The following is a 53,276-nucleotide window of genomic DNA, read 5'->3' on the forward strand; positions in this document are numbered from 1 at the left end:
GATGGTCGAGCGGGCTGAGCAGAATGCCGCCGGCAATGGCCTGGATAACGTGCGGGTGGTGCGGGCCGACCTGGCCGAGCCCCTGGCCGACGCCGGCTGGGCCCAGGGCGGCTTCGCCGCCGTGCTGCTCGACCCGCCGCGCGACGGCGCGCTGCAGGTGGTCCGGCAGATCGGCGCGCTGGGCGCCCGGCGCCTGGTGTACGTCTCGTGCAACCCGGCGACCCTGGCCCGCGACAGTGCCGAGTTGCTGGCGCAGGGCTACAGGCTGAGCCAGGCGGGCATCCTCGACATGTTTCCGCAGACCGCCCATGTCGAGGCGATGGCGTTGTTCGAAAAGCCGTAGGTCGGGATCTGCCCCGCGCAAGGCGTCTTGTTTTTGCGTTGGGGTAACCTTATCTAGGTTCAACAGGGTGGGCAGGGAGCGCACCTCAAGCAGTTAAACCGACTGGCCCGGAGAAGGCCGGCGATCGTTCGGGGCGCCGCATGCGCACCGTAAGGGAAGGTAAGCAGTATGGTTCAGGTGAGAGCGCATCAGCCGATCAACGATGACGGCAGCATCAATCTCGAGGCCTGGCTGGAGCATGTGCTCAGTGTCGATCCGGCGCTGGACCGCGAGGCCTTGCACGACGCCTGCGAGTTCGCCCGCGAGGCCGAGCAGCAGGCCAATGCCGCGCAGAATCTGTGGGCCGAGGGCGCGTCGAGTTTCCGCGCCGGCCTGGAGATCGCCGAGATTCTCGCCGACCTCAAGCTCGATCAGGACTCCCTGGTGGCCGCGGTGATCTACCGTGGCGTGCGTGAGGGCAAGGTGACCCTGGCGGCCGTGCATCAGCGCTTCGGCCCGGTGGTGGCCAAGCTGATCGACGGCGTGCTGCGCATGGCGGCGATCAGCGCCAGCCTCAACCCGCGCGATTCCCTGGTGCTCGGTTCCCAGGCCCAGGTGGAGAACCTGCGCAAGATGCTGGTGGCCATGGTCGACGACGTGCGCGTGGCCCTGATCAAACTGGCCGAGCGCACCTGCGCGATCCGCGCGGTCAAGGAAGCCGACGACGAGAAGCGCCAGCGCGTGGCGCGCGAGGTCTTCGACATCTACGCGCCGCTGGCCCACCGCCTGGGCATCGGCCATATCAAATGGGAGCTGGAAGACCTGTCCTTCCGCTACCTGGAGCCCGACCAGTACAAGCAGATCGCCAAGCTGCTGCACGAGCGGCGCCTGGACCGCGAGCAGTACATCAACGATGCGATGGACCACCTGCGCGCCGAGCTGGAGGCCACCGGGATCAAGCCCGACATCAGCGGTCGGGCGAAACACATCTATTCGATCTGGCGCAAAATGCAGCGCAAGGGCCTGCAGTTCAGCCAGATCTACGACGTGCGCGCGGTGCGCGTGCTGGTGCCGGAGATGCGCGACTGCTACACCGCGCTGGGCATCGTCCACACCCTCTGGCGGCACATCCCCAAGGAGTTCGACGACTACATCGCCAACCCCAAGGAAAACGGCTATCGCTCGCTGCATACCGCGGTGCTCGGCCCCGAGGGCAAGGTGCTGGAGGTGCAGATCCGCACCCACGCCATGCACGAGGAGGCGGAGCTGGGGGTGTGCGCCCACTGGCGCTACAAGGGCACCGACGTCAAGTCCGGCTCCAATCACTACGAAGAGAAGATCTCCTGGCTGCGCCAGGTGCTCGAGTGGCACGAGGAGCTGGGCGACATCGGCGGCCTGGCCGAGCAGTTGCGGGTGGATATCGAGCCCGACCGGGTCTACGTGTTCACCCCGGATGGCCACGCCATCGACCTGCCCAAGGGCGCCACGCCGCTGGATTTCGCCTACCGGGTGCATACCGAGATCGGCCACAACTGCCGTGGCGCCAAGATCAACGGGCGCATCGTGCCGCTCAACTACAGCCTGCAGACCGGCGAGCAGGTGGAGATCATCACCAGCAAGCACGGTACGCCGAGCCGCGACTGGCTGAACAGCAACCTGGGCTATGTCACCACCTCGCGGGCACGGGCGAAGATCGTCCACTGGTTCAAGCTGCAGGACCGTGACCAGAACGTCGCCGCCGGCAAGGCCATGCTCGAGCGCGAGCTGGGCCGCCTGGCCCTGCCGCAGGTGGAGTTCGACGCGCTGGCCGAGAAGGCCAACCTGAAGAGCGCCGAGGACCTGTTCGCCGCCCTCGGCGCCGGCGACGTGCGCCTGGCCCACCTGGTCAACCTGGCCCAGCAGCTGGTGGAGCCGGAGCGCGGCAGCGAGCAGCTCGAGCTGATCCCGCGCAAGGCCCTGGGCTTCCGCCCGGGCAAGCGCGGCGATATCCAGATCCAGGGCGTCGGCAACCTGCTGACGCAGATGGCCGGCTGCTGCAAGCCGCTGCCGGGCGACCCGATCGTCGGCTACATCACCCTCGGTCGCGGGGTCAGCATCCACCGCCAGGACTGCGCCTCGGTGCTGCAGATGGCCGGGCGCGAGCCGGAGCGGATCATCCAGGTCAGCTGGGGGCCGGTGCCGGTGCAGACCTACCCGGTGGATATCGTCATCAAGGCCTACGATCGCTCCGGCCTGCTGCGCGACGTGACCCAGCTGCTGCTCAACGAGAAGCTCAATGTGCTGGCGGTCAATACCCAGTCGAACAAGGAAGACAACACCGCGTCGATGTCGATCACGGTGGAGATTCCCGGGCTGGATGCACTGGGACGCCTGCTCGGACGCATCTCGCAGCTGCCCAATATCATCGAGGCCCGGCGCCAGCGGCCGTCCTGAGCCGCACGCGCGCCAGCCCTGGGGGCGCCGCTTCATTCGTCCGCCGGCGTGCCGAAAGCCCGCCGATGGACGGGCAAGGCGTCATCCACCCTACGTCGATCGGAGCTTCGCATGTATCAACTCGACGACCTGTTGCACCTGATGGCCCGCCTGCGGGACCCGCAATATGGCTGCCCCTGGGACCTCAAGCAGTCCTACGCGAGCATCGTGCCGCACACCATCGAAGAAGCCTATGAGGTGGCCGACGCCATCGAGCGCGGCGACTTCGAGCATCTGCCCGGCGAGCTGGGCGACCTGCTGTTCCAGGTGGTGTATTACAGCCAGCTGGCCAGCGAGGAGGGGCGCTTCGCCTTCGCCGAGGTGGTCGACGGCATCACCCGCAAGCTGGTGCATCGTCATCCCCATGTGTTTGTCGATGGCGACCTGTATGGCGCGCCAGACGCGGCCAGGCTGGAAGAGGCGGCGGTCAAGCAGCGCTGGGAAGAGCTCAAGGCCGAGGAGCGGGCGCAGAAGGCCGTCGCGCCGGAGCAGCTGTCCCTGCTCGACGACGTGCCCCTGGCCCTGCCGGCCTTGAGTCGCGCCACCAAGTTGCAGAAGCGCGCCGCCCAGGTCGGCTTCGACTGGCCCGCGGCCCTGCCGGTGGTGGACAAGGTGCGCGAGGAGCTGGACGAGGTGCTCGAGGCCATGAGCGAGAACGACCCGGAGGCGATCGCCGAGGAGATCGGTGATCTACTGTTCGTGGTGACCAACCTGGCGCGGCACCTCAAGGTCGACCCGGAGTCGGCCCTGCGCGCCGCCAATGGCAAGTTCGAGCAGCGCTTCCGTTTTATCGAGCAGGCCTTGCGCGAAGCGGGTCGGGCCATCGAAGATTGCTCCCTGGAAGACCTGGACGCGCTCTGGGGTGAAGCCAAGAAACTGGAAAAGCGCGACAGGCCGTCGGCCTGCTAGGCAGGTTCGAGCGCGGCTCGTCGCATATTTAATGTTCGTCGGTTAAAGGTAGGTTATGGCTCTTTCACTACGCGACCAGTTGCTCAAAGCCGGGCTGGTCAACGAGAAGCAGGCCAAGCAGGTCAGCAAAGAGAAGCAGAAGCAGAAGCGCCTGGAGCACAAGGGCCAGGTCGAGAAGGACGAGTCGCAGAAGCTCGCCGCCCAGCAGGCCATGGCCGAGAAGGCCGCCCGCGACCAGGAGCTCAATCGCCAGCAGCAGGAGAAGGCCGAGCAGAAGGCCCGCGCCGCGCAGATCAAGCAGTTGATCGAGGTGTCGCGTCTGCCCAAGTTGACCACCGAGGATTACTACAACTTCGTCGACGACAAGAAGGTCAAGCGCCTGTCGGTGAACAAGCTGATGCGCGACAAGCTCAGCTGCGGCTCGTTGGCCATCGTCCGTCACGGCGGCGGCTACGAGGTGATCCCGCGTGAGGCGGCGCTGAAGATCCAGGCCCGTGACGCGCAGCGCATCGTCCTGCTCAATACGCCGACCGAGGCGCCGGACGCCGACGACCCCTACGCCGCCTATCAGGTGCCGGACGACCTGATGTGGTAATGCTCTCTTTATAAAAGTCGGGCCCGTCCCGGCTTTTGCATGGCGGCGAACTGCATGCCTGCATGGGTGAGGAATGGCAGATGGACCACGGCTACCAGCCACTGAACTGCGATCTCCATGACTACCTGGAGATCGCCTGCCTGCATCGCTATCGGCTGCGCATCGAACTGGTCGACGGCGGCCAGTTGGACGCTGAGGCGCTGACCACGCAAACCACGGCAAGCAAGGAAGAGTTCCTGATCGTGCGAGCTGCCGCTGGCGAGCAGCGCCTGCGTCTCGACCGCCTGCTCGCGATCACGCCGCTGACCCCGGGGGCCAGTTTCGCCCGTGTGCTATTGCGCGGGGATCTTTGCTGAGGCCATGAAAAAGCCGGGCGTTGCCCGGCTTTCCTGGTGCGATCGCGCTCAGTCGCGACGGCCTTCGACCGGCTTGCCGTCGACCGTGCCGTCCTCGAGCATGATCTGGTATTCCTTGCCGTCCTTCTCCACCTGATGCAGGCGCACCAGCAGGTAGCTCCAGTCCTTGGCGAACCAGAGGATGGTCTTGCGCTTGCTCTGGGTCGGGTCGCGCACGCGCTCGACCTTGATCGCATCGATCAAGCCTGCGCGGGTGCGCACGGTTTCTTCGCCAAGCACGCGGAAGTCGTAGGTCTCGATCTCGTCGCCATCGACCACCTGGTAGCTCATGCTCTTCTTGCCGGCGGCGACATCCTGCTGCAGCACCAGCTGGTAGGTCGACTTGTCCTGCAGGCCGCGGTTGAGGGCGAAGCGCACCGGTTCGCCGCGGTCACTGCCCAGGACCTGCTTGCTGCTCCAGTCGAAGTCCTGTTCGACCACCTTGCCCTTGCCCAGCCCACTGCGTTCGAAGCGGTAGGTCTGCGGCAGGAAGGCGCCGTTGTCGACGCGGAAGGTGCTGGTCTCGCTGAGGCTGGCGACCAGCATGGAGGCCTCGAAGTTGAGCTGCCAGCGGCCGTCGTCCAGCGCCTGCAGGCCGCGTTCGGCCGAGCCGCTGACCGGCACCTGCTTCCAGTCGGCGGTGTAGCTGGCGGAGAACGGCTTCAGCTCGACGGCGAAGGCCGGCAGGCAGAGTAGGGCAAGGGCGAACGTTAAGGCGCGACGCATAATGTCTCCTAGGTTCGGAAGAGGTGGCCGGTGCTCGGAAGCGGCTGGCCGTCGAGCATTGCCCCGTGCTCACCAAGGTGCAAGCGCCCCTCGGCGAACCAGCGCACGGCCAGCGGGTAGATCAGGTGTTCCTGCTCGTGGACCCGTTGCGCCAGGCTGGCTGCAGAATCGTCCGTCTGGACCGGGATCACAGCCTGTACGACCAGCGGTCCGCCATCGAGTTCCTCGGTGACGAAGTGCACGCTGCAGCCGTGCTCGCGGTCGCCGGCCTCCAGCGCCCGCTGGTGGGTGTGCAGGCCCTTGTACTTGGGCAGCAGCGAGGGGTGGATGTTCAGCAGGCGTCCGGCGTAGTGGCGGACGAAGCCCGGGGTAAGGATGCGCATGAAACCGGCCAGCACCACCAGTTGCGGGGCGAAGGCGTCGATGGCTTCGATCAGTGCCGCATCGAAGGCATCGCGACCCTCGAAGGCCTTGTGGTCGAGCACCCGGGTGGCGATGCCGGCGGCTTGCGCCCGCTCCAGGCCGTAGGCATCTGCGCGGTTGGAAATCACCGCGCAGATGCGCGCCGGCTGCTCGCTGGCGCGGGTGCTGTCGATCAGCGCCTGCAGGTTGCTGCCGGAGCCGGAGATCAGCACCACTACATTGCAGGCTGACGGCATCAGTGCTGCTTCAGGTTGTTCAGCACGACCCGCTCGGCACCCTCGGCGGCCGCGGCGATCTGGCCGATCACCCAGGGCTGTTCGCCGGCCTGGCGCAGGCAGGCGAGGGCGCCGTCGACCTGATCCTGGGCGACGCAGATGACCATGCCGACGCCACAGTTGAGCACGCGGTGCATTTCATGCTCGTCGACGTTGCCTTGTTCCTGCAGCCAGTCGAATACCGCCGGGCGCTGCCAGCTGGCCACGTCGAGCACCGCCTGGGCGCCTTCCGGCAGCACCCGCGGGATGTTGTCGAGCAGGCCGCCACCAGTGATGTGGGCCATGGCCTTGACCGCGCCGGTGTCCTTGATCAGCTGCAGCAGCGGCTTGACGTAGATGCGCGTCGGCGCCATCAGCAGTTCGGTCAGCGGCTGGCCATCGAGCTGGATGGCTTCGATATCGGCACCGGAGACTTCGATGATCTTGCGAATCAGCGAGTAGCCATTGGAGTGCGGGCCGGAGGAGGGCAGGGCGATCAGGGCGTCGCCGGTCTGCACGCGGGAGCCGTCGATGATCTCGGCCTTCTCCACCACGCCGACGCAGAAGCCGGCCAGGTCGTAGTCCTCGCCTTCGTACATGCCGGGCATTTCCGCGGTCTCGCCGCCAACCAGGGAGCAGCCGGCCAGTTCGCAGCCGGCGCCGATGCCGGTGACTACGGTGGCGGCTACGTCGACGTTGAGTTTGCCGGTGGCGTAGTAGTCGAGGAAGAACAGCGGCTCGGCGCCACACACCACCAGGTCGTTGACGCACATGGCCACCAGGTCCTGGCCGATGCTGTCGTGCTTGTTCAGGTTCAGCGCCAGGCGCAGCTTGGTGCCGACGCCGTCGGTACCGGACACCAGTACCGGCTGCTTGTAGCCGGCCGGGATCTCGCAGAGCGCGCCGAAGCCGCCCAGCCCACCCATGACTTCCGGACGTGCGGTGCGCTTGGCCACGCCTTTGATGCGCTCGACCAGGGCTTCGCCCGCGTCGATGTCTACACCTGCGTCCTTGTAGCTGATGGAGGGTTGCTTGCTCATAGATCCAGGCCTTTGAAGGGGGAAATCGGATGTGCACCGGCGCTGCAATGGCCGGCCTGCGAAGGCGCGCGATTTTATCAGGCTTGCCGGGCAGCGGCCAGCCGCCGCGGTTGCCGGGGCGCGGGTGGCTGTTTAATGTATGAGGCTCCGCGCGCCGCCCGCCAGGCCATAGCGCGCCGCCTTCCGCCTGTCGAGAGCCCATTCCATGCCCCTGATCGCTCGCCTGCTTGTCCTGTGTCTGTCGCTGTATAGCCTGCCGGGGCTTGCGGCGACCTTGAGCGATCTCTACCAGGTGCGCGAGCCGGTCGCCAGCCAGCAGCCGGAGGCGCGCGACGCGGCCCTGGGGCGCGCCCTGGAGACCCTGGTGCTGCGCCTGACCGGCAGCCGCGACGCCGCGCAGAGCGAGGTTTTGGCCGACCTGCGCAAGGATCCGCAACAGATCGTCGCGCAGTACGGTTACGAGGGTGACGACCTGCTGGTGGACTTCGACCCGCTCAGCACCGATCGTCAATTGCGCCAGGCTGGCTTGTCCCTGTGGGGCAGCAACCGGCCGGCGATCATGGCCTGGTGGCTGAATGAGGGTGTCGGCGGTTCCAGCCTCGTGGGCGATGGCCAGGATAGCGCCGCCCCCCTGCGCCGGGCGGCGCAACACCGTGGCCTGCCGCTGCGCCTGCCGCTGGCGGATCTCGATGAGCAACTGCTGGCCACGCCTGAAAGCCTGGCCGCCAACGACCCGCAGGCCTTGCGTTCGGCGTCCGAGCGCTACTCGGCCGATGCGCTGCTGGCGGTTTCGGCCCGTGAAGTCGACGGCCAGTGGCAGGCGCAGTGGCGCCTGTGGCTGGGCGAGGGGCGGGAGCAAGGCAAGGCCCAGGGCGATGACCCGCTTGCCCTGGCCGATGCGGTGTTCCTGGCCGTCAGCGAACGCTTGGCGCCACGTTTCGTGGTGGCGCCCGGCGCCGCCACCAGCCTGCTCCTGGAAGTCGAGGGCGTCGATGTGGCGCGGTTCGCCGAGTTGCAGCGCCTGCTCGAGCCACTCGGCGCGCAGCTCAGCCAGATACAGGGCGACCGGGTGACCTACCGGGTCAATGCCAGTCCCGCGCAGCTGCGCGCGCAGTTGGCCTTGCTGCGCCTGCAGGAAGTGCCGGCGCAGGCCGCGCCTATCGATGCCAGCCAGTCGCCGGCGGAGCAAGCGGCGCCGCAGCTGTTGCCGCGTACCGAAATCCTGCGCTTTCGCTGGTAGACTGGCGCCCCGTAACGCGCGACCCCGCACCAGTGCCGCCTGTTCGGCAATGACGGGGCGGCGGACGGCTGCAGAGTGGGGCCATGGGCACTCTTCGGCTGCGGTTATGTCCCAGGCAGTGCATTTCGCCAACTGAGGGCTGAGGATGATCGATTCACGTCGCTGGCTATGGATAGCCGGGCTGTTGCTGCTCGGCTGGTTGCTGTACCTGTTGCACCCCATTCTCACGCCCTTCCTGATGGGGGTGCTGCTCGCCTACCTGGGCGATCCCCTGGTGGATCGGCTGGAGCGCTGGAAGCTGTCGCGCACCTGGGGGGTGATCCTGGTGTTCGTGTTGTTCGGCCTGATCCTGGCGCTGATGCTGCTGGTGCTGGTGCCGATGCTGGGCAAGCAGCTGATGCGCCTGTATGAGCTGACCCCGCAGATGCTCGACTGGGCCCAGCACGATGCGCTGCCCTGGGTGCAGGGGCAATTGGGCCTGAGCGACGGCTTCTGGCGCTTCGATCAGCTCAAGGCCGCGTTGTCCGGGCACCTGGGCAAGACCACCGATATCCTCGGCCTGCTGCTGTCCCGGGCCACCGCCTCGGGCCTGGCGCTGGTGGCCTGGCTGGCCAATCTGCTGTTGATCCCGGTGGTGACCTTCTACCTGTTGCGCGACTGGGACCTGATGATCGCCAAGCTCCGTGGCCTGCTGCCGCGCAACCGCGAGGGCCTGGTGGTGACCCTGTTCGCCGAATGCCATGAGGTGCTCGGCGCCTTCCTGCGCGGGCAATTGCTGGTGATGCTGGCGCTAGGGCTGGTGTATGCCGCCGGTCTGATGGCGCTGGGCCTGGAGCTGGGCCTGCTGATCGGCCTGCTGGCGGGGCTGGCCAGCATCGTGCCCTACCTGGGCGTGGTGGTTGGCGTCGCCGCGGCACTGACCGCCGGGTTGTTCCAGTTCGGTGGCGAGCTCTATCCGCTGCTGGCCATCGCCGCGGTGTTCGCAGTCGGCCAGCTGCTCGAAGGCATGCTGCTGACCCCCTGGCTGGTCGGCGACCGCATCGGCCTGCATCCGGTGGCGGTGATCTTCGCGATCATGGCCGGCGGCCAGCTGTTCGGCTTCAGTGGCGTGCTGCTGGCCCTGCCGGTCGCCGCGGTGATCATGGTTTTGCTGCGCCATGCCCATGATTTCTATAAACTTTCCGCTCTTTACGGAGAGTCCCCCCGCGGCTCCGACGAACCGCAGAGTCCTGCATGACGCCCATTCAATTGCCGTTAGGCGTTCGCTTACGCGATGACGCCACCTTTGCCAACTACTATCCGGGGGCCAACGCCGCCGCGCTCGGCTATGTCGAGCGCCTGTGCGAGGCCGAGGCCGGCTGGACGGAAAGCCTGATCTACCTGTGGGGCGCCGAAGGCGTAGGCTGCAGCCACCTGCTACAGGCGGCCTGCCTGCGCTTCGAGCAGCGCGGCGAGCCGGCGGTGTACCTGCCGCTGGCGGAGGTGGTGGAGTACGGGCCGGAGATCCTCGACAACCTCGAGCAGTGCGAGCTGGTGTGCCTCGACGAGCTGGATGCCGTGGCTGGACGCGGCGACTGGGAGGAGGCCCTGTTCCACCTGTTCAATCGCCTGCGCGACAGCGGTCGGCGCTTGTTGCTGGCGGCCGACAAGTCGCCACGGGAGCTGGCCATCAGGCTTCCCGACCTGCAGTCGCGGCTGACCCTGGCGCTGGTCTTCCAGTTGCACGAGTTGTCCGACGAGGACAAGTTGCGCGCCTTGCAGCTGCGCGCCTCGCGCCGCGGCCTGAACATGAGCGATGAGGTCGGCCGGTTCATCCTCACCCGTGGCGAGCGCAGCATGAGCGCCCTGTTCGAACTGCTCGAGCGCCTCGACCAAGCCTCGCTGCAGGCCCAGCGCAAGCTGACCATTCCCTTCCTCAAGGAAACCCTGGGCTGGTAGATCCCTGGGGCACCTGACTCGCCTGGCGGGAGTCAGGTGCGAGGGCGTTGCCTGGCCGTCGCTCAGCTCTCCCCGGCCAGCCTGCGGTTGTACTGGAAGCACCAGCGGGTATAGAGCAGGGCGGCGCAGAACAGGCTGAAGCTGAGCAGGGTTTCAAGCCAGCCGAACAGCGCCTTGGATGGATCGAAGGCCGCCAGCACCCCTTGGATGAAGTACAGGTTGACCACGAAGCAGGCCCAGGCGTGGGCGCGGGCATTGCCGAGCAGCATGCCGGGCCCCAGCAGCAGCAGGGGCAGCAGCTGGAACGCCAGGATCACCCAGAGCAGCTTGTCTGGCAGGTCGGCGAACGCCAGGTTCCACACCAGCAGCAGAATCGTCAGGGCCAGGAAGCTGATCAGGCTGATGGCGCGGCTGATCGCCAGGCGCGGCTTCAGCCACTCGAGGGCCGGCAACGGCTTGGGGGTTCTAGCCACGGGCACTCTCCAGTTTCATTGCGGTCTGCGCCAGGCGCTGGCCGAGCGTGCGGCACAGGCTGATCTCGTGTTCGTCGAGGGCGCGCTTGCCATCGGCGCCGGCATGGTGGCTCGGCCCGTAGGGCGTGCCGCCGCCACGGGTTTCCAGCAGGGCCGATTCGCTGTAGGGCAGGCCGGTGATCAGCATGCCGTGGTGCAGCAGCGGCAGCATCATCGACAGCAGGGTGGTTTCCTGGCCGCCGTGCAGGCTGGCGGTGGAGGTGAATACCCCGGCCGGTTTGCCCACCAGGCCGCCGCTGAGCCACAGGCTGCTGGTGCCGTCGAGGAAGTATTTCAGCGGTGCGGCCATGTTGCCGAAGCGCGTCGGGCTGCCCAGGGCCAGGCCGGCGCAGTGTTTGAGATCGTCGAGGCTGACATACAGCGGGCCGTCCTCGGGAATCTCCGGCGTGACCGCTTCGCACTCCGTGGACACGGCCGGCACCGTGCGCAGGCGGGCTTCCAGGCCGCCCATCTCGACGCCGCGGGCAATCTGCCGGGCCATCTGCGCGGTGGCGCCGTGGCGGCTGTAGTACAGCACCAGGATGTAGGCGCCGCTCACGACAGCAGCTCCAGGACCCTCTCCGGTGGGCGGCCGATCACCGCCTTGTCACCGGCGATGAGGATCGGACGCTCGATCAGCTTGGGGTGGCTAACCATGGCCTCGATCAGCTGCGCTTCGCTCAGGCCGGGCTCGGCCAGGTTCAGGGTGCGGTATTCCTCTTCGCCGCTGCGCAGCAATTGCCGGGCGCCGATGCCGAGCTTGCCGAGCAGCGCCTGCAGTTGTGCGGCGCTGGGCGGACTTTCCAGGTAGCGCACGATGCTCGGCGTCAGCCCGCGCTCCTCGAGCAGTTGCAGGGCGCTGCGGGATTTCGAGCAGCGAGGATTGTGATACAGGGTCAGGTCGGTCATGGGCGGGTCGCATCTTGGATCGAGTGGCGGCTATTCTAACCGCGTCGGGGCTTGAGTCTGAACTGCTCGGCGTTTCGACGGCCGGACCGGGCCAATGGGGCCATTCGCTAAGGAGAGGGCATGGGGCAGCGTTTCACTGATTGGCTGGAGTTCTGGCGTTTTCTGCTGCAGCGCTTCCATGCCGATCGCGGCGCCAACAATGCCGCGGCCCTGACCTACACCACGCTGTTCGCGGTGGTGCCGATGATGACCGTGACCTTCTCCATGCTCTCGGCGGTGCCGGCCTTCCAGGGCACCGGTGAGCAGATTCAGAGCTTCATCTTCCGCAACTTCGTGCCCTCGGCCGGCGAGACCGTGCAGGGCTATCTGCGCGACTTCACCGCCCAGGCCCGGCAACTGACCTGGATCGGCGTGGTGGTGCTGGCGGTCACGGCGTTCTGGATGCTGGTGACCATCGAGAAAGCCTTCAATACCATCTGGCGGGTGCGCCAGGCCCGGCGCGGGGTGTCGAGCTTTCTGCTGTACTGGGCGATCCTCAGCCTGGGGCCGATTCTCCTGGGTGCCGGTTTCGCGATCAGCACCTATATCGCGTCGCTGTCGCTGATTTCCGGTCCCGACGCGCTGCTCGGCGCCGAGACCCTGCTGGGCGTCATGCCGCTGACCTTCAGTGTGGCGGCCTTCACCCTGCTCTACGCCTCGGTCCCGAATGCGCGCGTGCCACTGCGCCACGCGCTCCTCGGCGGGTTGTTCACCGCGGTGCTGTTCGAGGTGGCCAAGGCGCTGTTCGGCCTCTACGTGCGCTTGTTTCCGGGCTATCAGCTGGTCTATGGCGCCTTCGCCACGGTGCCGCTGTTCCTCTTGTGGATCTACCTCTCCTGGTTGATCGTGCTGTTTGGCGCCGAGCTGGTCTGCAACCTGGGGGCGACCCAGCAGTGGCGGCGCCGCGCCGTGCCGCGGCTGTTGGTGGCCCTGGGCATCCTGCGGGTGTTCCATGAGCGCCAGCAGACCGGACTGAAGGTGCGCCATCGGGATATGCCGGACCAGGGCTGGCCGCTGCCGGAGCATGAGTGGGATGAGGTGTTGGCGTTTCTCGAGCGCCAGCACCTGGTGGCCCCCACCGGTGCGGGGGGCTGGGTGTTGAGTCGCGACCTGGCCCACTACAGCCTGCAGCAGTTGCTGTCCCATTGCCCCTGGCCGCTGCCGCGACTCGGCCAGCTGCCGGAGCAGCTCGACGAGCCCTGGTATCCGGCGCTGCGCAGTGCCCTGGAGCGGCTGCATGAAGAGCAGGCGACGCTGTTCGGCGAGAGCTTGGCGGACTGGCTGCATCCGCCGCAGTGACAAAAAACGTCAGTTTACGGCGCGGCGCCGGCTTGATGAGGGTAGTGCCAGCGGCGATGGCGCGCAGGGAGGCGGTGCGAGGCACTGGCACGCTTCTGGCTACAGCCTGACGGGGCTGGGATCGTTCAAGGGAGTAGGCCGGTTATGACGACGAGCAAGGGTGAGGTGATTCACCTGCATGAGCGCGACCAGCAGGCTGCGCTGCAGCGGCTGAATCGAATTACCGGGCTGAGTTTTGCACGCTGGCCGGAGTCGCTGGTGCGGGCGGTGGAGGTCGAAGCGCCGCCGGCACCGCGGGAGCCAGACGGCCTCGTGGCGAGGCTGGACGCGCAGTCCGGTTAGGCCAGGCTGCCTGCAAGCGGCTGGCTGCTGGTGCTGACGGCTGTCTCGACGGCCTGGACGAACAGCTCCTCGACGACCAGGCTCTGCGCCGGCACCGCGGAGCGCAGCCGTACCTGCATGTCTTCGATCTTCTGCTTGACCGGCAAACGGGCGATTCCGGACAGGAGGATCTTGTTGTGCGCGCTGACTTTACCGTGGTCCACCGCCACCTCACGGCGCTTGTCGCCGTCTCGGTAGTTGATCAGCAGCGATACGGGCAGGCTGGCGAGGCCCGGAAGCTGTAGCCAGACGGCGACGTTGTACTCGGCCACGCGCCCTTCGTAGGCGGTAACCTGCGGGCGGGCTACTTCGACGATGCGCGCGGGCACGGGGCCGATCAACTTGTCGTGGGCTTGGGTCATGATCGCTGTCTTCCAGACTGATGGCGGGTGAGTCAAGTACGAGCCAGGAAATTATAGGCAGGGCATGGCCAGCGATTCTGTGCACTCGGCCGCCGTGCGGCGTGATCCTTCTCGCAGTTTCTTTCTCTAGGCCAATTGCAGCGGATAGCGGGCGATCGAGCTGGTGGCGAGGTTGGCGGCCGGCAGTGGCAGGATCGCCTGGTTGTGCATGCCGGGCAGCTGCAGCCAGAGGTGCTCGCCTTCGGCAAACTGGCCGTTGGGCAGCCACAGGCCGTGATGCCAGCCATTGCCCGGCGCCGGCGTGCTCTGCAGGACGCCGGGATGGGTCTGCGCGCTGGGCGCGCGGCGCAACCAGGCCGGGCGCGGCAGGCCCTTGAGGTAACGCAGGCCCAGGTGCAGGCCCTCGTCATTGAGGTGGCGCCAGCGCACCAGAGCCAGGATGGGAGTGCCGCTGCCGGTGAGCAGGAGCGCCAGCTGGCCGACGGCCAGTTGGGTGGCCTGATCGGGATTGCACAGCAGGCGCGCGCCGCCGGGACTGTTGTCGAGCATCTGCGCTGGGGAGCGCGGGGGCAGCTTTTCCAGGAGCTGGGCATGAATGGCCGGCAGGCCGATCACCAGGTCGCACGGGGCGGCCTGCTCGGTGCGCGGATGGCGTCGCTGTTGGCGGCCCAGCCAATGGTGCTGTACCTGGCCGAGCAGGCGACGCTCCTCGGCACCTTGCAGGGGGGCGGGCTCATGCAGGGCGATCAACAGGGCGCCGAGTTCGAGATGGCGTAGATTGGCCTGGTCGCCCTCCGGTTTCTGGGTATAGCTCAGGCAGGGCTGCGACTCGGTCAGGTCGACGATCGGCCCCTCCGCGTCGCCTTCTACGTCCCATGGCAGCAAGCGTGCGAGTTCGGCCAGCGGGGCGAGGGCGCCGAAGAGGCGGGGGCATTCACCTTCGACGAGATGGAAGGGATTGCTCAGGGCCAGCAGCAGCATCTGCTGATAGAGTCCGCGCAGGGTATTGGCCGGCCGTGGACTGAACGTGGCCGCCACCTGTTCGTCCAGGCACTGCTGATGCTCGCCGATCCAGTACAGCAGGTGGCTGTCGCGCCACAGGCTGGGTGGAGGTTCGTGGTAGCGCTGGTAATGGCGCAGCAGGCTCTGCGCCAGGAAGTGCAGGGCCATATACAGACACCAGGCCAGGTGCGGACGGGACGGCTGGCGGCCCTGCAATATCTGCAGCAACAGGCGCTTGAAGCCGATCGCCAGTTCGCCGCACAGGTGCACGAACAGTGCCGGCGGCGCCGCTTTGTCCTGGTAGGCCGCGGCGTAGTGCCGGTACTGGTCGCTGAAGCTTTGCAGCGCCCGCTGCCTTTCGAGTAAGGTCATGCCACTGCGGTTGATTCGAAACAGCAGGCTCAGGACCTGCTGCAGCGCAGTGTCTTGCGGTTGCAGGCGGGCCTGAGTCAACTGCTCGTTGAGTTCGGCCAGCGAGACGGCGTCTTCTTCGAGGATGTCCGGTACTTCCAGGCGCAAGGCATCGAGCGTCATATCAACCCTGCGTGGACGAGGATCGAATGCATGGGAACGCGACTCCGGGCTGTTGGGCGTGCTGTTATGGGGCTCTGCGCCGGCCTGATCCTGGCCGGCTGCTCCGATGACGCGGGCGTCGATCAGCATGGTCGAAAGGTAGCGGTTGAGCAGCTCGAAGGCCAGTGGTTAGTGATTAATTACTGGGCGGAGTGGTGCGCGCCGTGCCGCAGCGAGATTCCCGAGCTGAATGCTCTGGCCAGGCAGTTGCAGGACCTGCCGGTGCGTGTGGTGGGGGTGAACTTCGATGGATTGCAGGGTGAGGAACTCAGTCAGGCTGCGCAGGCCATGGGGATCGAGTTCATCGTACTGGAGCAGGACCCGGCGACGCGTTTCCAGTTGCCACGCAACGAGGTGCTGCCGGTCACCTATATAGTCGATGACCGCGGACAGGTGCGTGAGCGCTTGTTGGGCGAGCAGACGGCAGCCGGGCTGACGGCCCGCCTGAGTGAATTGCGCAGCGGAGGGTAGCCAGTGGCACGGATATGTTTGCACGGGTACGTCAGCGGCCGGGTGCAGGGCGTGTACTACCGCCAGAGCACCGTCGAGCAGGCCGAGCAGTTGCAACTGAACGGCTGGGTGCGCAACCTCGACGACGGGCGGGTCGAGGTGTTGGTCGAGGGCGAGGAGTCGGCGGTGCACAGCCTGGCCGCCTGGCTGGAGCACGGCCCGAGTGGGGCCCAGGTGAGCGCCGTCGAATTGCAGGAGCAGCCCCTGCAAGGCATCGCCGGGTTTGTCCTGCGCCGCTAGACGGCTGCCGTCGCCAATCAAGTCGGCGCGTGCGGGCTAGGGTTTGACGTACCAGAAGTCATGCCAGAAGCCGATCACCTTGGCCGGGTAGCGCTGCTGGCCGAGGCTGCCGTTGTAGCGCGCCAGGGCGCGGGTCAGGTTGCCGTTCTCCTTGCGCAGATAGAAGCTGAGGATGGTGCAGCCGTAGCGCAGGTTGGTGGCGATATCGGTGAGGTTGTCCTGCGGTCGGCCGAGTTCGGCCTTCCAGAACGGCATCACCTGCATCATGCCCTGGGCGCCGGCCGACGAAATGGCGAAGCGGTCGAAGTGGCTTTCGGCATGGATCAACGCCAGTACCAGATCCGGTCGCAGCCCGGCCTTGCTGGCCTCTCGATGCACCAGCCGGAGCAGGCTCAGGCGCTGTTGCGGTGCGGGCACATAGCGCGCCAGGCGGGTGGACATGTCCAGCAGCCAGACTTCGGCGTCGAAGCGATCCTGAAAACTGTCGGCTTCGGCCACCGTGCGCTGCAGCACGTCGCGCAGTTCGGGGTCCGGGGCCTGGCGCAGGCTGGCATGGCTGGTCGCGCACAGGCACAGCAGCAGCGTCGCCAGGGCCAGGCGCGAAGGCATGGCTACGTCAGTCGGCGCCGGGGTCGGCCACCAGGCGACCGGCGTCCCGGGTCAGGGCCTGGAGAAAGCTTTCCTGCAGCTCGGGATCGTTGCGCGTCAGTTCGATCAGGCTCTGCTCCAGTTCGCTGGCTTCCTCCTCCAGGCCCAGTTCGGACAGGCGCTTGACCCGGTGCACCCACTGTTCGACATCGTCGTCTTCCAGATCGTCGTAGATCAGGCCGTGGGCTTCCTGCAGCTTGCCGCGCAGGGTGCGGCTGACCAGCAGGGTGGCTTCCGCGCTGGCGGAGCCCTGGGGATCTTCGACCTGCAGGAGCAGGGAGCCGATGCGGTTGACGTCCTGTTCGGCGAAGGGGCTGTCGAGCAGGTTGAGGCGCAGCACGCCGTTGCGGTCGGTAAGCAGCTCATGGGTCTGCTCGCCGGCCTTGACCAGTACCGGACGTTCGGCCCAGGGCAGGCTGGAGTACTCCATGCGGGCGTCCTGGCGCTGTTCCTCGAGGCTGGCGAGGTTCTGCTGTGAGCGGCCATTGGACTCGGCGTTCATGGCCGGGTTGAGGCCGGCAAAGCCGTAGCTGATCCAGTCCTTGGTGGCACTGTCGGGCAGGCGCCCGAGCATCACGACGTTGAGTGCATTGGCGCCGATGCCGGCAACCAGGGCCAGCGCGCCGAGCGGAACCTCGTAGAGCTCGCGCCACGCCTGGTAGGGCGTGTAGCGGTCATAGCGGCGGGTGACCTCGAATGCGGTGACCTCGAAGGTCTTCTGTTCCTGTATGCGCACGCGGCGTTGCGGCAGCTCCAGCACGCCGGGTTCGCCGGCATCGATTTGCAGGCTGTGGGCCAGCAGTTTGCGTTCGATACGCTCTTCATGCTCGCTGCGCTGCGGCAACTGGTTGGCGCAGCCACTGATGAAGACAGCGCCGCAGAGTGCGGCGCCGACGAGGCGGAGGGAGCTTCGCTTGAACATGATGGCTCTTGATAAAGGCTGAAATCAGCGGCTGATGCGTGCCTGGATAAACGGCAGGATATCGGCGACGGGCACTGCCTGTGCATCGGTTTCCTGCCGGCTCTTGTACTCGAGGTTGCCGTCGGCCAGGCCGCGATCGCTGACCACGATGCGATGCGGGATGCCGATCAGCTCCATGTCGGCAAACTTGATGCCCGGGCTGGTCTTCTTGTCACGGTCGTCGAGCAGTACTTCGTAGCCGGCGGCGGTGAGTTCGGAGTACAGCTTGTCGGTGGCTTCACGTACCGCCTCGGTTTCGTAGCGCAGCGGCACCAGGGCAATGTGGAAGGGCGCCAGGGCGTCGTTCCAGAGAATGCCGCGCTCGTCGTTGTTCTGCTCGATGGCGGCCGCTACCACGCGCGAGACGCCGATACCGTAGCAGCCCATGGTCAGGGTTACCGGCTTGCCGCTCTCGCCCAGTACCTGGCAGTTCAAGGCTTCGCTGTACTTGGTACCGAGCTGGAAGATGTGCCCGACTTCGATACCGCGCTTGATCACCAGGGTGCCCTGGCCGTCGGGGCTCGGGTCGCCGGCCACCACGTTGCGCAGGTCGGCCACTGGTGGCAGCGGCAGGTCGCGCTCCCAGTTGACCCCGAAGTAGTGCTTGTCGTCGATGTTGGCGCCGATGGCGAAGTCGCTCATCAGGGCGACGGAGCGATCGACGATGCACGGCAGTGGCAGGTTCAGCGGGCCGAGGGAGCCGGCGCCGGCGCCGATGGCGGCGCGCAGCTCGGCTTCGGTCGCCATCGTCAAAGGGCTGGCGACCTGCTCCAGATTGGCGGCCTTGATCTCGTTCAGCTCATGGTCGCCGCGGATGATCAGGGCGATGAGGGTGCCAGGTTCGGCGCCATGCACCACCAGGGTCTTGATGGTCTTCTCGATCGGCAGGTCGTAGCCTTCCACCAGGTCGTTGATGGTCTTGGTGTTGGGGGTGTCGACCAGGCGCAGCTCTTCGCTGGCGGCGCCGCGCTCGGTTTCCCGCGGCACGGCTTCGGCCTTCTCGATGTTGGCGGCGTAGTTGGAGCTGTCGCTGAAGGCGATATCGTCCTCGCCGGAGTCGGCCAGGACATGGAACTCATGGGAGCCGGTGCCGCCGATCGACCCGGTGTCGGCCTGCACCGGGCGGAAGTTCAGGCCCAGGCGGGTGAACACGTTGCAGTAGGCCTGGTGCATGCGGTCGTAGGTTTCCTGCAGCGAAGCCTGATCGACATGGAAGGAGTAGGCGTCCTTCATGATGAACTCGCGGCCACGCATCAGGCCGAAGCGCGGGCGGATCTCGTCGCGGAACTTGGTCTGGATCTGATACAGGTTGATCGGCAGCTGCTTGTAGCTGTTCAGCTCGTTGCGCGCCAGATCGGTGATTACTTCCTCGTGGGTCGGGCCGGCGCAGAAGTCGCGGCCGTGACGGTCCTGCATGCGCAGCAGCTCGGGGCCGTACTGCTCCCAGCGCCCGGATTCCTGCCACAGCTCGGCCGGCTGAATGCCGGGCATGAGCACCTCGAGGGCACCGGCGGCGTTCATTTCTTCACGCACCACCTTTTCCACCTTGCGCAGCACGCGCAGGCCCATCGGCAGCCAGGTATACAGCCCCGAAGCCAGTTTGCGGATCATCCCGGCGCGCAGCATCAGCTGGTGACTGATCACCACGGCATCGGAAGGGGTTTCTTTCAGGGTCGAGAGCAGGAACTGACTGGTACGCATGATTGGCCGTTTTGTCGGTTGCAAGGGCGTTTGATAGGCCGGCATTGTACGGTGCCTGTACTGTGGCGTACAGGTTGCAGAGGAGTCGCTCGATATGGAGGAGCTATGTCGAAACTGACGGCGCAGGAGGTCCAGGCGCTGATACGGGCCGGATTGCCGATGGCCGAGGACATCGACCTGTGCATCGATCGACTGGATGAAGCCAGCGTGCTGGCGCGGGTGCCGTTTCACCGCAAGCTGGTGCGACCGGGCGGCACGATCTCAGGCCCGACCATCATGGCGCTGGGCGATGCGGCCATGTACGCGGTGGTGCTGGGCCGTCTGGGGCGGGTGGAGATGGCGGTGACCTCGAACCTGAACATCAACTTCCTGGTCAAGCCCCGGCCGGTGGATCTGCTGGCCGAAGCACGGATTCTGCGCCTGAGTCGGCGTCAGGCCGTGTGCGAGGTGTCGCTCTACTCGGCGGGCAATGAGGATGAGTTGGTGGCCCACGTTACCGGGACCTATGCCCTGCCGATGACATAGATCTGGGGATGGTTCGGTCGCGATAAGCGTTGCAGAAAAGAAAAAGCCCGGCAGAGCCGGGCTTTTTCGTATTGCTATCGAACTAACGCTGGCTTACAGCACGCTCAGCGGGTATTCGACGATGATGCGGAAGTCATTGGTGTCGCGGATCACGCCACTATTAGCGCGCAGGATGGCATTACGTACGCGGAAGGACAGGTCCTTGGCGGCACCTTCCTGAATCACGTACTTGCCTTCGATATCCCACTCGTGCTCTTTTTCGCCGGTGCTAGTAATCACGCCGGCACCGTTGCGCAGGGTGATGTCTTCGCCAGTGATGTAGCGGGTCATGAAGCTCAGGCCTGGAACGCCGTACTCGGCCATGTTCAGGTCGTAACGCACCTGCCAGGATGTCTCGTCTTCATTGTTGAAGTCGGAAACCTGGACCGAGTTGGACAGCCAGATGGTGCCGCCGCCGTCGATATTGCCGTAGCTATAGCCGCTATCGCCTTTGGAGCGCTGGTGAGCCAGGGTCAGCTTGTGGGCGCCCATGGAGTAGGCAGCCGCCAAGCTCCAGATGGTGTTGTCGACTTCGCCCGACAATTCTTTGCCTTGGCCGTTGGTCCGATAGCCATTGAAGTCGAAGTTCAGCGCCTGGGAGTCGGCCAGGGGCAGGTTGTAGTTCAAGTTGACGTAGGTCTTCTTGAAGTGATCTTCGGCGTCGGAGGCGTGGATAGCGCCATAGAAATTGTCGGTGAAGCTGTAGCCAGCGCCGACGATGTTGATCTCATTCAGGCGAAGGTCGTCGCGAGCGCTCTGATACTGGCTGCTAATGGCGGTGAAACGGCCGGCGGTCAGCTCCAGGCCTTCGATTTCGTTGCTGGTCAGCAGGGTGCCGGTGGCGACTTCCGGCAGGATGCGGCTATCGTCAGTGCTAAATACCGGGCTACCAGTCATCTGATTGCCGTATTTCAAGACGGTGTCGGAAATGCGGAATTTGATGGCGCCGCCGACTTCGCTCTGGGTGTCCTCAGGGCGGCCTTCATCGTTAAGGCCGAACTGGTCGAAGCCACGGGTGCGACCGCGGCCGCTGTCCAGCTTGATGCTGCTCAGGCTGTGTGCGTCGACGCCCACGCCAACGGTGCCCTGAGTAAACCCAGATTCGGCCAGCAGGCGAATGCCCAGGCCGAATTCTTCGAAGTAGCCATTGGTTACGCCGGCCTTGCTGTTGCTGTTCGAAGCACCATTGCGGTAGTCGCGGTTGTGGTACAGCGCGCGGTTGAAGATGTTGAACTTGGCGTCTTCAACGAAGCCTTTGGATTCGGACTGGCTCGAGGCGAAGGCCAGTTGGGTGGTGCCCGCGGCTACAGCCAGGGCGATTACGCTCCACTTCATCACTTGCATCGTGATTGCTCCTTTGGTTTAGAAGAGTTGCGCTGCCCACTAAGTTGTTGTATGGGCGGCTCTTTCTTTTTGTGTCGGCGCTAACTTATAGCACGCAGCCAAAGTTGGCGATAGTTGCAATCTATTCCTTTCGCGTTCATCGAGGTGCTGTCGCAAATGCCTATGATGAATGTCGCAAATCTGTAGATTGTTCCCGGCGGCCTCTAGCGTAGACAAAATTCAGCGTTTCGGTTGCGAGCAACCAGGCTGTGCCGGGCGCGCTCAGGCGGTCCGGGCACGGGCGAAGCATAAAGCAAAACCCGTGCTCAAACTGTATACGACTCGTCATACGTGAACTTCCAACTTCCCAAGTGGCTGTCATGACGCCTGGAAGATCGGCGCCAGGTGCAGTGTTGGCGGGGGTTGGAGTACTAGATAGGGCAGATGACTAGGCGGAGCGTCCGCTGTTTGCTTTGTTGCGGGCCGGCGCGCACGTGCCTTTTGTTCGTTCCGGCGGGGCGCTAGCGGTAACGCAGGCGCAGTATGTATTACGGGAGGAAACATTATGGTGCGCCTCTCGGGTGACTGTGTGGTCAGTGGCTTGCGGTGGTGCGAGGCTGCGGGCTGGGTTGGCGGGTGTGAAGCCGCAGCTTTTCCCACGTATCCTGTGCGCGTGCAGGCTTGGTGCGCCCGCCTGGGGTTTCTGGCGCTAAGCTGTTCCTATTAACTGGTCGAGCGGAGAGGCTTGAATGTTTGCCTTGGATTCACGTCTGCAGCAGGACACTCTGGTAATCGGAGATTTCCCCCTGTGCAGGTTGCTGCTGATGAACGATGCGCACTACCCGTGGTTCATTCTGGTGCCGCGTCGTGAGGAGGTCAGCGAATTGTTTCAGCTCGATGCCGGCGATCAGCGGGCGCTCTGGCAGGAGATCACCTTGTTGGCCGAAACGCTCAAGGACACCTTCGCTGCCGACAAGATGAATATCGCGACCCTGGGCAACGTGGTCAGTCAGCTGCATATGCATGTCATAGTGCGGCGACGTGGCGACGCGGCCTGGCCAGCGCCGGTATGGGGCAGAAACCCGGCTCTACCATATGGGGATGATCAGGTGGCGGCGATCAAGGCTAAGTTACGCTTGGTGCTGACCGACAACTTCCGCTTTGAGGAGTGACCGATGAGTGTAGAAGCGCGCATTACAGAGTTGGAAAGCCGTTTGGCGTTCCAGGACGACACTATTCAGGCCCTCAATGATGAATTGGTGGCGCAACAGCGTGTACTTGAGCGCGTGCAGTTGCAATTGGAGGCCTTGGCCAAGCGCCAGGAGGAAATCGGTGGGCAGCTCGACGCAGCTGATGACGAGGCGCCACCACCGCATTATTGATGGGTGCGCCAACAAAAAAGCCCGCATTTCGCGGGCTTTTTTGTTGGGTGTCGGCTCAGCGGCGGGCGGGCAGGGCGGCGATGACGTCTTCCGCCTGCAGGCCTTTGTCGCGCTGCATCACGGAGAACTCGACGCGCTGACCTTCGACCAGTACCCGATGGCCTTCGCCGCGAATGGCGCGAAAGTGCACGAAGATATCGTCGCCCGAGTCGCGGGAGATAAAGCCGAAGCCCTTGGAGGTGTTGAACCACTTCACCGTGCCGGTTTCGCGGTCTGCGCTGCTGGCTGTCGAGCTGTGGGTACGTACTTGCAGGCGCAGGTTGGTGCCCAGGTGAAGGAGTACGGCGGCCAGGATGCTGAGCAGGCTGAACAGGGTGGCCGGCAGGTTGGCGATCATTGGAAGGGGGGCAAGCAGGATCAGCGCTTGCAGCAAGGTACCCAGTATCAGCGCGGCGGAAACCAGGTTTTGCAATTGATGGCGCAAGCCGGCGTGCCAGATGGGCAGTTGTGGTGCCAGAAGCAGGTTGAGCAGGCCGAACAGGGCGAGGCAGAGGGCGTCAGGATGCTGCAGAAATGGCTGGGCGGTACTACCGAAGCTGGGCGTCAAGGACAGCAGTAACGCGGCCGTGCCCGTCAGAAGGTGAACAATTTTCAACATGTTTGCGGAGCTCGCTTTAATAAAAGAATCGCAAGGAAGAGCTGGCCCTGCATGCTTGGCCGTGAATGAGGGGCTTTGAAGATGCGTGCGGGATCAGCCTATGCGCCGACCCGAAGGCTCGGGCGGCAGCACCGGGCGTATTTAACAGCAAAGAAGAGGGCTACTCAATCAGGCGCTGATTTCGGCTTTCGTGGGGCTTGGCTGGGCCTGGTTGCGGCCGTTGCGCTTGGCTTGATAGAGCGCGTCGTCGGCACGGGTCAACAGGCTTTCGACCGTGTCTCCGGCTTCGGCAAGGGCAAAGCCGAACGAGGCGGTGATGCTGTCGAGTACCTGATCGGTTCGCCTGACCTTGATTCGCAGGGACTGGATCTTCAGACGCAGTTGTTCGGCGAAGGCGCCGGCGCTTTCCAGGTCGAAGCATTCGCGCAGGATGATGCAGAACTCTTCACCGCCATAACGGGCAGCCATGGCGCGGGGAGGCAGGGTGTCACGCAGCAGTTGACCGATCGTCTGCAGCACGCGGTCGCCCAGCGGGTGGCCGTATTGGTCGTTGAACTGCTTGAAGTGGTCGATGTCCAGCATCACCAGGGCGACGCCCTGATGGTCGCCGTTCAATGTCTGTTCGAGCAGGCGAGTAAAGGCGTTGCGGTTGAAGACGCGGGTCAGGCTGTCCAGGGTCGCGGCCAGGTGGGCCCGTTCGAGCTGGCTGCGCAGATGCTGGATCTCGTCCTGGGCGGCGCGCAGGCGGTAGAGAAATTTTTCGTGCTGGTCCTGCATCTGCTGGGTGCTGTGCTGCAGGTCGGTCAGGACGTGGGGCAGTTCGTCGATCAGCGGTTCGTGAAGCGCCGCCAGGCCCTGCTCCAGGCTCAGTTGGTAGTTGCGGCTGCCGGCCACGCTGCGCGAGATATCGCCTTCGATGTCGTCAACCAGCTCGATGACTTGCTGCTGGCCGGCGCGTGCCTCTTCCAGCTCGCCGCGAATGATGAAGTCGCGAAAGAGCTTGGCTGCCGTTTCCGGGGGGAAACTGTCGAAGTCGTTGACGATCTTGTCCAGGCGGCGATTGAGTTCCGGTTCGTCGCCTTTGCTGTAGCTGTACCAGAGGGCGTAATGCAGTGGGCTCGGCGGAATGTCGTGACGCATCATCAGCGGCACCGCCTGCTTGAGGAGTTCGGCCGATTCGCGGGTTCCCTCGGGGTAGAGCTCTAGGATGGTAGGCGCTTTGTTTGGCTGGCTCATGCACGTCACTGTGGCAGGCTGCGAATGGCCCAAGCATAGAACAACGCCGTGCCCTGCGCCTAGCAAAAGGCCCGCCTGCGAGGGTGGGCCCCTTGCCGGTGATCGGCCTGGCTCAGGCGTCCAGCAGGCTGCGCAGCATCCAGGCGGTCTTCTCGTGTACCTGCATGCGCTGGGTCAGGAGGTCGGCGGTAGGTTCATCGCTGACCTTGTCGAGCAGCGGGAAGATGCCGCGAGCGGTGCGGACCACGGCCTCCTGGCCCTGCACCAGTTGCTTGATCATGTCTGGCGCGCTCGGGACGCCTTCTTCTTCCTTGATCGAGGACAGGCGTGCATAGGCTGCGTACGTACCCGGCGCCGGGAAGCCCAGCGCGCGGATGCGCTCGGCAATCTGGTCGACGGCCAGCGCCAGTTCGGTGTACTGCCCTTCGAACATCAGGTGCAGGGTGTTGAACATCGGGCCGGTGACGTTCCAGTGGAAGTTATGGGTTTTCAGGTACAGGGTGTAGGTATCGGCAAGCAGTCGCGACAGGCCCTCGGCAATCGCGGCGCGGTCTTGCTCGGCTATTCCGATGTTGATCTCCATGCCGTTTCTCCTTTCAGTTGGCTGGGGGCGAACTCGCCCTGAAAAGATCGGCAGCCTAGCATGGGCTTGGCAGCGCTTGCCCGTAGCCTCTATTAATGAAGGCGATAGAGTGGCAGCGCTCGACGCGGGGGATTCAGCGATGTCCCAGCTCGGGCTCCTGGTGCAGGGTGCGATTGAAGGCGTCGACCCAGTGGGCGCTGAACTGGCTGCCGGCCAGTCCGTTGATCTCCAGGATCGCCCGCAGCAGCGGTCGCTTGCTCAGGGTCTGATGGGCCCGCTCGTGGGTGCGGGCATCGAAGGTGTCGACGATATTGAGGATCAGCGCGCCGGGTCGCGTCTCACTCTCCGTGAGGCCCTTGGGGTAGCCGCTGCCGTCGGCATGCTCATGGTGCTGCTGGACTATCTGCGCTGCCGTGGTCCAGGTGGGCATGCGCCTGAGCATGTCGTGGGCGACGTCGGGGTGCGCCTGTATCTGGGTGCGCTCTTCCTCGGTGAGGCGGGACTTCTTGTGCAGGATGGACAGTGGCAGAAAGGCCATGCCCAGGTCATGCAGGCACACGGCGGCCGCCAGCTGGGCCGGATCTTCGGGGGTGTCGCCGAGGCGATTGATGCTCAGGGCCAGGTCCAGTTGGCGCATGCCGCGACCTTGCCAGTAGTGCGAGCGGCGTTCGCTGGCCTGCATCAGCTCGAGGAAGAACATCAGATCCGCATCGAGCGCCAGTCCGTGCCGCTTTGCCAGCTCCGCGGCCGGCAGGTCGCCTGGCTCGGCAGGGGCGAGCAGGCTGGTGCTGGGGTCGAGTTGTTCGAGCAGCGCTCGACGCACGCTTGTCTGGCGCTCGCTCGGCGCGGCTGCCAGCATGCGCAGGGCCTGGCTGAGGGCGTCGATCTGTTCGCTGCTCAGGCGTGCCGGCCGGCCGCCGTAGGCTTGTTCGAGCAGCTCCTTCAGGTGATCCAGGCTGAGCAGCAGGATGTCGCCCAGCAGGCTGTCGAACTCGAGCTGGGTCTGGCGCAGGCGGTCCAGCACATCCTCCAGTGCTTGCGGCAGGGGGATCAGGGCGCTCAGGCCGACGATGCCGAGATTGCCCTTGAGCGTGTGGACCTGGCGAAACAGATCGCGCAGTCGCTCCTCGTCATCCGGCGCATGCTCCAGTTCGATCAGCAGTTGCTCGCAGCGCTGGAACTGCTCGGTGGCTTCCTGGCGAAAGTCGTCCAGTTGGTCGCTGCTCATTTCGGCGATGCGCGGTGTTGCCATGATCGGTCTCCCCCGGAATCCGTTCTGAGTATAGAGAGGCTTGGCAGTTGCGCGCGGGCTGGCGGCTGCATGTCACGGCCTAACCATATATAATCCCGCGCTTTGCCGCAGCATTCCGGTCGAAGGCTGTCTGGCGCGCGGGTGGCGCTGGCGCATTCGGGCTCCGGGACTTCCGAGCGTGCTGCGTTCACCTGCAGGTTGGGCTAACCGGTCGTCGGCAAGCCACTGGAATGATCAAGCGCGCCGCAGGATCTGCGGCTCAACGAATTCAAGACTCAAGAGAAGCGACTACCACCATGATGCGCAGCCACTATTGCGGCCAACTGAACGAGAGCCTGGACGGACAGGAAGTTACCCTTTGCGGTTGGGTGCACCGCCGTCGCGACCACGGCGGGGTGATCTTCCTCGATATTCGCGACCGTGAAGGCCTGGCCCAGGTGGTATTCGATCCGGATCGCGCGGACACCTTCGCCACTGCCGACAAGGTGCGCAGCGAATATGTGGTCAAGCTCACCGGCAAGGTGCGCCTGCGTCCGGCCGGCGCGGTGAACCCGAACATGGCCTCCGGCGCCATCGAAGTGCTGGGCTATGAGCTGGAAGTGCTGAACGAGGCGGAGACCCCGCCGTTCCCGCTCAACGAGTACACCGACGTCGGCGAGGAGACGCGCCTGCGCTACCGCTTCATCGACCTGCGTCGCCCGGAAATGGCGGCCAAGCTGAAGCTGCGCTCGAACATCACCACCAGCATTCGTCGCTACCTCGACGACAACGGCTTCCTCGACGTGGAGACGCCGATCCTCACCCGCGCCACGCCGGAAGGCGCGCGCGACTACCTGGTGCCGAGCCGCACCCACGCCGGCAGCTTCTTCGCCCTGCCGCAGTCGCCGCAGCTGTTCAAGCAGCTGTTGATGGTGGCCGGCTTCGACCGCTACTACCAGATCGCCAAGTGCTTCCGCGACGAAGACCTGCGCGCCGACCGCCAGCCGGAGTTCACCCAGATCGACATCGAGACCAGCTTCCTCGATGAGCACGACATCATGGGCATCACCGAGAAGATGATCCGCCAGCTGTTCAAGGAAGTGCTGGACGTGGAGTTCGGCGAGTTCCCGCACATGAGCTTCGCCGAGGCCATGCGCCGCTACGGCTCGGACAAGCCGGACCTGCGCATTCCGCTGGAGCTGGTGGATGTGGCCGACCAGCTGCAGCAGGTCGAGTTCAAGGTGTTCAGCGGCCCGGCCAACGACCCGGCCTGCCGCGTCGCCGCGCTGCGCGTGCCGGGCGGGGCGAGCATGCCGCGCAAGCAGATCGACGACTACACCAAGTTCGTCGGTATCTACGGCGCCAAGGGCCTGGCCTACATCAAGGTCAACGAGCGCGCCAAGGGCGTCGAGGGGCTGCAGTCGCCGATCGTCAAGAATATCCCGGCGGAAAATCTCGAAGTCATCCTCGATCGCGTCGGCGCGGTCGATGGCGATATCGTGTTCTTCGGTGCGGACAAGGCCAAGATCGTCAGCGAGGCCCTGGGTGCGCTGCGCATCAAGCTGGGTCACGACCTGAACCTGCTGACCTGCGAGTGGGCGCCGCTGTGGGTGGTCGATTTCCCGATGTTCGAGGAGAACGACGACGGCAGCCTGACGTCGCTGCACCACCCCTTCACCTCGCCGAACTGCACGGCCGAGGAGCTGGAAGCCAATCCGGCCGTCGCCCTGTCGCGCGCCTACGACATGGTGCTCAACGGCACCGAGCTGGGTGGTGGTTCCATCCGTATCCACGACAAGGGCATGCAGCAGGCGGTGTTCCGCGTGCTCGGCATCAGCGAGGATGAGCAGCAGGAGAAGTTCGGCTTCCTCCTCGACGCCCTGAAGTTCGGTGCCCCGCCTCACGGTGGTCTGGCCTTCGGCCTGGATCGTCTGGTCATGCTGATGACCGGCGCCCAGTCGATCCGCGAAGTGATTGCTTTCCCGAAGACCCAGAGCGCCGCGTGCGTGATGACCCAGGCGCCGGGCGAAGTGGACAACAAGGCGCTGCGCGAGCTGCACATCCGTCTGCGCGAGCAGCCCAAGGCGGAATAAGCCGTACCGACAGGAGCCTGGATTTTCCAGGCTCCTTGGTTTTTGGGGCGGTACTATTTGATTCGAAGCAAATGGAGTGAGGTATGGCTGGTCATTCCAAGTGGGCCAACATCAAGCACCGCAAGGGGCGTCAGGACGCCAAGCGCGGCAAGATTTTCACCAAGCTGATTCGTGAACTGACCGTTGCGGCCAAGCACGGCGGCCCGGTGCCGGCGGACAATCCGCGTCTGCGCCTGGCGGTGGACAAGGCGCTGACCGCCAACATGTCGCGTGACGTGATCGATCGCGCCATCGCCCGCGGTGCGGGCAACAACGAGGCGGACAACGTCGTCGAGCTGAGCTACGAGGGTTACGCGCCGAACGGTGTGGCCATCATCGTCGAGGCCATGACCGACAATCGCAACCGCACCGCCGCCGAAGTGCGCCATGCGTTCAGCAAGTGCGGCGGCAACCTCGGCACCGATGGCTCGGTGGCCTACATGTTCGAGCGCAAGGGCCATATCAGCTACGCCCCGGGCGTCGACGAAGACGCCCTGATGGAGGCCGCCCTGGAGGCCGGTGCCGACGACGTGGTCAGCGGTGAGGACGGTTCGGTCGAGGTCTACACCCCCTTCAGCGACTTTCATGCGGTCAACGAGGCATTGGGCGAAGCCGGTTTCAAGGGCGATGACTCCGAGATCGCCATGATTCCCTCGATAGGTGCGCCCATCGAGGACCTGGAAACCGCGCAGAAGGTCATCAGGCTGATCGACATGCTGGAAGACCTCGACGACGTGCAGAACGTCTACCACAACGCCGAGATTCCCGACGAGATCATGGAGCAGCTTGGCTGATCGAGTCGGGACTGAGGGGCCGGAAGCTATCGGGTGAGGCGTGCCCGAATGCTTCCGGCTTTTTTATGGGCGTTGGTCGGGTGACTGGGCGCGGGTCAGTCCCTATACTCGCCAGCTGGATAAATAAACAGTAGGGTTGTCGGCAAGTCTCGGCAGCCTGGATGGAAGACCGGTCATGACCCTGATCCTCGGCATCGATCCCGGTTCGCGCATCACCGGCTACGGTGTGGTGCGCGACACCGGGCGCAGTTGCGAATATGTCGCCTCCGGCTGTATCCGCACCGGCAGCGGAGCCTTGCCCGAGCGCTTGCAGATCGTGTTTCGCGGGGTGCGCGAGGTGATCGAGAGTTACGGTCCGGTGACCATGGGGATCGAGCAGGTGTTCATGGCGCGCAATGCCGACTCGGCGCTGAAGCTCGGCCAGGCGCGCGGCGCGGCGATCCTCGCGGGGGTCGAGGCGGGCCTGGAGGTGGCCGAATACACCGCCACCCAGGTCAAGCAGGCGATCGCCGGCAGCGGCGGGGCGGACAAGGAGCAGGTGCAGATGATGGTAATGCACCTGCTCAAGCTGGTGCAGAAGCCGCAGATCGACGCTTCGGATGCCCTGGCCATCGCCCTGTGTCACGCCCATCACCGGCAGAGCCTGATTCCCCATGGTCTGTCCGGCGCGAAGCGGCGCAGCGGTCGCCTTCGTTTGTAACGTTACTCAAGGAAAATTTCGGTGATCGGACGTTTGCGCGGCACCCTGGCGGAGAAGCAGCCGCCCCATGTGATGGTGGATGTGAATGGCCTCGGCTACGAGCTGGAGGTGCCCATGACCACTCTCTACCGCCTGCCCGCGGTGGGCGAGTCGTTGACCCTGCACACTCATCTGGTGGTGCGTGAGGATGCCCACCTGCTCTACGGCTTCTTCGAGAAGCGCGAGCGCGAGCTGTTCCGCGAGCTGATCCGTCTCAATGGCGTCGGCCCGAAACTGGCCTTGGCCCTGATGTCCGGGCTGGAGGTCGATGAGCTGGTGCGCTGCGTGCAGGCCCAGGACACCTCGGCCCTGGTCAGGGTGCCGGGGGTCGGCAAGAAGACCGCCGAGCGCCTGCTGGTGGAATTGAAGGGGCGCTTCAAGGCCTGGGAGGCCGTGCCCGGAATGGCCACCCTGGTGGTGGAACCTCAGGGCATCGCTGCAGTCTCAAGCGCGGAGAATGATGCGGTCAGCGCGTTGATTTCCCTCGGTTACAAGCCCCAGGAAGCCAGTCGCGCGGTCTCGGCCATCAAGGAGGAAGGGTTGAGCAGTGAAGACATGATCCGCCGCGCCCTCAAGGGCATGATCTAACGTGCGACCTGGCTCACGCCGAGCGGTGGAGTTCGTCGGCGCCTGGGTACCGCCTCTTGATTTGCCGTTTCACGGCGTCCAGTGTGGCCGCTTCATGGCCTGCACGGCATTCGCCGTGACGCCCCAACCTATTCCGATACAGAGCCACAGATGATAGAAGCCGACCGTCTGATCACTGCCAGCCCCCGCGAACGTGAGGAACAGGTAGATCGCGCCATTCGCCCGTTGAAGCTGGCCGAGTACATCGGCCAGCCAAATGTGCGCGAGCAGATGGAGCTGTTCATTCAGGCGGCCAAGGGCCGCGCGGAAGCGCTCGACCACACGCTGATCTTCGGACCGCCCGGCCTGGGCAAGACCACCCTGGCCAATATCATCGCCCAGGAAATGGGCGTGTCGATCAAGAGCACCTCCGGTCCCGTGCTGGAGCGTCCCGGTGATCTGGCGGCGTTGCTGACCAACCTCGAGCCGGGCGATGTGCTGTTTGTCGATGAAATCCATCGCCTGTCGCCGATAGTCGAAGAAGTGCTGTATCCAGCGATGGAGGACTTCCAGCTCGACATCATGATTGGCGAGGGGCCGGCGGCGCGGTCGATCAAGCTGGACCTGCCGCCCTTCACCCTGGTCGGCGCCACCACCCGCGCCGGCATGCTGACCAACCCGCTGCGCGACCGCTTCGGGATTGTCCAGCGCCTGGAGTTCTACAGCGTCGAGGACCTGGCGACCATCGTCGGGCGGTCAGCCGGGATTCTTGGCCTGCCGATCGAGGCCCAGGGTGCCTTCGAGATCGCCCGTCGCGCCCGCGGCACACCGCGTATCGCCAACCGCCTGCTGCGCCGCGTGCGCGATTTCGCCGAGGTGCGCGGCAAGGGCGAGATCACCCGGCAGATCGCCGACCTGGCGCTCAATCTGCTGGATGTCGATGAGCGAGGCTTCGACCACCAGGACCGCCGGTTGCTGCTGGCCATGATCGAGAAGTTCGATGGCGGCCCGGTCGGCGTCGACAGCCTGGCGGCGGCCATCAGCGAAGAGCGCCATACCATCGAGGATGTGCTGGAGCCCTACCTGATTCAACAGGGCTACATCATGCGCACGCCGCGCGGGCGCGTGGTGACCCGGCATGCCTACCTGCATTTCGGCCTGAATACCCCCAAACGCATGGGCGAGGCGCCGGTGGCGGACTTATTCGATGGTGGTGATGCGTGAAAAAATACTTGCTGCACCCGATTGGCAAGAGCAGGAGCTGAGACTAGAGTATGCGCGCGCAAAACGGAGTTCAGCCGTTCGCTCATCGTTGTCGTGTTTACTACGAAGACACCGATGCCGGCGGCATCGTCTACTACGTCAATTACCTCAAGTTTATGGAACGGGCCCGCACCGAGCGGCTGCGCGACCTGGGCTTCGCCCAATCGACGCTGGCTGGTGAGGGCCTGTTGTTCGTCGTGCATTCCACCGAGGCGCGCTATCACGCGCCGGCACGCCTGGACGACGAACTGCTGGTGAGCGCCGACGTAATCGATTTGAACCGCGCCAGCCTGCGCTTTCGTCAGCAAGTCAGGCGGGTGGCGGATGATGTGCTGCTCTGTGAAGGGCAGTTTTTGGTGGCCTGTGTGCGCGCCGACAATTTGAAACCCCGGGCCATTCCCGAAACGCTGCGAGCGGCCTTTGCCGAGACGGGCGGCACCGGTCCATCTAGAGCAGGAGAGTAAGCGTGGAAGCCAACGCCAACGCCGTTGACCATATGTCGATGTGGAGCCTGATCAGCAACGCCAGTCTGGTGGTGCAGCTGGTGATGCTGACCCTGGTGGCCGCCTCGGTCACCTCGTGGGTCATGATTTTTCAGCGCAGCACCCTGCTGCGCGCGGCCAAGCGCGCCCTGGACATGTTCGAGGAGCGTTTCTGGTCGGGCATCGACCTGTCCAAGCTGTATCGTCAGGCCGGTAGCAACCCCGATCCGGACTCGGGTCTGGAGCAGATCTTCCGCGCCGGCTTCAAGGAGTTCTCGCGCCTGCGCCAGCAGCCCGGCGTCGATCCGGACGCGGTGATGGACGGCGTGTCGCGGGCCATGCGCGTGGCCATCTCGCGGGAAGAGGAAAAGCTCGAGCAGAGCCTGCCGTTCCTTGCCACCGTCGGTTCCACCAGCCCCTACATCGGCCTGTTCGGTACCGTGTGGGGCATCATGAACTCCTTCCGCGGCCTGGCCCAGGTGCAGCAGGCCACCCTCGCCACCGTGGCGCCGGGTATCGCCGAAGCGCTGATCGCCACGGCCATCGGTCTGTTCGCCGCGATTCCGGCGGTGATCGCCTACAACCGTTTCTCCGCCCGCGGCGAGATGCTGATCGGTCGCTACTACACCTTCGCCGACGAGTTCCAGGCGATCCTGCACCGCAAAGTGCATACCACCGACGACTAAGCCTCAGGCGTTCAGGATAGGTTTCAGGCCATGGCCAGAATTCGCAACAGACGCAAGCCGGTCGCCGAGATGAACGTGGTGCCCTACATCGACGTGATGTTGGTACTGCTGGTGATCTTCATGGTGACCGCGCCGATGCTCAACCAGGGGGTCAAGGTCGACCTGCCGAAAGTCAGCAGCGAGGTGTTGCCGCAGGATAACGACGCCCAGGTGCTGACCATTTCGATCAAGGCCGACAAGTCCTACTACTGGAACATGGGCACCGAAGTCGATGTCGACACCGTTCAGGATCAGGCGCTGACCCTCGAGGAGATGGTCCGGGCGGTCACCGCCATCCTCAACCAGAGCCGCAGCCAGGGCAAGCAGGTGCAGGTCTTCGTGCGCGGCGACAAGGCGGTCGATTACGGTTCCGTGATGGCGGCCATGAGTGGCTTGCAGCAGGCCGACGTGGGTAACGTCGGGCTGATCACCGAGGCGCCCTGATGCAGCAGCGCGAGCGCTCTCCTTCGGAAAGCCTGTTCTGGCCGGTGGTCTGGGCCGTGAGTCTGCACGTCCTGATGTTCGCCATGCTGTTCGTCAGCTTTGCCTTTGCCCCGGACCTGCCGCCGGCCAGGCCGATCGTCCAGGCCACCCTGTATCAGTTGAAGTCGCAGAGCCAGGCGACCACCCAGACCAATCAGAAGATTGCCGGTGAGGCGAAGAAAACCGCCGCGCCGCAGTACGAGACCGAGCAGCTGGAGCTGAAGAAGGCCGAGCAGCAGAAGCAGGCGGCGGCCAAGGCAGCGGAACAAAAGAAGGCCGAAGAGGCTCGAAAGGCCGAAGCGGTGAAGAAGGCCGAAGCCGCCAAGCAGGCCGAGGCAGCCAAGGCGGCCGAGCAGAAGAAGCTGGCTGATATCGCCAAGAAGAAGGCGGCAGAGGAAGAGGCGAAGAAGAAAGCCGCCGAAGACGCCAAGAAAAAGGCCGCCGAAGAGGCTAAAAAGAAAGCCGCCGAAGAGGCAAAGAAAAAGGCCGCAGCGGAGGCCGCGAAGAAGAAGGCCGCCGACGATGCCAAGAAGAAGGCAGCCGAGCAGGCGCGCAAGGCCGTCGAAGACAAGAAGGCGGCGGCATTGGCCGAACTGCTTTCGGATAATGTGGAGCACCAGCAGGCGCTGGCCGAGACCCATGGCGACCAGGTTGCCGGTAGTCTCGATGACTTGATCGTCAGGCTGGTGAGCGAGCAGTGGCGTAGGCCGCCTTCGGCGCGTAACGGCATGAGTGTGGAAATTCTCATCGAGATGCTGCCCGATGGCACTATCACCAACGCCAGCGTGACCCGTGGCAGTGGTGATGCGCCCTTCGACAGTTCCGCCGTACAAGCGGTGCGCAACGTAGGGCGTATCGTCGAGATGCAACAACTTGATCGCGCCACGTTCGACCGGCTTTACCGGCAGCGTCGCGTCATCTTCAAACCGGAGGATTTAGGTCTGTGAACACCTTGATGCGTATCGTCCTGTTGGGGCTGACCTTGTTGGTCGGCAGCGTACAGGCCGCTGATCCACTGGTGATTACCAGTGGTACCGATCGCGCCACGCCGATCGCCGTGGTGCCCTTCGGCTGGCAGGGCGGCACCGTGCTGCCGGAGGACATTGCTGAGATCGTCGGCAACGACCTGCGCAACTCCGGGGTGTTCGAGCCGATTCCACGGCAGAACATGATCAGCCTGCCGACCCAGGCCAGCGAGGTCATCTACCGCGACTGGAAGGCCCTCGGCGCGCAGTACGTCCTGGTCGGCAGCATGGTGCCTGCCGGCGGTCGCCTGCAGGTGCAGTTCGCCCTGTTCAACGTGGCCACCGAGCAGCAGGTATTGACCGGTAGCGTTGGCGGTGGCGTCGACCAGCTGCGCGACATGGCCCACCATATCGCCGACCTGGCGTTCGAGAAGCTCACCGGGGTCAAGGGCGCATTCTCCACCCGCATGCTCTATGTCACCGCCGAGCGTTTCGCGGTGAACAACACCCGCTACACCCTGCAGCGTTCTGACTACGACGGCGCCCGCGCGGTGACCCTGTTGCAATCGCGCGAGCCGATTCTGTCGCCGTCCTTCGCGCCGGACGGCCGTCGCATCGCCTACGTGTCGTTCGAGCAGAAGCGCCCGCGTATCTTCGTGCAGCACATCGATACCGGTCGTCGCGAGCAGATCACCAATTTCGAGGGCTTGAACGGCGCGCCGTCCTGGTCGCCGGATGGCAGTCGCCTGGCTTTCGTGCTGTCGCGTGATGGCAATCCGGAGATCTACGTGATGGACATGGGCTCGCGCCAGCTGCGCCGCGTGACCAATCACTACGCCATCGATACCGAGCCGTTCTGGGGCAAGGATGGGCAGACCATCTACTTCACCTCCGATCGCGCCGGCAAACCACAGATTTACAAGACCAACATCAGCAGCGGTGCGGTGGATCGAGTGACCTTCGTGGGTAACTACAACGCCAATCCGAAGCTTTCCGCTGATGAAAAGACTCTGGTGATGATCCATCGCCAGGATGGTTTTACCGTGTTCAAGGTAGCTGCCATGGATCTGGCGCGCGGTGGGGCGCCGCGCATCCTTTCTGATACAAGTTTGGATGAATCTCCCACTGTTGCACCTAATGGCACCATGCTAATCTACGCCACCCGCCAGCAGGGTCGGGGAGTCTTGATGTTAGCGTCCATCAACGGACGTGTGAGGCTCCCTCTTCCTACCGCTCAAGGCGAAGTTCGAGAGCCTTCCTGGTCCCCCTACCTGAACTGATGCGGCGTTTTACCTTTAAACTTTTGCTTAACACATTTGGGGTTACATGATGGAAATGCTGAAATTCGGCAAATTTGCTGCTCTGAGCCTGGCTCTGGCCGTGGCTGTAGGTTGCTCCTCGAAGGGCGGTGACGCTGCTGGTGAAGGCGCGATTGATCCGAACGCCGGTTACGGCGCAAACACCGGTGCCGTTGACGGCAGCCTGAGCGAAGAAGCTGCTCTGCGCGCTATCACCACCTTCTACTTCGAGTACGACAGCTCCGACCTGAAGCCGGAAGCCATGCGCGCTCTGGACGTTCACGCCAAGGACCTGAAAGGCAACGGCGCTCGCGTCGTTCTGGAAGGCCACGCTGACGAGCGCGGTACCCGCGAGTACAACATCGCCCTGGGCGAGCGTCGTGCCAAGGCCGTTCAGCGCTACCTGGTGCTGCAGGGCGTTTCCCCGGCTCAGCTGGAACTGGTTTCCTACGGCGAAGAGCGTGCGATTGCCACTGGCAACGACGAGCAGTCCTGGGCTCAGAACCGCCGCGTCGAACTGCGCAAGTAATTTGCCATGCGTAGTAGCCGTCGTGTTGTGACCGTTTTGGCCCTCTGCCTGCCGCTCGCGGCCTGGGCCGAGGTTCCCGTGGTGGATAACGATGCCGCTTATGGCGGCAGCTATCCGCCCGCCGGTTACGGCACGACTGGCGCCTACGTCGGGGGAGGGGCGGAAGCCCCTGCCTCGGCGCAGGGCATGATGTTCACCCAGCTGCAGCAGATGCAGCAGGAGATCGCGCAGCTGCGTGGTCTGCTCGAAGAGCAGCAATACGAAATCCAGCGTTTGAAGCAGGAAAGCCTGGAGCGTTACCAGGATCTTGATCGACGCTTGAACAGTGGTTCCGCAAGTGCTGCGGCCGCTCAGAATTCCCCCTCCGACGGCTCCCTTGGTGCCGGCGGCGTATCTCAATCCCCTATTGCTCAGGCGCCCGCGGCAAGCGGCCCCGCCGATCCGGAGAAGGAAAAGCTGTTTTATGACGCTGCCTTCGACCTGATCAAGGCCAAGGACTTCGACAAGGCCAGCCAGGCCTTCGGCGCCTTCTTGCGCAAGTATCCGAACAGTCAGTACGCCGGCAATGCCCAGTACTGGCTGGGCGAGGTGAACCTGGCCAAGGGCGACCTGCAGGCTGCCGGCCAGGCCTTTGCCCGGGTCAGTCAGGCCTACCCGCAGCACGCCAAGGTGCCGGATTCGCTGTTCAAGTTGGCCGATGTGGAGCAACGCTTGGGTAATGCCGACAAGGCCAAGGGCATTTTGCGCCAGATCATCGCCCAGTATCCCGGAAGTTCGGCTGCCCAGCTGGCGCAGCGCGATCTGCAGCGCTTGCCCTAGAAGCTGAATCGTCGATCAAGAAAACCCGCGCCTAGCGCGGGTTTTTTCGTTAGAATCGGCGCCCCCTTTCCCGCAACGGAGGCGGATGGCCTGTTTAGCCGTCACGCCCGTGGCTGATATGCAAGAAACCCTGCGAATTACCGAGATTTTCTACTCGCTGCAGGGGGAGACGCGCACTGCCGGCTTGCCGACCGTGTTCGTACGCCTCACCGGCTGTCCCCTGCGCTGCCAGTATTGCGACACCGCCTATGCCTTTAGTGGTGGCGAGATCATGTCCCTGGACGCCATCGTCGAGCAGGTCGCGCGCTACAAGCCGCGCTACATCTGCGTGACGGGTGGTGAGCCGCTGGCGCAACCGAACTGCATCCCCTTGCTCGAGCGCCTGTGCGATGCTGGCTACGAGGTGTCGCTGGAAACCAGTGGCGCCCTGGATGTGTCGGCGGTCGATCCGCGGGTCAGCAGGGTGCTTGATCTCAAGACGCCCGGATCGGCCGAAGTGGCGCGCAATCGATATGAGAATATCGAATTGCTGACGAGCAACGATCAGGTCAAGTTCGTCATCTGCTCCCGCGAGGACTATGACTGGGCGGTGACCAAGCTGATCCAGTACCGCCTGCATGAGCGTGCCGGCGAGGTGTTGTTCTCGCCCAGTCATCACGAGCTGGATGCGCGCGCGCTGGCCGACTGGATAGTGACCGACAACCTGCCTGTGCGCCTGCAGATGCAGTTGCACAAGATCCTCTGGGACGATGAGCCGGGGCATTGAGCATGAGCGATAAGAAAGCCGTCATTCTTCTCTCTGGTGGCCTGGATTCGGCCACCGTGGTGGCGCTGGCCAAGGCCCAGGGCTATGCCTGCTACAGCATGAGCTTCGACTATGGTCAGCGCCATCGAGCCGAACTGCAGGCGGCCGAGCGAGTAGCCAGGCAGTTGGGCGTGATCGAGCACAAGGTCATTGGCCTCAGTCTCGACGGCATCGGCGGTTCGGCCCTGACCGACAGCAGTATCGAGGTGCCGGAGTCGCCCAGCGAGGGCATTCCCGTTACCTATGTGCCGGCGCGTAATACCGTGTTCCTGTCCCTGGCGCTGGGGTGGGCCGAAGTGCTGGGCGCGCGGGATATCTTCATCGGGGTCAACGCGGTGGACTATTCCGGCTACCCGGACTGTCGCCCCGAGTTCATCGAGGCTTTCGAGCGCCTGGCCAACCTGGCGACCAAGGTCGGGGTCGAAGGGCAGGGCTTCCGCATTCAGGCCCCGCTGCAGGATATGAGCAAGGCCGAGATCATCCAGGCCGGCCTGCAGCATGGTGTGGATTACGCGCTGACCGTGTCCTGCTACCAGGCCGACGCGGATGGCCGCGCCTGTGGCAAATGCGACAGCTGCCGCCTGCGCGCTGCGGGCTTTGTTGGGGCCGGCGTCGCCGATCCCACCCGCTACTGCTAAAAAGTTTTCACGAGGTGTTGTTTTTCTGAATTAAATCAGTATTATACGCCTCGCGTTGGGTCGTTAGCTCAGTTGGTAGAGCAGTTGGCTTTTAACCAATTGGTCGTAGGTTCGAATCCTACACGACCCACCAACCTCCTTCCTCGTAGTGCCTCCCCGTGTTCCCGTCCTGTCTGCTCTCGCACATTCTCCTGGCGGGTATACTAGAACTCCGCTCTGAATAGACCTTCACAGGGCCTTATGACATGACGCAGATTTCCGAACGCCTCCTGGTTCAAGCTCATCTCGATGCCAAGCAGCCCAAGCCGCTGACGCCCGAGCAAGAGTCCTTCTACCGCTCCGAGATCGCCGCCGAGCTGAAAAAGCAGAACGCCGTGCTGGTCGCTCACTACTACTGCGATCCGGTGCTGCAAGCGCTCGCCGAGGAGACCGGTGGTTGCGTCTCCGACTCCCTGGAGATGGCCCGATTCGGTAATCAGCACTCGGCGCAGACGGTGCTGGTGGCCGGCGTCAAGTTCATGGGCGAGACGGCAAAGATCCTCAATCCGGAAAAGCGTGTGCTGATGCCGACGCTCGAGGCGACCTGTTCCTTGGACCTGGGATGCCCGGTGGACGAGTTCGCCGCGTTCTGCGACCAGCACCCGCAGCGTACCGTGGTGGTCTATGCCAATACCTCGGCGGCGGTGAAGGCGCGGGCCGACTGGGTGGTGACCTCGAGCTGCGCGGTGGAGATCGTCGAGCACCTGATGGACAACGGCGAGAGCATCATCTGGGCGCCGGATCAGCACCTGGGGCGCTATATCCAGAACAAGACCGGGGCCGACATGCTGCTGTGGGACGGTGCCTGCATCGTTCACGAGGAGTTCAAGGCCAAGCAGCTCGAAGACATGAAGGCGCTGTACCCGGACGCCGCGGTGCTGGTGCATCCGGAGTCGCCGACCGCGGTGATCGAACTGGCCGACGCGGTGGGCTCCACCAGCCAGTTGATCAAGGCGGCGCAGACCCTGCCGAACAAGACCTTCATCGTCGCCACCGACCGTGGCATCTTCTACAAGATGCAGCAGCTGTGCCCGGACAAGGAATTCGTCGAGGCGCCGACCGCCGGTAACGGCGCGGCCTGCCGCAGCTGCGCGCACTGCCCGTGGATGGCGATGAATACTCTGGAGCGGACCCTGGCCTGCCTGCGTGAAGGCAGCAACGAGATTCATGTCGATCCGGCGTTGATCCCGCGGGCGATCAGGCCGCTCAAGCGCATGCTGGACTTCACCCAGGCGGCACGCCTGAAGCTGGCCGGCAACGCCTGACGGCGGTGCAGCAGGTACAAAAAAGCCCGGTGAGTCCGGGCTTTTTGCTGTCTGCCTAGCGCAGCATCTGTTCGATCATGCGCTGATCTTCCATCAGTTCGCGCTGCCGCGCGTCGATGCGTGAAGCCAGCTGGAAGTTGTTGCTGGCGCGGCGCTTGGCGAAGTCGAGCTGTTCGATGGCCTCGTCGAAATCGCCGACCAGGGCGAAGTACTCGGCGCGGGCCTGGTGCAGGCCGACGGTGTTGCCGCTGAGGCCGCGAACCTCGGCGACCAGGTACCAGATATCCGGATCCTTTGCGCGGCTCTTCAGCAGTTCGTCGAGGGCGCGCTCAGCGTCCTGCGCGCGCCCCTGCTTCAGCAGCAGGTCGACACGGGCCTGTTGCAGCGGGTAGCTGTTCGGATACAGCGCGAGCAGCCGCTCGATGCGCGCCTGGGCCTCATCGAGACGGCTGGCGGCGATGTCCAGCTCGATCTGTGCCAGGTTGTAGGTCGGATCGTTCGGCTCGTTCTGCAGCAGCGGCTGCAGCGTCTCACGCGCCTGCTGGTGTTGGCCGCCTTTGATCTGCGCCAAGGCCAGGCCGTAGCGTGCCGCATCGAGCTTGGGGTTCTCCTCGAGCATGCTGCGAAAGCGCTTGGCGGCAAGGCCAGGAGTGCCTTCGTAGATCAGGCTGACCCGGGCGCGCATCAGCTGGTAGCGCAGGCTGTCCTTGATGCCGCCGCCGGCATGCTGCTCGGCGCGGTTGCGCGTATCGGCGATGCGCGATTCGGAGACCGGGTGGGTGAGGAGGAATTCCGGTGGCTTGCGGTCGTAGCGGTACTGGCGCATGAGGCGCTCGAACATGCTCGGCATGGCCCGCGGATCGAAGCCGGCCTTCTCCAGGTTGACCAGGCCGATGCGGTCGGCTTCCTGCTCGTTCTGCCGGGAAAAGCGCCGTTGTTCCTGGATCGCCGCCGCCTGCGTCGAGGCGATGGTGGCGATGCCGACGTCTCCGGCGCCGGCGGCGGCGGCGACTATGCCGGCCAGCATCGCTGCCATCATCGGTACCTGCATGCGCTGCTGGGCTTCCAGGCCGCGGGCGAAGTGGCGCTGCGACAGGTGTGCCAGTTCGTGGGCCATGACCGAGGCGTACTCGGCTTCGGTCTGGGCATAGAGGAACAGCCCGCCGTTGACCCCGATGATTCCGCCGGGCGCGGCGAAGGCGTTGATCTGCGGGCTGTCGAGCAGGACGAACTCCAGGCGGCGGTCCTGCAGCTGGCTGGTTTCGCTGAGGCGGTAGACGCTGCTCTCGACGAACTCCTTGAGTTGCGGGTCGGACAGCTGGCTGATCTGTCCGCGCAGCAGGCCGAGCCAGGCGCGCCCGAGTTGGTGTTCTTGCTGGGGCGAAACCAGCGAGGAGCTGGCATCGCCGAGCGATGGCAGATCGCTGGCGGTTGCCGGCAGGGCGAGCAGGCAGGCGAGCGTCAACAGGGTAGGGCGCAGAACATTCATGCACGGGGCTCTTGGCGGACAAAGGCGATACTGTAGCCGCGCAGGTGTTCGCCTGGCCAGGGCTGTGCGGCCTTCGGTATCCTATGGGTCTATCTCGGAGGGTGGCATGAACGAAACGCAAGAGTGGCTCGAGACCTGCGACGCGGAGCTGGATGCCAGTGGCTTGAACTGTCCGTTGCCGCTGCTCAAGGCCAAGTTGGAGCTGAACAAGCTGGCCAGCGGTGCCGTGCTCAAGGTCATTGCCACGGATGCCGGCTCGCAACGCGACCTGCGCGCCTTCGCGACGCTCGCCGGGCATTGCCTGCTGCACGAGGAAGTCGAGGGCGGTGTCTATCGCTACTGGTTGCGCAAGGCCTGACGCACTGTCTGCGCGGGTCGTTTCTATTTAAGGAATCTTGATGGTTAAGGTGTTACGCGACTGGCTGCACCGCTACTTCTCCGATGAGCAGGCCGTGGTGCTGGCGGTGTTACTGATCCTGGGTTTTGCCGTGATCCTGACCCTGGGCGGGATGCTCGCCCCGGTGCTAACCGGGCTGGTGCTGGCGTTCCTGATGCAGGGGCTGGTCAGCGCCCTGGAGCGCCTGCGGCTGCCGCAGTTGGTAGCGGTGTGGCTGGTGTTCGCGCTGTTCATGAGTCTGCTCGGCCTGTTTCTGTTGGTGCTGATGCCGCTGCTGTGGCGGCAGCTGAGCAACCTGTTCAACGAGCTGCCGCGGATGTTCGGCGAGTGGCAGACGCTGTTCCTGCTGCTACCGGAGCGCTACCCGAACTTGATCAGCGACGCCCAGGTGCTGCAGCTGATCGAGGCGGTGCGTGGCGAGCTCGGCCAGTTCGGCCAATGGGCACTGTCCTTCTCCCTGGCCAGCCTGCCGCTGCTGGTCGGCGTGATGATCTACGTGGTGCTGGTGCCCATTCTGGTGTTCTTCTTCCTCAAGGACCGGCGGCTGATCGGTGAGTGGTTGCGTGGCTACCTGCCCCGCGAGCGCGCCCTGATCACCCAGGTGGCGCAGGAGATGAATCAGCAGATCGCCAACTATATCCGCGGCAAGTTCATCGAGATCCTCATCTGTGGTGGCGTCACCTACGTCGCCTTCGCCGCGCTTGGCCTCAACTACGCGGCGCTGCTAGCGCTGGCGGTGGGGCTGTCGGTGGTGGTGCCCTATATCGGCGCGGTGGTGGTGACCGTGCCGGTGGCGCTGATCGCGTTGTTCCAGTGGGGCTTTAGCGATCAGTTCCTCTACCTGATGGTGGTCTACGGCGTGATCCAGGCGCTGGACGGCAACGTGCTGGTGCCGCTGCTATTTTCCGAGGCGGTCAACCTGCACCCGGTGGCGATCATCTGCGCGGTGCTGCTGTTTGGCGGTCTGTGGGGGTTCTGGGGGGTGTTCTTCGCCATTCCCCTGGCCACCCTGTTCAAGGCAGTGTTGAGCGCCTGGCCGCGGCGCGAGCTGCAGGTGCCGGTACAGGGGGAGTAGAAAGAAAAAAGGCCGCATCGCGCGGCCTTTTTCATGCGGTGCTCGATTAGCCCTGGTTCAGGGTCTGGGCTGCCGCCAGCACGGCGTCGACGTGACCGGGCACCTTGACCCCGCGCCACTCATGGCGCAGCACGCCATCCTTGTCGATCAGGAAGGTGCTGCGGTCGACGCCCAGGTACTCCTTGCCGTAGAGCTTCTTCAGCTTGATCACCTCGAACAGCTGGCAGAGTGCCTCGTCCTTGTCCGAGATCAGCTCGAACGGGAAGGCCTGCTTGGCCTTGAAGTTCTCATGGGACTTCAGTCCGTCGCGCGATACGCCGAAGATCAGGGTGTTGGCCGCCTGAAACGCCGGATACTGGTCGCGAAAACCCTGGCCCTCGGTGGTGCAGCCTGGGGTGCTGTCCTTCGGGTAGAAGTAGAGCACCACCTGCTGGCCGCGCAGAGCGGACAGCTGGATCGATTGGCCGCTGGTGGCTTGCGCCTGGAAGTCGGGAACGGCTTGGTCGAGGGACACGGCCATGGTCGGGCTCCTTATGGGTTCTGCGGGCGCCAGGGCTCGATCAGCGCATCGAGGTTCAGGGCGTCGGCGAAGTCGAGGAACTGGTCGCGCAGCCAGCTGATCTGGGTGCCGGCCGGCAGGGTCACGGTCAGGGTGGCGTTGAGCATGGTGCCGCCGGTCTGGGGTGCCTGGTAGGTGTCGCAGGTCAGGTTCTCCAGCTCGACGTGGTGATCGATGAAGAACTGGCACAGCTCGTTGAGAATGTCCGGGCGATACACCGAGCTGACGTAAGCGACGTAGGGCAGGGCCTGGGGGCGATTGTCCGCGGCGCCGCTGCGAGTGACGTTGACCGAGAACGAATGTTTCTTGGCCAGCGCCGGCAGGCTGGACTCCAGGCGGGCCAGGGCATCCCAGCTGCCGGAGATCTGCAGGATCAGCGCGCTGAACTCACCGTGGCGACTCAGGCGGGTGCTGACCACGGCGCAGCGGCTTTCATGGCTGGCGCGGCACAGCACATTGGTCAGCTCCATGGCGTTGGGACCGAGTGCACTGATGACGAGGAATTGTTCGCGAACTGGGGGGGTGGACATGCAGCCTTCCTAAAACGATGAACGGTCGGTCCGCAGGTGCGGTGCCGAGCAAAGCCGGAAGGGTAGCGAAAAGCGCCGCCCAGGGGAATGCTCGGGGTCGGCGCGCGCATGGAATATTCGCTGATGCGCGCTGGCTCGCCACTTGCCCCAAGGCCTTGTCCTTCGCTTGTGCAAGCCAGGTGGCGCCAGTACCATTACGGCTCTCATTTTCCAGCAGGAGCGGTTGCATGATTGCGGGCAGTATGGTGGCACTGGTCACGCCCATGGATGCGCAGGGTGGTCTCGACTGGGACAGCCTGAGCAAACTGGTGGATTTCCACCTGCAAGAGGGCACCAACGCCATCGTCGCGGTCGGCACCACGGGTGAGTCCGCCACGCTGGAAGTGACCGAGCATATCGAGGCGATCCGCCGCGTGGTCGACCAGGTCGCCGGGCGCATCCCGGTGATTGCCGGCACCGGTGGCAACTCTACCCGCGAGTCGGTCGAACTGACCCGCGCAGCCAAGGACGTCGGTGCCGACGCCTGCCTGCTGGTGACCCCCTACTACAACAAGCCGACCCAGGAAGGCCTGTACCTGCATTTCCGCCACATCGCCGAGGCGGTGGCGATTCCGCAGATCCTCTACAACGTGCCGGGCCGTACGGCCTGCGACATGCTGCCGGAGACCGTCGAGCGACTGTCGAAGATCGATAACATCATCGGCATCAAGGAAGCCACCGGCGACCTGCAGCGTGGCCAGGAAGTGCTGGATCGGGTGAGCAAGGACTTCCTGGTCTATTCCGGTGACGATGCCACCGCCGTCGAGCTGATGCTGATGGGCGGCAAGGGCAATATCTCGGTCACCGCCAACGTCGCCCCGCGGGCGATGAGCGACCTGTGCGCCGCGGCCATGCGTGGCGATGCGGCCCTGGCGCGGGCCATCAACGACCGCTTGATGCCGTTGCACAAGACGCTGTTCATCGAGTCCAACCCGATTCCGGTGAAGTGGGCCCTGCACGAAATGGGCATGATGCCGGAAGGCATCCGTCTGCCGTTGACCTGGCTCAGTCCGCGCTGTCATGAACCGCTGCGTCAGGCCCTGCGCCAGTCCGGCGTATTGGTTTAATCGAGGAAATACTACGCATGAAGCGACTGGCCGGACTCTCTGCACTTGCCCTGATCATCTCCAGCACCAGCGGTTGTGGCTGGTTGTGGGGGGAAGATGGTTATTTCCGTGATCGGGGTAGCGACTACCTCAGCGCGCGGCAAACCGCCCCTATGCAACTGCCGGCGAATGTCGAGGCCAAGCGCCTCGACCCCCTGTTGCCGGTTCCGCAGCAGGTGGCCAGCAGCACCGCCGAAGGTGAGTTCGAGGTGCCGCGCCCACAGTCCCTGGCTGTGCGTGGCGATGCCAGCGAGTTCAGCCTGCAGAAGAGCGGCGAGTCGCGCTGGCTGGTGGCGCAGCGCGTACCGGCGGAAGTCTGGCCGGTGGCCCGGCAGTTCTTTGCCGACAACGGCTTTCGCATCGCCGAAGAGCGCCCGCAGACTGGCGAGTTCAGCACCGAGTGGCAGCGTCTCGATGGCCTCTCCAGCGCCTTGGCGCGCCGCCTGAGCAGCCGCGCCCCGGGCGTGGCTGCAGATGCCGAGACCCGTGTGCGGGTGCGCATCGAGCCCGGCGTGCAACGCAATACCAGCGAGATCTTCGTGGCCAGCGCCGAGCGTCCGGCCGGTAGCAATGCCGACGTGGCCTTCACCAGTCGCGGCACCAACTCCGCGCTGGATGCCGCCTTGCTCGACGAGATGCTGGCGAACATGGCGCGCAGCGTCGAGCAGGGCGGTTCGGTATCGCTGCTGGCCGCCCGCGATTTCGACGCACCGAGCCGGGTCAGCCTGTCGGAAGACGGCAACGGCAATCCGGTGCTGAACCTCGGCGCCGACTTCGATCGCGCCTGGTCGGGTGTAGGCCGTTCCCTGGAGTTGGCCGACGTGCGCGTCGACGACCTCAATCGCAGCCTCGGGGTGTACTACATCAACCTGGCAGAAGGCACCAAGAAGAAGGGCGAGAAGCCGGGCTTCTTCGGTTCGCTGCTCGGCGGCGAGGCGGACAAGGAAGAGATCGAGGCCCGGGCCGAGCGCTATCAGGTGCGCCTGACGCCGGTGGGTGACAGCGTCCAGGTCACCGTGGAAAAGGACCTCAACACCGTGGCGCCGGCCGATGTCGCGCGCCGGGTGCTGGGCCTGATCCAGGAAAACCTCGGCTAGAAACCGAACCACTGGCCCGCGCCGCAGGTGCGGCTCGGGCGAAAACCAATAGGCGAAACCCTCCCGGTTTCGCCTGTTTCGTTTGCTAAAGGCGGAAATCCCGATATGACCACTCCTGCGACCCTGAGCCTGAAGAAGATCTACTCGGGCAAAGTCCGCGATCTCTACGAAATCGATGACCAGCGCATGCTGATGGTCGCCACCGACCGCCTTTCGGCCTTCGACGTGATTCTCGCCGAGCCGATTCCGGACAAGGGCAAGATCCTCACCGCGATTTCCAACTTCTGGTTCGACAAGCTCGCTGACGTGGTGCCCAACCACTTCACCGGCGACCGGGTCGAGGACGTGGTGCCGGCGGCCGAACTGCCCTTGGTCGAGGGTCGTGCGGTGGTTGCCAAGCGCCTCAAGCCGGTTGCCGTGGAGGCCATTGTGCGCGGCTATATCGTCGGCTCGGGATGGAAGGAGTACCAGCAGAGCGGCACCGTCTGCGGGATTCACCTGCCGGCCGGCCTGCAGGAGGCCGCCAAGCTGCCGCAGCCGATCTTCACCCCCTCGACCAAGGCCGCCGTGGGCGACCACGACGAGAACATCTCCTTCGAGCAGTGCGAAGCCATCATCGGCGCCGAGCTCGCCGCCCAGGTGCGCGACACGGCAATCGCCCTGTACAGCAAGGCGGTGGAGTACGCCGCGACCCGCGGCATCATCATCGCCGACACCAAGTTCGAGTTCGGCCTGGATGAAAACGGCCGCCTGACCCTCATGGACGAAGTGCTGACCCCCGATTCCAGCCGCTTCTGGCCGGCGGACAGCTATGTCGTAGGCAAGAACCCGCCGAGCTTCGACAAGCAGTTTGTGCGTGACTGGCTGGAGTCCACCGGTTGGAACAAGCAGCCACCGGCACCGGCCGTTCCGGCCGAGGTGGCGCAGAAGACCGCCGACAAGTACCGCGAAGCCCTGACGCGGCTGACGGCCTGAGCGCCGAGCGGACCGAGCTGAAGAGGCGCCCAGGCGCCCAGGCGCCTCTGTTCTTTTGCCGGCGGGTTGAAAGCGCTGCCGCGCGCCGCGTTTTGCCCTTGCCGGGCCGAACAGAATTCGCAAGCATCTGAAACTGTGCGAAAAAATCGCTCAGTGGGCTTCGCCAAAAGCGCATGTGCTGTTATCATGCGCGCCGCAACGGGAAGATGCCGGAGTGGCCGAACGGGACGGATTCGAAATCCGTTGTATCAGCGATGGTACCTAGGGTTCAAATCCCTATCTTCCCGCCATATCGCAACACCTGAGCCCCTGTATTTCCTCGTGAAGTCAGGGGCTTTTGCGTTTCCAGGGCTTGGCATTGTTGAGGCGGTCCCTTGTGGACATGCATTGCCAGCCTTTGCGCTGCGGCCAGGTTTGCCTTCATCGTCGATTCTGCTTGTGCAAGAAACAGAAAACCCCCGAAGCCGAAGCTTCAGGGGTTGTCTATTTCTGCGGTTATGGCTCTATTTGCGTCGCCATTGCCCCTGGAGCTGGATGTACTGGCCGGGCGGGGTCTTTTCCAGGGCTTTCTGCCCGGCGATGGCTTCCACGTCGCCGAGCTTGATGCCGTTCTCGTTGGCCAGGCGCTGGTATTCGGCGCGCCGGGCCTGGTTGATCAGGCGGGCGATTTCGCTGGCCTGGCCCCCGGGCTTGACCACACCGAGGTAACCGTTGGCCATCTCGCCGAGCTGGCCGCTGGCCTTGGCCGGGCCTAGGGCGGACATGGCTTCGTTGAGGCTCAGGGCCATGGCCGGCAGGCTCAGGCTGAGCAGCAGTAGCAGGCTGGCAATGCGTCTAGGCAGGTTCATGACGGCGCTCCTCAAAACAGTCCGCTGGACTCGCTGAACATGTCGTCCAGGGCTTTGTCCACCTTGATGTAGATTTCGTGTTCGATCTTCACGTTGAGATTGATGTTGATCGGTTCCTTGGGCGCCGTCAGCTGCACGGTCGGGGTGCAGGCTGCGTTCAGCAGGCCCAAGAGCAAGATCGCTAGACAGATCTGCACGCGCATGGCGCGTCCTCCTTCAAGGCTCCAGTGGAGCGGCTTTGGCGTTGCGTTTCAGTATGCGTTGCTGCACTCGCCGGCGGATGATTTCGTTCACCTTATCGGTCAATTGCAGGCTGGCCAAGAGCGAGGGGATGTCTTCTTCCAGGTTGATGTTGAAATGAATCGGCCGGCCCTGCTCGATGGCTGGGTTCTGGCCCTCCAGGCGCATGCTCAGCTGCAGCTTGCCCTGGGGATCGTAGTCCACCTGGCTGCGCAGCGTGGTGAAGTGGAAGTCTTCCAGTGACTGGGTCACCAGTTGCATGGTGGGGTTGCTGCTTCCCAGTGCCCTGATGCGTTCGGAGTGCAGTTGCAGGTGGCCGCCGGGGCTGCGGGCGGCGATTCGGCCGCGGTCGACCTGGATGCCGTGCCGGCTCAGGCGCAGCGGTAGATGGCCGTCGAAGGTGCCGCTGCCGGCCAGCCCCTCGGCGGGATAGAGGGTGAACAGCCGCCTCAGTTGCAGGCCGCGCAGTTCCACGGGGATCAGCAGTGGCGTCTCCGTCAGCTTCCACTGATTGGCCGCGACGTGGACGCTGCCGCCCATCAGCCCGGCCTGGGCCTGGCGCAGGTTCAGCTGGCCGAGGTCGGGTCGCTCGATGGGCGCGCTGTAGTCGGCCTGCAGCTGCAGCGGGCCGATGGGAATGCCCGGATTGGCTTCTTTCAGGCGCAGATCGCTCAGCGTCACCTGGAGGCGGCCATGGTCCAGGTTGATCCGCGCGCGTGCGTCTAGGCCGCTGAGGGCGGTGCGGTCGTAGATGCCGGCCAGGTCTTTGCCGGTCAACTCAAGCTTCAGGTCGGGCCAGTCGTGGCCGGGGGCGAGGTCGATTACCGCGTCGGCGCTCACGCGACCCTGGTTCAGCTCGAGTAGTGCCGGCCAGTGCGCCAGGGTCGTGGCCAGCGGGTTGCCCGCCCGCAGGAACAGTTCCGGCAGCTGAGCGTGGGCGTGCAGGCCGCGCTCGGAGTCGTAGCGCAGTTGCAGGGGCAGCTTGAGGTCCGAGTCCGCCGACAGCTCGCCGCTCGACTCGAGCCGCTCTTCGGCCAGGTCCACTCGACCCTGCCAGCGCCAGCTCTGAGGCCTTAGGGCGGCGTGCAGCAGGCTTTCGACGTCTATGGAGGCGGGGCCCTGCAGATGCCAGTCGGACGCATCGCCGTTGTGCAGGCGTGCGCCCAGCTGCAGGCCGCCGAGGTTGGCGCGCAGGCGCCGCAGTTGCAGGTCGCGGCCGGCCACTCTGTCGAGGCTGAGCGCGGAGCCCCGTTGCAGCTCGATACGCAACTGCTCGGGGTCCAGGTAGCCGTTGAAGCGCAGGTCGGCCTTGGCCTTGTGCAGCGTCCAGTCCCCCGGGTGAGCCGTGGGCTGCTGGCGCTGAGTTGCACGTCGGCGAACTGCGCGGCCCAGGGCGGTGCGTTGGCCAGTGCCAGTTGACCCCGCAGTTCGAGTGGTGTCGGGCCCTGACTGCGCAGACGGAAAGCCAGGGGCAGGGAGCGCTCGGCCAGATTGCTCGGCAGCGGGCCCAATGGCTCGCCTGCCTCCAGAAGCAGACGCAGCGAATCGGCGCGCAGCGCGGCCGGGAGTCTCTGTTGTTGGTCCGGCAGTGGTTGCTGCAACACCAGTTCGGCGCTCAGTTGTTCGGCGTACCAGCGGCCATCGAGGCCGCGCAGGGCCAGGCCGAGCTCGCCCTGCAGCTGGCCGAGGCCCGGGATGGCCCAGGGTTCGGCGAGCGCGCCGTTGGCCGTGATATGGCCCGTGGCGCGGCGCAACAGGTTGATGTCCAGATCGCCGCGGGGCAGCTGCAGCTGCCAGCTGGCGGCAAGCTGCACGGTGCTCGGTGCGGCGGCCGGCGCCGCGTCCATGGGCAGTAGCCAGTCCCTCAGCCACCCGCGTAGCGCCGTGGCTTCGTCCAGTGTCGGTGCCCACAGCTCGCCGCGCCACAGCGTGCCATCGGCATTGTCCTGCAGGCGGCTGTGCAGGCTGAGCTGGGGGCGGTCGTTGACCGCCAGGGCCAGCTGCAGCTCGGTTGCATCGGTAGCGCTTTGAATCCGGCCCTCGAGGTTGAGGCGAGTGGTGTCACCGGCGAGATTGAGTCGCAGGTCGAGCGCGCCTGCTGAGACCGCCGAGCGGCTCTGCTGGAGGTCGCCGCGCAGCTGGCAGCGGCCCTTGGCGCAGGGCAGGTCGACGAGCAGCTCGTCGATGCTCAGGCTCAGGGGCAGGATGGCGAGCGCTTCGCCGAGCGCCTTCAGGTCCAGTCTCCGCGCCGGCGTACTGGCGGCGTGTTCCGCCGCCGGGTGCCAGTCCAGCGTCAGTCGCTCGGCGCGAACCTGTTGGGCATAGGGCGGTTGCAGGCCGAACTGTCCCCAACCCAGGTGCAGGCGCTCGATTCGCAGTTGCAACTGGCCGGCCGGACTCTGTTGCAGCAGCTCGAGTCGGTCCAGGTGCAGGCCATCCAGGGCCAGGCGCGGGGCTTGCCAGTCGAGTCGCTGGATATGCTGACGCTCGAGCAGGCGCCCCAGGCTGAAGTAGCCGTAGCCGCCGAGCAGCATCAGCACGAGCAGCAAGCAGAGGAGTCGCAGCCAGGTGCGCCGGCTGATCATGGGCACTGATCCATAGCGTGAAGGTCTCCGGGGACGTTAACCCAAGGGCCCCTGGCTGCCAATCGGCTTCTCGGTCTGTTTGTGCGTTTGCATCATTAGGTATTAAGATTGATCTAAATAGATCACAGAGGTCGAGGGTCATGAGCGCACTTGTCCGACCCCATGCAGATGCCGATGCGGTGCTGGCCAAGGCCCTGCTCAATACCCGCGAGCAGCTGGGGCTGACGCAGCAGGAACTGGCCGACATCGTCGGTGTGCACCGCACGGCGATCAGTCGCTGGGCCGACGGTGGCCTGCGTCCGCAGAGCAAGACCGGTGAGCTGGCGCTGCTGCTGATCCGGGTCTATCGCGCGCTGTTTGCCCTGTTCGGCGGCAACCTGCAGGACATGCGGCACTTCCTGCGCACCGACAATCGTCATCTGGCCGGCGTGCCGCTGGAGCTGATGGGCCAGGTGCAGGGCCTGGTGCATGTGGTGGAGTATCTGGACGCGATCCGCGGCAAGGTCTGAGCGCCGCGCCGAGCGCCGCATGCAGGGCTGTGTCACCCGGCCGGGAGCGGGCCGAGAACAATAAGGAAGAGTCGCCATGGACATCTGGCAAGAATGTCGCGGGGTCGAACAGATCGCGCCCCTGCGCGGGCGTCTGGTGCGCCTGGTCGAGAGTCAGGAACAGGTCGCCACGCTGCAACTGGTGGATAACCTGAGCGAGCAGGCGCTGCTCGAGGAGTTGCTGGAAAGCAGCAAGCCGCCGCTGCCGCGTGGTGCCGAGGCGCTGCATTACCTGCTGAAAACCCCGTTTCGCTACCCGCCTTTGCGCTGGGGCTCGCGCTTCGGCACGCGCCAGGAGCCGAGCCTGTTCTACGCAGCGCTGGGCCTGGAGACCGCCATGGCGGAGGCCGCCTACTACCGCTTCGTGCTGCTGGACGGCATGGCCAGCGCACCGCCAAGCGGGCGTGTGCTGTCCGAGCACGCCTCGTTCGAGGCGCGTTATCAGGTCGCGCGCGGCATCCGCCTGCAGCGGCCGCCGTTCAACCGCTTCCAGCGCGAGCTGAGCCACCCGAGCGACTATCGCGCCACTCAAGCCCTGGGCGCGAGCATGCGCGCGGCCGGGGTGGAGGCCTTCGAGTATCGCTCCGCCCGCTGCCCGCTGGGTGGCAGCAACGTCGCGCTCTATGCGCCGGCGGCCCTGGCGGAAAAGCGACCGCGCAACCTGCTGCCCTGGTTGTGCGAAACCACCCGCAGCTATGTGGCGTTCAAGCACGCCCAGGCGCCCGACACGCCACGGATGTTCCAGCTGGAGGACTACCTGATCGAAGGGCGCTTGCCCTTGCCGGCCTGAGCGATTGAGTCGCCGCGCACCAGGGTGAAGCAGGGTTGAGTCGCGGCTGCGGCCATCTACCGCAGGTCCGCGCCAGGGCCTGCGTTTGCCGCAGGCTGCGGGGCGCCAGGGCTTTGTGCGCAGTGCTGCGAACGGGGCCTCCGGAAGCCTTCCCCGGGTGACCCGGTAACGCCCTGCGAGCGCTCTGAAACGGGGCGTTGGCCGGGCTTGGCGAAAGACTTGTGCACATTTGCAAGGCGTCTTGTCAAGGCGGAATTAATCTTCGACGTAAACCCTTGATTCTTCGTGTGAATTCTATAAGTCAATGAAAAATATGATTTTTTCTGGTTGGTGAAAAAATCGTCAGTTTGACCTGAGGCCTTATTCCACGGGTGATTGGGGCGCTTTCGCCCATGTTGTCCACTGAGTTATCCACAGCTTCTGTGGATTGTCGGAGGGCCCTTTCGGCTCGCTCGAAAAGGCCCTGTTGCAAGGCTTTACCTCGGCGAAAAAAAGAGTAGAGTGGCGCGCCTTTCTTGCCGCCACTGCCGCTGTTCTCCTATGTCTCGCGCTCTGCCTCGCCTGCCAGCCGAATCCTCGTCCAATCGTCCGCGCCTGCCGCTGCGTGTCGCCCTGTGGCTGCTGGACAGCCCGCGCCTGGGCCACGCGCCCAGCGTCAAGCGCCTAGCCGGCCATCTGCTCAAGCAGCCGGCGCGTCAGGGGGTGGTGCAGGCACAGAGTCGTCTGGGCCAGATGCTCTGCCGCGACTGCGACAATACCCGCGACCGGCGCATCGGCCTGGAACTGCTGCGTCAGGCCGCGCGTGCCGGCGATCGCCGCGCCCAGCTGGAGCTTGGCCGCTTCTACAGCCAGCCGCGCAGCCATGAGCCGCAGCAGGCTCGCCACTGGCTGGAGCTCGCCGCCGGGCAGGGCTCCCACGAGGCCAGGCGCCTGCTGAACGGCCTCTGAGCCGCGCCTGACCACCCCCGCGCACGGCTGGTTATACTCCCCGGCAATCTTGCGCGGAGCCGCTTATGCCCATCGATCT

Annotated in this window: 60 protein-coding genes, 2 tRNA genes and 2 pseudogenes (1 of these 64 cut by a window edge); 40 read left to right on the forward strand and 24 right to left on the reverse strand. The window is 64.7% G+C overall.

The features are described from left to right. The 5 genes from rlmD to LPB260_RS26670 form a co-directional block, all read left to right on the forward strand. Window positions 1-343 carry the final stretch of a 23S rRNA (uracil(1939)-C(5))-methyltransferase RlmD gene (gene rlmD, locus LPB260_RS26650; RefSeq protein ID WP_208708895.1) on the forward strand. 1,010 nt of this gene lie to the left of the window's left edge, so 343 of the gene's 1,353 nt are visible here — the last part of the coding sequence; its start codon lies off the left edge, out of view; the stop codon is at window positions 341-343. A gap of 168 nt (window positions 344-511) precedes the next feature. Continuing rightward, window positions 512-2,755, forward strand: coding sequence for a GTP diphosphokinase (gene relA / locus LPB260_RS26655; RefSeq protein WP_208708896.1), 2,244 nt, complete (start codon window positions 512-514; stop codon window positions 2,753-2,755). 111 nt (window positions 2,756-2,866) lie between these two features. Continuing rightward, window positions 2,867-3,703, forward strand: a complete 837-nt coding sequence (gene mazG, locus LPB260_RS26660) for a nucleoside triphosphate pyrophosphohydrolase (RefSeq protein ID WP_208708897.1) — start codon at window positions 2,867-2,869, stop codon at window positions 3,701-3,703. Window positions 3,704-3,758: 55 nt separating this feature from the next. After that, entirely contained in the window at window positions 3,759-4,298 is a 540-nt protein-coding gene (locus LPB260_RS26665; RefSeq protein WP_208708898.1) for a DUF2058 domain-containing protein, read from the forward strand. Window positions 4,299-4,360: 62 nt separating this feature from the next. Next, window positions 4,361-4,654, forward strand: a complete 294-nt coding sequence (locus LPB260_RS26670; protein ID WP_371926140.1) for a Rho-binding antiterminator — start codon at window positions 4,361-4,363, stop codon at window positions 4,652-4,654. Window positions 4,655-4,702: 48 nt separating this feature from the next. Here the strand turns inward: LPB260_RS26670 and LPB260_RS26675 are convergent, their stop codons facing one another. The 3 genes from LPB260_RS26675 to purM are packed head-to-tail and all read right to left on the reverse strand — an operon-like array spanning window position 4,703 to window position 7,136. After that, entirely contained in the window at window positions 4,703-5,419 is a 717-nt protein-coding gene (locus tag LPB260_RS26675; protein ID WP_208708899.1) for a DUF3108 domain-containing protein, read from the reverse strand. A gap of 8 nt (window positions 5,420-5,427) precedes the next feature. Then, window positions 5,428-6,078, reverse strand: a complete 651-nt coding sequence (gene purN / locus LPB260_RS26680; RefSeq protein WP_208708900.1) for a phosphoribosylglycinamide formyltransferase — start codon at window positions 6,076-6,078, stop codon at window positions 5,428-5,430. Further along, window positions 6,078-7,136, reverse strand: a complete 1,059-nt coding sequence (gene purM / locus LPB260_RS26685) for a phosphoribosylformylglycinamidine cyclo-ligase (protein WP_208708901.1) — start codon at window positions 7,134-7,136, stop codon at window positions 6,078-6,080. Before purM ends, purN begins: the two co-directional genes overlap by 1 nt. A 205-nt stretch (window positions 7,137-7,341) precedes the next feature. Here purM and LPB260_RS26690 point away from each other — a divergent pair, with 205 nt between their 5' ends. From LPB260_RS26690 to hda, 3 genes are all read left to right on the forward strand, one after another. Then, window positions 7,342-8,376 (forward strand): DUF2066 domain-containing protein, encoded by a 1,035-nt coding sequence (locus tag LPB260_RS26690; RefSeq protein ID WP_208708902.1) that lies wholly within the window; start codon window positions 7,342-7,344, stop codon window positions 8,374-8,376. 145 nt (window positions 8,377-8,521) lie between these two features. Next, complete coding sequence (locus LPB260_RS26695; RefSeq protein WP_208708903.1) at window positions 8,522-9,613, forward strand: AI-2E family transporter; 1,092 nt, start codon at window positions 8,522-8,524, stop codon at window positions 9,611-9,613. Next, a complete protein-coding gene (gene hda, locus LPB260_RS26700) occupies window positions 9,610-10,314 on the forward strand; it encodes a DnaA regulatory inactivator Hda (protein ID WP_208708904.1) in 705 nt (234 codons plus the stop codon). The genes LPB260_RS26695 and hda overlap by 4 nt, the downstream gene beginning before the upstream one ends. A 62-nt stretch (window positions 10,315-10,376) precedes the next feature. On the opposite strand, the gene LPB260_RS26705 is transcribed toward hda, so the two are convergent. From LPB260_RS26705 to arsC, 3 genes are read right to left on the reverse strand one after another with little or no spacing between them, the layout of a single operon-like run. Then, window positions 10,377-10,787 (reverse strand): DUF2069 domain-containing protein, encoded by a 411-nt coding sequence (locus tag LPB260_RS26705; protein ID WP_208708905.1) that lies wholly within the window; start codon window positions 10,785-10,787, stop codon window positions 10,377-10,379. Beyond that, on the reverse strand, window positions 10,780-11,385 hold the full coding sequence (wrbA, locus tag LPB260_RS26710) for an NAD(P)H:quinone oxidoreductase (protein WP_208708906.1): 606 nt from the start codon (window positions 11,383-11,385) through the stop codon (window positions 10,780-10,782). Before wrbA ends, LPB260_RS26705 begins: the two co-directional genes overlap by 8 nt. After that, a complete protein-coding gene (arsC, locus tag LPB260_RS26715; RefSeq protein WP_208708907.1) occupies window positions 11,382-11,735 on the reverse strand; it encodes an arsenate reductase (glutaredoxin) in 354 nt (117 codons plus the stop codon). Before arsC ends, wrbA begins: the two co-directional genes overlap by 4 nt. A 120-nt stretch (window positions 11,736-11,855) precedes the next feature. Here arsC and LPB260_RS26720 point away from each other — a divergent pair, with 120 nt between their 5' ends. Together LPB260_RS26720 and LPB260_RS26725 are read left to right on the forward strand one after the other, a co-directional pair. Then, window positions 11,856-13,073 (forward strand): virulence factor BrkB family protein, encoded by a 1,218-nt coding sequence (locus LPB260_RS26720; protein WP_208708908.1) that lies wholly within the window; start codon window positions 11,856-11,858, stop codon window positions 13,071-13,073. Between the two features lie 144 nt (window positions 13,074-13,217). Next, window positions 13,218-13,415, forward strand: a complete 198-nt coding sequence (locus LPB260_RS26725; RefSeq protein WP_208706597.1) for a hypothetical protein — start codon at window positions 13,218-13,220, stop codon at window positions 13,413-13,415. Here the strand turns inward: LPB260_RS26725 and LPB260_RS26730 are convergent. Next, on the reverse strand, window positions 13,412-13,816 hold the full coding sequence (locus LPB260_RS26730) for a hypothetical protein (RefSeq protein ID WP_208708909.1): 405 nt from the start codon (window positions 13,814-13,816) through the stop codon (window positions 13,412-13,414). The two genes, LPB260_RS26725 and LPB260_RS26730, sit on opposite strands and share 4 nt — an antisense overlap. Window positions 13,817-13,942: 126 nt before the next feature. Next, window positions 13,943-15,352, reverse strand: a complete 1,410-nt coding sequence (locus LPB260_RS26735) for a PilZ domain-containing protein (RefSeq protein WP_208708910.1) — start codon at window positions 15,350-15,352, stop codon at window positions 13,943-13,945. 30 nt (window positions 15,353-15,382) lie between these two features. Here LPB260_RS26735 and LPB260_RS26740 point away from each other — a divergent pair, with 30 nt between their 5' ends. Both LPB260_RS26740 and LPB260_RS26745 read left to right on the forward strand, forming a co-directional pair. Continuing rightward, window positions 15,383-15,862 (forward strand): TlpA disulfide reductase family protein, encoded by a 480-nt coding sequence (locus LPB260_RS26740; RefSeq protein WP_208708911.1) that lies wholly within the window; start codon window positions 15,383-15,385, stop codon window positions 15,860-15,862. A gap of 3 nt (window positions 15,863-15,865) precedes the next feature. Next, the gene (locus LPB260_RS26745) at window positions 15,866-16,141 is read left to right on the forward strand and encodes an acylphosphatase (RefSeq protein WP_208708912.1); all 276 of its coding nucleotides are present in this window, start codon (window positions 15,866-15,868) and stop codon (window positions 16,139-16,141) included. Between the two features lie 36 nt (window positions 16,142-16,177). Here LPB260_RS26745 and LPB260_RS26750 read toward each other — a convergent pair whose 3' ends face one another. From LPB260_RS26750 to LPB260_RS26760, 3 genes are read right to left on the reverse strand one after another with little or no spacing between them, the layout of a single operon-like run. Continuing rightward, window positions 16,178-16,750: a transglycosylase SLT domain-containing protein gene (locus LPB260_RS26750; RefSeq protein ID WP_208708913.1), complete on the reverse strand. Its 573-nt coding sequence runs from the start codon at window positions 16,748-16,750 to the stop codon at window positions 16,178-16,180. 7 nt (window positions 16,751-16,757) lie between these two features. Next, complete coding sequence (locus LPB260_RS26755; RefSeq protein WP_208708914.1) at window positions 16,758-17,711, reverse strand: hypothetical protein; 954 nt, start codon at window positions 17,709-17,711, stop codon at window positions 16,758-16,760. Window positions 17,712-17,735: 24 nt separating this feature from the next. After that, window positions 17,736-19,451: a proline--tRNA ligase gene (locus LPB260_RS26760; protein WP_208708915.1), complete on the reverse strand. Its 1,716-nt coding sequence runs from the start codon at window positions 19,449-19,451 to the stop codon at window positions 17,736-17,738. A gap of 114 nt (window positions 19,452-19,565) precedes the next feature. On the opposite strand from LPB260_RS26760, the gene LPB260_RS26765 reads away from it, so the two are divergent. Then, on the forward strand, window positions 19,566-19,976 hold the full coding sequence (locus tag LPB260_RS26765; protein WP_208710183.1) for a PaaI family thioesterase: 411 nt from the start codon (window positions 19,566-19,568) through the stop codon (window positions 19,974-19,976). A gap of 93 nt (window positions 19,977-20,069) precedes the next feature. Here the strand turns inward: LPB260_RS26765 and LPB260_RS26770 are convergent, their stop codons facing one another. Continuing rightward, complete coding sequence (locus LPB260_RS26770; protein ID WP_208708916.1) at window positions 20,070-21,359, reverse strand: OprD family porin; 1,290 nt, start codon at window positions 21,357-21,359, stop codon at window positions 20,070-20,072. Window positions 21,360-22,087: 728 nt separating this feature from the next. Between LPB260_RS26770 and LPB260_RS26775 the strand changes: the two genes are divergently transcribed. Then, window positions 22,088-22,510: an HIT domain-containing protein gene (locus LPB260_RS26775; protein ID WP_208708917.1), complete on the forward strand. Its 423-nt coding sequence runs from the start codon at window positions 22,088-22,090 to the stop codon at window positions 22,508-22,510. Window positions 22,511-22,513: 3 nt separating this feature from the next. Continuing rightward, window positions 22,514-22,720, forward strand: coding sequence for a SlyX family protein (locus tag LPB260_RS26780; protein WP_208708918.1), 207 nt, complete (start codon window positions 22,514-22,516; stop codon window positions 22,718-22,720). Between the two features lie 55 nt (window positions 22,721-22,775). On the opposite strand, the gene LPB260_RS26785 is transcribed toward LPB260_RS26780, so the two are convergent. The 5 genes and pseudogenes from LPB260_RS26785 to LPB260_RS26800 form a co-directional block, all read right to left on the reverse strand. Next, window positions 22,776-23,033, reverse strand: a complete 258-nt coding sequence (locus LPB260_RS26785; protein ID WP_256625652.1) for a cold-shock protein — start codon at window positions 23,031-23,033, stop codon at window positions 22,776-22,778. 24 nt (window positions 23,034-23,057) lie between these two features. Next, window positions 23,058-23,378 (reverse strand): annotated as a pseudogene (locus tag LPB260_RS29190) (cold shock domain-containing protein membrane protein); the annotation flags it as partial. Between the two features lie 168 nt (window positions 23,379-23,546). After that, the gene (locus LPB260_RS26790) at window positions 23,547-24,614 is read right to left on the reverse strand and encodes a GGDEF domain-containing protein (RefSeq protein WP_208708919.1); all 1,068 of its coding nucleotides are present in this window, start codon (window positions 24,612-24,614) and stop codon (window positions 23,547-23,549) included. Window positions 24,615-24,726: 112 nt separating this feature from the next. Beyond that, window positions 24,727-25,197: a Dps family protein gene (locus LPB260_RS26795; protein WP_208708920.1), complete on the reverse strand. Its 471-nt coding sequence runs from the start codon at window positions 25,195-25,197 to the stop codon at window positions 24,727-24,729. Between the two features lie 133 nt (window positions 25,198-25,330). Continuing rightward, a complete protein-coding gene (locus tag LPB260_RS26800; protein ID WP_208708921.1) occupies window positions 25,331-26,449 on the reverse strand; it encodes an HD domain-containing phosphohydrolase in 1,119 nt (372 codons plus the stop codon). A gap of 296 nt (window positions 26,450-26,745) precedes the next feature. Between LPB260_RS26800 and aspS the strand changes: the two genes are divergently transcribed. The 16 genes and pseudogenes from aspS (at window position 26,746) to nadA (ending at window position 39,971) form a co-directional block, all read left to right on the forward strand. After that, window positions 26,746-28,521 carry an aspartate--tRNA ligase gene (gene aspS / locus LPB260_RS26805; protein WP_208708922.1) on the forward strand — a complete coding sequence of 592 codons (1,776 nt, stop codon included), beginning with the start codon at window positions 26,746-26,748 and terminating at the stop codon, window positions 28,519-28,521. A gap of 83 nt (window positions 28,522-28,604) precedes the next feature. Beyond that, the gene (locus LPB260_RS26810) at window positions 28,605-29,354 is read left to right on the forward strand and encodes a YebC/PmpR family DNA-binding transcriptional regulator (RefSeq protein WP_208708923.1); all 750 of its coding nucleotides are present in this window, start codon (window positions 28,605-28,607) and stop codon (window positions 29,352-29,354) included. Between the two features lie 175 nt (window positions 29,355-29,529). Further along, entirely contained in the window at window positions 29,530-30,054 is a 525-nt protein-coding gene (gene ruvC, locus LPB260_RS26815; protein ID WP_208708924.1) for a crossover junction endodeoxyribonuclease RuvC, read from the forward strand. A 21-nt stretch (window positions 30,055-30,075) separates the two neighbouring features. Further along, the gene (gene ruvA / locus LPB260_RS26820) at window positions 30,076-30,681 is read left to right on the forward strand and encodes a Holliday junction branch migration protein RuvA (protein WP_208708925.1); all 606 of its coding nucleotides are present in this window, start codon (window positions 30,076-30,078) and stop codon (window positions 30,679-30,681) included. Between the two features lie 150 nt (window positions 30,682-30,831). Then, window positions 30,832-31,884, forward strand: coding sequence for a Holliday junction branch migration DNA helicase RuvB (gene ruvB / locus LPB260_RS26825; RefSeq protein ID WP_208708926.1), 1,053 nt, complete (start codon window positions 30,832-30,834; stop codon window positions 31,882-31,884). A gap of 50 nt (window positions 31,885-31,934) precedes the next feature. Next, a pseudogene (ybgC, locus tag LPB260_RS26830) lies at window positions 31,935-32,415 on the forward strand (tol-pal system-associated acyl-CoA thioesterase). Window positions 32,416-32,419: 4 nt separating this feature from the next. Beyond that, window positions 32,420-33,091: a protein TolQ gene (gene tolQ / locus LPB260_RS26835; RefSeq protein WP_208710187.1), complete on the forward strand. Its 672-nt coding sequence runs from the start codon at window positions 32,420-32,422 to the stop codon at window positions 33,089-33,091. A gap of 30 nt (window positions 33,092-33,121) precedes the next feature. After that, window positions 33,122-33,574, forward strand: coding sequence for a protein TolR (gene tolR, locus LPB260_RS26840; protein ID WP_208708928.1), 453 nt, complete (start codon window positions 33,122-33,124; stop codon window positions 33,572-33,574). Beyond that, window positions 33,571-34,560, forward strand: coding sequence for a cell envelope integrity protein TolA (tolA, locus tag LPB260_RS26845; RefSeq protein WP_208710189.1), 990 nt, complete (start codon window positions 33,571-33,573; stop codon window positions 34,558-34,560). The genes tolR and tolA overlap by 4 nt, the downstream gene beginning before the upstream one ends. Beyond that, window positions 34,557-35,858, forward strand: a complete 1,302-nt coding sequence (gene tolB, locus LPB260_RS26850) for a Tol-Pal system beta propeller repeat protein TolB (RefSeq protein WP_208708929.1) — start codon at window positions 34,557-34,559, stop codon at window positions 35,856-35,858. The genes tolA and tolB overlap by 4 nt, the downstream gene beginning before the upstream one ends. Before the next feature lie 49 nt (window positions 35,859-35,907). Next, window positions 35,908-36,405: a peptidoglycan-associated lipoprotein Pal gene (gene pal, locus LPB260_RS26855; protein ID WP_208710192.1), complete on the forward strand. Its 498-nt coding sequence runs from the start codon at window positions 35,908-35,910 to the stop codon at window positions 36,403-36,405. 6 nt (window positions 36,406-36,411) lie between these two features. Further along, the gene (ybgF, locus tag LPB260_RS26860) at window positions 36,412-37,224 is read left to right on the forward strand and encodes a tol-pal system protein YbgF (protein ID WP_208708930.1); all 813 of its coding nucleotides are present in this window, start codon (window positions 36,412-36,414) and stop codon (window positions 37,222-37,224) included. Window positions 37,225-37,342: 118 nt separating this feature from the next. Next, window positions 37,343-37,990, forward strand: a complete 648-nt coding sequence (gene queE / locus LPB260_RS26865) for a 7-carboxy-7-deazaguanine synthase QueE (protein WP_208708931.1) — start codon at window positions 37,343-37,345, stop codon at window positions 37,988-37,990. A 2-nt stretch (window positions 37,991-37,992) separates the two neighbouring features. Further along, entirely contained in the window at window positions 37,993-38,667 is a 675-nt protein-coding gene (gene queC / locus LPB260_RS26870) for a 7-cyano-7-deazaguanine synthase QueC (protein WP_208708932.1), read from the forward strand. Window positions 38,668-38,724: 57 nt separating this feature from the next. Further along, window positions 38,725-38,800, forward strand: a tRNA-Lys gene (locus tag LPB260_RS26875). Between the two features lie 112 nt (window positions 38,801-38,912). Continuing rightward, window positions 38,913-39,971 (forward strand): quinolinate synthase NadA, encoded by a 1,059-nt coding sequence (gene nadA, locus LPB260_RS26880; RefSeq protein WP_208708933.1) that lies wholly within the window; start codon window positions 38,913-38,915, stop codon window positions 39,969-39,971. Window positions 39,972-40,026: 55 nt separating this feature from the next. On the opposite strand, the gene LPB260_RS26885 is transcribed toward nadA, so the two are convergent. Continuing rightward, entirely contained in the window at window positions 40,027-41,460 is a 1,434-nt protein-coding gene (locus tag LPB260_RS26885; protein ID WP_208708934.1) for a M48 family metalloprotease, read from the reverse strand. 106 nt (window positions 41,461-41,566) lie between these two features. Between LPB260_RS26885 and LPB260_RS26890 the strand changes: the two genes are divergently transcribed. Together LPB260_RS26890 and LPB260_RS26895 are read left to right on the forward strand one after the other, a co-directional pair. Next, window positions 41,567-41,818: a sulfurtransferase TusA family protein gene (locus LPB260_RS26890; protein ID WP_208708935.1), complete on the forward strand. Its 252-nt coding sequence runs from the start codon at window positions 41,567-41,569 to the stop codon at window positions 41,816-41,818. A gap of 40 nt (window positions 41,819-41,858) precedes the next feature. Continuing rightward, window positions 41,859-42,932 (forward strand): AI-2E family transporter, encoded by a 1,074-nt coding sequence (locus tag LPB260_RS26895; RefSeq protein WP_208708936.1) that lies wholly within the window; start codon window positions 41,859-41,861, stop codon window positions 42,930-42,932. 46 nt (window positions 42,933-42,978) lie between these two features. On the opposite strand, the gene LPB260_RS26900 is transcribed toward LPB260_RS26895, so the two are convergent. Then, on the reverse strand, window positions 42,979-43,452 hold the full coding sequence (locus LPB260_RS26900) for a peroxiredoxin (RefSeq protein WP_208708937.1): 474 nt from the start codon (window positions 43,450-43,452) through the stop codon (window positions 42,979-42,981). Between the two features lie 11 nt (window positions 43,453-43,463). After that, entirely contained in the window at window positions 43,464-44,021 is a 558-nt protein-coding gene (locus tag LPB260_RS26905; protein WP_208708938.1) for a glycine cleavage system protein R, read from the reverse strand. 227 nt (window positions 44,022-44,248) lie between these two features. On the opposite strand from LPB260_RS26905, the gene dapA reads away from it, so the two are divergent. The 4 genes from dapA (at window position 44,249) to LPB260_RS26925 (ending at window position 47,528) form a co-directional block, all read left to right on the forward strand. Then, entirely contained in the window at window positions 44,249-45,127 is an 879-nt protein-coding gene (gene dapA / locus LPB260_RS26910; RefSeq protein WP_208708939.1) for a 4-hydroxy-tetrahydrodipicolinate synthase, read from the forward strand. Between the two features lie 17 nt (window positions 45,128-45,144). Beyond that, a complete protein-coding gene (gene bamC / locus LPB260_RS26915) occupies window positions 45,145-46,263 on the forward strand; it encodes an outer membrane protein assembly factor BamC (protein WP_208708940.1) in 1,119 nt (372 codons plus the stop codon). 105 nt (window positions 46,264-46,368) lie between these two features. Further along, entirely contained in the window at window positions 46,369-47,238 is an 870-nt protein-coding gene (locus tag LPB260_RS26920) for a phosphoribosylaminoimidazolesuccinocarboxamide synthase (RefSeq protein ID WP_208708941.1), read from the forward strand. A gap of 200 nt (window positions 47,239-47,438) precedes the next feature. Continuing rightward, window positions 47,439-47,528, forward strand: a tRNA-Ser gene (locus LPB260_RS26925). Between the two features lie 213 nt (window positions 47,529-47,741). Here LPB260_RS26925 and LPB260_RS26930 read toward each other — a convergent pair. From LPB260_RS26930 to LPB260_RS29160, 4 genes are read right to left on the reverse strand one after another with little or no spacing between them, the layout of a single operon-like run. After that, window positions 47,742-48,086 carry a YdbL family protein gene (locus tag LPB260_RS26930; RefSeq protein ID WP_208708942.1) on the reverse strand — a complete coding sequence of 115 codons (345 nt, stop codon included), beginning with the start codon at window positions 48,084-48,086 and terminating at the stop codon, window positions 47,742-47,744. 11 nt (window positions 48,087-48,097) lie between these two features. Next, entirely contained in the window at window positions 48,098-48,289 is a 192-nt protein-coding gene (locus tag LPB260_RS26935) for a YnbE family lipoprotein (RefSeq protein ID WP_208708943.1), read from the reverse strand. A gap of 13 nt (window positions 48,290-48,302) precedes the next feature. Further along, entirely contained in the window at window positions 48,303-49,370 is a 1,068-nt protein-coding gene (locus LPB260_RS29155; protein ID WP_371926175.1) for a YdbH domain-containing protein, read from the reverse strand. A gap of 59 nt (window positions 49,371-49,429) precedes the next feature. Next, a complete protein-coding gene (locus tag LPB260_RS29160; protein ID WP_256625613.1) occupies window positions 49,430-50,911 on the reverse strand; it encodes a hypothetical protein in 1,482 nt (493 codons plus the stop codon). Window positions 50,912-51,051: 140 nt separating this feature from the next. On the opposite strand from LPB260_RS29160, the gene LPB260_RS26945 reads away from it, so the two are divergent. The 3 genes from LPB260_RS26945 (at window position 51,052) to LPB260_RS26955 (ending at window position 53,197) form a co-directional block, all read left to right on the forward strand. Continuing rightward, window positions 51,052-51,420, forward strand: a complete 369-nt coding sequence (locus tag LPB260_RS26945) for an antitoxin Xre/MbcA/ParS toxin-binding domain-containing protein (protein WP_208708945.1) — start codon at window positions 51,052-51,054, stop codon at window positions 51,418-51,420. Window positions 51,421-51,496: 76 nt separating this feature from the next. Then, the gene (locus tag LPB260_RS26950) at window positions 51,497-52,249 is read left to right on the forward strand and encodes an RES family NAD+ phosphorylase (protein ID WP_208708946.1); all 753 of its coding nucleotides are present in this window, start codon (window positions 51,497-51,499) and stop codon (window positions 52,247-52,249) included. Between the two features lie 540 nt (window positions 52,250-52,789). Next, window positions 52,790-53,197, forward strand: a complete 408-nt coding sequence (locus tag LPB260_RS26955; RefSeq protein ID WP_208708947.1) for a tetratricopeptide repeat protein — start codon at window positions 52,790-52,792, stop codon at window positions 53,195-53,197. Window positions 53,198-53,276 lie beyond the last annotated feature (79 nt).

The organism is Pseudomonas sp. LPB0260, assembly GCF_013388395.1.

Excerpts from the sequence above, each read along its gene's own strand:
- relA (WP_208708896.1), top strand. The coding sequence starts at position 512 with ATGGTTCAGGTGAGAGCGCATCAGCCGATCAACGATGACGGCAGCATC.
- mazG (WP_208708897.1), top strand. The coding sequence starts at position 2,867 with ATGTATCAACTCGACGACCTGTTGCACCTGATGGCCCGCCTGCGGGAC.
- LPB260_RS26665 (WP_208708898.1), top strand. The coding sequence starts at position 3,759 with ATGGCTCTTTCACTACGCGACCAGTTGCTCAAAGCCGGGCTGGTCAAC.
- LPB260_RS26670 (WP_371926140.1), top strand. The coding sequence starts at position 4,361 with ATGGGTGAGGAATGGCAGATGGACCACGGCTACCAGCCACTGAACTGC.
- LPB260_RS26675 (WP_208708899.1), bottom strand. The coding sequence starts at position 5,419 with ATGCGTCGCGCCTTAACGTTCGCCCTTGCCCTACTCTGCCTGCCGGCC.
- purN (WP_208708900.1), bottom strand. The coding sequence starts at position 6,078 with ATGCCGTCAGCCTGCAATGTAGTGGTGCTGATCTCCGGCTCCGGCAGC.
- purM (WP_208708901.1), bottom strand. The coding sequence starts at position 7,136 with ATGAGCAAGCAACCCTCCATCAGCTACAAGGACGCAGGTGTAGACATC.
- LPB260_RS26690 (WP_208708902.1), top strand. The coding sequence starts at position 7,342 with ATGCCCCTGATCGCTCGCCTGCTTGTCCTGTGTCTGTCGCTGTATAGC.
- LPB260_RS26695 (WP_208708903.1), top strand. The coding sequence starts at position 8,522 with ATGATCGATTCACGTCGCTGGCTATGGATAGCCGGGCTGTTGCTGCTC.
- hda (WP_208708904.1), top strand. The coding sequence starts at position 9,610 with ATGACGCCCATTCAATTGCCGTTAGGCGTTCGCTTACGCGATGACGCC.
- arsC (WP_208708907.1), bottom strand. The coding sequence starts at position 11,735 with ATGACCGACCTGACCCTGTATCACAATCCTCGCTGCTCGAAATCCCGC.
- LPB260_RS26720 (WP_208708908.1), top strand. The coding sequence starts at position 11,856 with ATGGGGCAGCGTTTCACTGATTGGCTGGAGTTCTGGCGTTTTCTGCTG.
- LPB260_RS26725 (WP_208706597.1), top strand. The coding sequence starts at position 13,218 with ATGACGACGAGCAAGGGTGAGGTGATTCACCTGCATGAGCGCGACCAG.
- LPB260_RS26730 (WP_208708909.1), bottom strand. The coding sequence starts at position 13,816 with ATGACCCAAGCCCACGACAAGTTGATCGGCCCCGTGCCCGCGCGCATC.
- LPB260_RS26735 (WP_208708910.1), bottom strand. The coding sequence starts at position 15,352 with ATGACGCTCGATGCCTTGCGCCTGGAAGTACCGGACATCCTCGAAGAA.
- LPB260_RS26740 (WP_208708911.1), top strand. The coding sequence starts at position 15,383 with ATGGGAACGCGACTCCGGGCTGTTGGGCGTGCTGTTATGGGGCTCTGC.
- LPB260_RS26750 (WP_208708913.1), bottom strand. The coding sequence starts at position 16,750 with ATGCCTTCGCGCCTGGCCCTGGCGACGCTGCTGCTGTGCCTGTGCGCG.
- LPB260_RS26755 (WP_208708914.1), bottom strand. The coding sequence starts at position 17,711 with ATGTTCAAGCGAAGCTCCCTCCGCCTCGTCGGCGCCGCACTCTGCGGC.
- LPB260_RS26760 (WP_208708915.1), bottom strand. The coding sequence starts at position 19,451 with ATGCGTACCAGTCAGTTCCTGCTCTCGACCCTGAAAGAAACCCCTTCC.
- LPB260_RS26770 (WP_208708916.1), bottom strand. The coding sequence starts at position 21,359 with ATGCAAGTGATGAAGTGGAGCGTAATCGCCCTGGCTGTAGCCGCGGGC.
- LPB260_RS26775 (WP_208708917.1), top strand. The coding sequence starts at position 22,088 with ATGTTTGCCTTGGATTCACGTCTGCAGCAGGACACTCTGGTAATCGGA.
- LPB260_RS26780 (WP_208708918.1), top strand. The coding sequence starts at position 22,514 with ATGAGTGTAGAAGCGCGCATTACAGAGTTGGAAAGCCGTTTGGCGTTC.
- LPB260_RS26790 (WP_208708919.1), bottom strand. The coding sequence starts at position 24,614 with ATGAGCCAGCCAAACAAAGCGCCTACCATCCTAGAGCTCTACCCCGAG.
- LPB260_RS26795 (WP_208708920.1), bottom strand. The coding sequence starts at position 25,197 with ATGGAGATCAACATCGGAATAGCCGAGCAAGACCGCGCCGCGATTGCC.
- LPB260_RS26800 (WP_208708921.1), bottom strand. The coding sequence starts at position 26,449 with ATGGCAACACCGCGCATCGCCGAAATGAGCAGCGACCAACTGGACGAC.
- aspS (WP_208708922.1), top strand. The coding sequence starts at position 26,746 with ATGATGCGCAGCCACTATTGCGGCCAACTGAACGAGAGCCTGGACGGA.
- LPB260_RS26810 (WP_208708923.1), top strand. The coding sequence starts at position 28,605 with ATGGCTGGTCATTCCAAGTGGGCCAACATCAAGCACCGCAAGGGGCGT.
- ruvC (WP_208708924.1), top strand. The coding sequence starts at position 29,530 with ATGACCCTGATCCTCGGCATCGATCCCGGTTCGCGCATCACCGGCTAC.
- ruvB (WP_208708926.1), top strand. The coding sequence starts at position 30,832 with ATGATAGAAGCCGACCGTCTGATCACTGCCAGCCCCCGCGAACGTGAG.
- tolQ (WP_208710187.1), top strand. The coding sequence starts at position 32,420 with ATGTCGATGTGGAGCCTGATCAGCAACGCCAGTCTGGTGGTGCAGCTG.
- tolR (WP_208708928.1), top strand. The coding sequence starts at position 33,122 with ATGGCCAGAATTCGCAACAGACGCAAGCCGGTCGCCGAGATGAACGTG.
- pal (WP_208710192.1), top strand. The coding sequence starts at position 35,908 with ATGGAAATGCTGAAATTCGGCAAATTTGCTGCTCTGAGCCTGGCTCTG.
- ybgF (WP_208708930.1), top strand. The coding sequence starts at position 36,412 with ATGCGTAGTAGCCGTCGTGTTGTGACCGTTTTGGCCCTCTGCCTGCCG.
- queE (WP_208708931.1), top strand. The coding sequence starts at position 37,343 with ATGCAAGAAACCCTGCGAATTACCGAGATTTTCTACTCGCTGCAGGGG.
- queC (WP_208708932.1), top strand. The coding sequence starts at position 37,993 with ATGAGCGATAAGAAAGCCGTCATTCTTCTCTCTGGTGGCCTGGATTCG.
- nadA (WP_208708933.1), top strand. The coding sequence starts at position 38,913 with ATGACGCAGATTTCCGAACGCCTCCTGGTTCAAGCTCATCTCGATGCC.
- LPB260_RS26885 (WP_208708934.1), bottom strand. The coding sequence starts at position 41,460 with ATGAATGTTCTGCGCCCTACCCTGTTGACGCTCGCCTGCCTGCTCGCC.
- LPB260_RS26890 (WP_208708935.1), top strand. The coding sequence starts at position 41,567 with ATGAACGAAACGCAAGAGTGGCTCGAGACCTGCGACGCGGAGCTGGAT.
- LPB260_RS26895 (WP_208708936.1), top strand. The coding sequence starts at position 41,859 with ATGGTTAAGGTGTTACGCGACTGGCTGCACCGCTACTTCTCCGATGAG.
- LPB260_RS26900 (WP_208708937.1), bottom strand. The coding sequence starts at position 43,452 with ATGGCCGTGTCCCTCGACCAAGCCGTTCCCGACTTCCAGGCGCAAGCC.
- LPB260_RS26905 (WP_208708938.1), bottom strand. The coding sequence starts at position 44,021 with ATGTCCACCCCCCCAGTTCGCGAACAATTCCTCGTCATCAGTGCACTC.
- dapA (WP_208708939.1), top strand. The coding sequence starts at position 44,249 with ATGATTGCGGGCAGTATGGTGGCACTGGTCACGCCCATGGATGCGCAG.
- bamC (WP_208708940.1), top strand. The coding sequence starts at position 45,145 with ATGAAGCGACTGGCCGGACTCTCTGCACTTGCCCTGATCATCTCCAGC.
- LPB260_RS26920 (WP_208708941.1), top strand. The coding sequence starts at position 46,369 with ATGACCACTCCTGCGACCCTGAGCCTGAAGAAGATCTACTCGGGCAAA.
- LPB260_RS26930 (WP_208708942.1), bottom strand. The coding sequence starts at position 48,086 with ATGAACCTGCCTAGACGCATTGCCAGCCTGCTACTGCTGCTCAGCCTG.
- LPB260_RS26935 (WP_208708943.1), bottom strand. The coding sequence starts at position 48,289 with ATGCGCGTGCAGATCTGTCTAGCGATCTTGCTCTTGGGCCTGCTGAAC.
- LPB260_RS29160 (WP_256625613.1), bottom strand. The coding sequence starts at position 50,911 with ATGATCAGCCGGCGCACCTGGCTGCGACTCCTCTGCTTGCTGCTCGTG.
- LPB260_RS26945 (WP_208708945.1), top strand. The coding sequence starts at position 51,052 with ATGAGCGCACTTGTCCGACCCCATGCAGATGCCGATGCGGTGCTGGCC.
- LPB260_RS26950 (WP_208708946.1), top strand. The coding sequence starts at position 51,497 with ATGGACATCTGGCAAGAATGTCGCGGGGTCGAACAGATCGCGCCCCTG.
- LPB260_RS26955 (WP_208708947.1), top strand. The coding sequence starts at position 52,790 with ATGTCTCGCGCTCTGCCTCGCCTGCCAGCCGAATCCTCGTCCAATCGT.